The organism is Roseateles rivi, assembly GCF_043555845.1.
GTDB classification, from domain to species: domain Bacteria; phylum Pseudomonadota; class Gammaproteobacteria; order Burkholderiales; family Burkholderiaceae_C; genus Roseateles; species Roseateles rivi.
Window position 1 is genome coordinate 1 of the sequence record NZ_JBIGHZ010000003.1, and the last position, 55,445, is coordinate 55,445.

53 protein-coding genes and 6 tRNA genes (1 of these 59 running past the window's edge) are annotated in these 55,445 nt (G+C 64.2%); 16 read left to right on the forward strand and 43 right to left on the reverse strand.

Annotated features, from left to right (window positions below; genetic code table 11):
- From ACG0Z6_RS07310 to ACG0Z6_RS07330, 5 genes are all read right to left on the reverse strand, one after another.
- Nucleotides 1–123 (reverse strand): ABC transporter permease subunit (locus ACG0Z6_RS07310; protein WP_419964621.1); only part of this gene is annotated, 123 nt, incomplete at its 3' end.
- Between the two features lie 232 nt (nt 124–355).
- A complete protein-coding gene (locus ACG0Z6_RS07315) occupies nt 356–1,702 on the reverse strand; it encodes a replication-associated recombination protein A (protein WP_394460003.1) in 1,347 nt (448 codons plus the stop codon).
- A 12-nt stretch (nt 1,703–1,714) separates the two neighbouring features.
- Nucleotides 1,715–2,350: an outer membrane lipoprotein periplasmic chaperone LolA gene (lolA, locus tag ACG0Z6_RS07320; RefSeq protein ID WP_394460005.1), complete on the reverse strand. Its 636-nt coding sequence runs from the start codon at nt 2,348–2,350 to the stop codon at nt 1,715–1,717.
- Between the two features lie 43 nt (nt 2,351–2,393).
- Nucleotides 2,394–4,754 (reverse strand): DNA translocase FtsK, encoded by a 2,361-nt coding sequence (locus ACG0Z6_RS07325; protein WP_394460007.1) that lies wholly within the window; start codon nt 4,752–4,754, stop codon nt 2,394–2,396.
- Between the two features lie 70 nt (nt 4,755–4,824).
- Nucleotides 4,825–5,493, reverse strand: a complete 669-nt coding sequence (locus ACG0Z6_RS07330) for a Crp/Fnr family transcriptional regulator (protein WP_394460008.1) — start codon at nt 5,491–5,493, stop codon at nt 4,825–4,827.
- A 181-nt stretch (nt 5,494–5,674) separates the two neighbouring features.
- Between ACG0Z6_RS07330 and trxB the strand changes: the two genes are divergently transcribed.
- From trxB to rpmG, 3 genes are all read left to right on the forward strand, one after another.
- Nucleotides 5,675–6,628: a thioredoxin-disulfide reductase gene (trxB, locus tag ACG0Z6_RS07335; RefSeq protein ID WP_394460010.1), complete on the forward strand. Its 954-nt coding sequence runs from the start codon at nt 5,675–5,677 to the stop codon at nt 6,626–6,628.
- 218 nt (nt 6,629–6,846) lie between these two features.
- A complete protein-coding gene (rpmB, locus tag ACG0Z6_RS07340) occupies nt 6,847–7,080 on the forward strand; it encodes a 50S ribosomal protein L28 (protein ID WP_241398741.1) in 234 nt (77 codons plus the stop codon).
- A gap of 19 nt (nt 7,081–7,099) precedes the next feature.
- Nucleotides 7,100–7,270, forward strand: a complete 171-nt coding sequence (gene rpmG, locus ACG0Z6_RS07345) for a 50S ribosomal protein L33 (protein ID WP_067273562.1) — start codon at nt 7,100–7,102, stop codon at nt 7,268–7,270.
- 59 nt (nt 7,271–7,329) lie between these two features.
- Here rpmG and ACG0Z6_RS07350 read toward each other — a convergent pair whose 3' ends face one another.
- The 4 genes from ACG0Z6_RS07350 to purN form a co-directional block, all read right to left on the reverse strand.
- Nucleotides 7,330–7,818, reverse strand: a complete 489-nt coding sequence (locus ACG0Z6_RS07350) for a DUF3016 domain-containing protein (RefSeq protein ID WP_394460011.1) — start codon at nt 7,816–7,818, stop codon at nt 7,330–7,332.
- A gap of 42 nt (nt 7,819–7,860) precedes the next feature.
- The gene (locus ACG0Z6_RS07355; RefSeq protein WP_394460013.1) at nt 7,861–9,084 is read right to left on the reverse strand and encodes a DesA family fatty acid desaturase; all 1,224 of its coding nucleotides are present in this window, start codon (nt 9,082–9,084) and stop codon (nt 7,861–7,863) included.
- 148 nt (nt 9,085–9,232) lie between these two features.
- Entirely contained in the window at nt 9,233–10,498 is a 1,266-nt protein-coding gene (locus ACG0Z6_RS07360; RefSeq protein WP_394460014.1) for an RsmB/NOP family class I SAM-dependent RNA methyltransferase, read from the reverse strand.
- A gap of 52 nt (nt 10,499–10,550) precedes the next feature.
- Nucleotides 10,551–11,192, reverse strand: a complete 642-nt coding sequence (purN, locus tag ACG0Z6_RS07365) for a phosphoribosylglycinamide formyltransferase (protein ID WP_394460015.1) — start codon at nt 11,190–11,192, stop codon at nt 10,551–10,553.
- Between the two features lie 87 nt (nt 11,193–11,279).
- Between purN and trpS the strand changes: the two genes are divergently transcribed.
- The 3 genes from trpS to ACG0Z6_RS07380 are packed head-to-tail and all read left to right on the forward strand — an operon-like array spanning nt 11,280 to nt 14,226.
- A complete protein-coding gene (gene trpS / locus ACG0Z6_RS07370) occupies nt 11,280–12,308 on the forward strand; it encodes a tryptophan--tRNA ligase (RefSeq protein WP_394460979.1) in 1,029 nt (342 codons plus the stop codon).
- 29 nt (nt 12,309–12,337) lie between these two features.
- Nucleotides 12,338–12,820 (forward strand): DUF3717 domain-containing protein, encoded by a 483-nt coding sequence (locus tag ACG0Z6_RS07375; RefSeq protein ID WP_394460017.1) that lies wholly within the window; start codon nt 12,338–12,340, stop codon nt 12,818–12,820.
- Nucleotides 12,817–14,226 carry an MATE family efflux transporter gene (locus ACG0Z6_RS07380; protein ID WP_394460018.1) on the forward strand — a complete coding sequence of 470 codons (1,410 nt, stop codon included), beginning with the start codon at nt 12,817–12,819 and terminating at the stop codon, nt 14,224–14,226. Before ACG0Z6_RS07375 ends, ACG0Z6_RS07380 begins: the two co-directional genes overlap by 4 nt.
- Here ACG0Z6_RS07380 and ACG0Z6_RS07385 read toward each other — a convergent pair.
- From ACG0Z6_RS07385 to ACG0Z6_RS07395, 3 genes are all read right to left on the reverse strand, one after another.
- A complete protein-coding gene (locus ACG0Z6_RS07385) occupies nt 14,206–15,603 on the reverse strand; it encodes a sensor histidine kinase (protein WP_394460019.1) in 1,398 nt (465 codons plus the stop codon). The two genes, ACG0Z6_RS07380 and ACG0Z6_RS07385, sit on opposite strands and share 21 nt — an antisense overlap.
- On the reverse strand, nt 15,600–16,313 hold the full coding sequence (locus tag ACG0Z6_RS07390; RefSeq protein ID WP_394460021.1) for a response regulator: 714 nt from the start codon (nt 16,311–16,313) through the stop codon (nt 15,600–15,602). Before ACG0Z6_RS07390 ends, ACG0Z6_RS07385 begins: the two co-directional genes overlap by 4 nt.
- A gap of 137 nt (nt 16,314–16,450) precedes the next feature.
- Complete coding sequence (locus ACG0Z6_RS07395; RefSeq protein WP_394460022.1) at nt 16,451–18,958, reverse strand: ABC transporter permease; 2,508 nt, start codon at nt 18,956–18,958, stop codon at nt 16,451–16,453.
- Between the two features lie 179 nt (nt 18,959–19,137).
- Between ACG0Z6_RS07395 and ACG0Z6_RS07400 the strand changes: the two genes are divergently transcribed.
- A complete protein-coding gene (locus ACG0Z6_RS07400; RefSeq protein ID WP_394460023.1) occupies nt 19,138–20,253 on the forward strand; it encodes a fatty acid desaturase in 1,116 nt (371 codons plus the stop codon).
- A 27-nt stretch (nt 20,254–20,280) separates the two neighbouring features.
- Nucleotides 20,281–20,354: transfer RNA gene (locus ACG0Z6_RS07405), tRNA-Gly, on the forward strand.
- An 87-nt stretch (nt 20,355–20,441) separates the two neighbouring features.
- Here ACG0Z6_RS07405 and hemW read toward each other — a convergent pair.
- From hemW to ACG0Z6_RS07430, 5 genes are read right to left on the reverse strand one after another with little or no spacing between them, the layout of a single operon-like run.
- Nucleotides 20,442–21,659 carry a radical SAM family heme chaperone HemW gene (gene hemW, locus ACG0Z6_RS07410; protein WP_394460025.1) on the reverse strand — a complete coding sequence of 406 codons (1,218 nt, stop codon included), beginning with the start codon at nt 21,657–21,659 and terminating at the stop codon, nt 20,442–20,444.
- A 17-nt stretch (nt 21,660–21,676) separates the two neighbouring features.
- The gene (gene rdgB, locus ACG0Z6_RS07415) at nt 21,677–22,291 is read right to left on the reverse strand and encodes an RdgB/HAM1 family non-canonical purine NTP pyrophosphatase (RefSeq protein WP_394460027.1); all 615 of its coding nucleotides are present in this window, start codon (nt 22,289–22,291) and stop codon (nt 21,677–21,679) included.
- Nucleotide 22,292: 1 nt separating this feature from the next.
- Nucleotides 22,293–23,018: a ribonuclease PH gene (gene rph / locus ACG0Z6_RS07420; protein ID WP_394460029.1), complete on the reverse strand. Its 726-nt coding sequence runs from the start codon at nt 23,016–23,018 to the stop codon at nt 22,293–22,295.
- An 11-nt stretch (nt 23,019–23,029) separates the two neighbouring features.
- Entirely contained in the window at nt 23,030–23,941 is a 912-nt protein-coding gene (locus ACG0Z6_RS07425; protein ID WP_394460031.1) for a PP2C family protein-serine/threonine phosphatase, read from the reverse strand.
- Nucleotides 23,938–24,906 (reverse strand): serine/threonine protein kinase, encoded by a 969-nt coding sequence (locus tag ACG0Z6_RS07430; RefSeq protein WP_394460033.1) that lies wholly within the window; start codon nt 24,904–24,906, stop codon nt 23,938–23,940. The genes ACG0Z6_RS07425 and ACG0Z6_RS07430 overlap by 4 nt, the downstream gene beginning before the upstream one ends.
- A 46-nt stretch (nt 24,907–24,952) precedes the next feature.
- Between ACG0Z6_RS07430 and ACG0Z6_RS07435 the strand changes: the two genes are divergently transcribed.
- From ACG0Z6_RS07435 to ACG0Z6_RS07450, 4 genes are all read left to right on the forward strand, one after another.
- A complete protein-coding gene (locus tag ACG0Z6_RS07435; RefSeq protein ID WP_394460035.1) occupies nt 24,953–25,846 on the forward strand; it encodes a YicC/YloC family endoribonuclease in 894 nt (297 codons plus the stop codon).
- Nucleotides 25,847–25,860: 14 nt separating this feature from the next.
- Nucleotides 25,861–26,487 carry a guanylate kinase gene (gene gmk / locus ACG0Z6_RS07440; RefSeq protein WP_394460036.1) on the forward strand — a complete coding sequence of 209 codons (627 nt, stop codon included), beginning with the start codon at nt 25,861–25,863 and terminating at the stop codon, nt 26,485–26,487.
- An 18-nt stretch (nt 26,488–26,505) separates the two neighbouring features.
- Nucleotides 26,506–26,709, forward strand: coding sequence for a DNA-directed RNA polymerase subunit omega (gene rpoZ, locus ACG0Z6_RS07445; RefSeq protein WP_394460038.1), 204 nt, complete (start codon nt 26,506–26,508; stop codon nt 26,707–26,709).
- 134 nt (nt 26,710–26,843) lie between these two features.
- A complete protein-coding gene (locus ACG0Z6_RS07450) occupies nt 26,844–29,102 on the forward strand; it encodes a RelA/SpoT family protein (protein ID WP_394460040.1) in 2,259 nt (752 codons plus the stop codon).
- Between the two features lie 69 nt (nt 29,103–29,171).
- On the opposite strand, the gene ACG0Z6_RS07455 is transcribed toward ACG0Z6_RS07450, so the two are convergent.
- From ACG0Z6_RS07455 to ACG0Z6_RS07480, 6 genes are all read right to left on the reverse strand, one after another.
- Nucleotides 29,172–29,246: transfer RNA gene (locus ACG0Z6_RS07455), tRNA-Val, on the reverse strand.
- Between the two features lie 73 nt (nt 29,247–29,319).
- A tRNA-Val gene (locus ACG0Z6_RS07460) sits at nt 29,320–29,394 on the reverse strand.
- A 91-nt stretch (nt 29,395–29,485) separates the two neighbouring features.
- Nucleotides 29,486–30,199 (reverse strand): DNA polymerase III subunit epsilon, encoded by a 714-nt coding sequence (gene dnaQ, locus ACG0Z6_RS07465; RefSeq protein WP_394460041.1) that lies wholly within the window; start codon nt 30,197–30,199, stop codon nt 29,486–29,488.
- 32 nt (nt 30,200–30,231) lie between these two features.
- Nucleotides 30,232–31,032 (reverse strand): prolipoprotein diacylglyceryl transferase, encoded by an 801-nt coding sequence (gene lgt, locus ACG0Z6_RS07470; protein WP_394460042.1) that lies wholly within the window; start codon nt 31,030–31,032, stop codon nt 30,232–30,234.
- Between the two features lie 85 nt (nt 31,033–31,117).
- Complete coding sequence (locus tag ACG0Z6_RS07475) at nt 31,118–32,146, reverse strand: tetratricopeptide repeat protein (RefSeq protein ID WP_394460043.1); 1,029 nt, start codon at nt 32,144–32,146, stop codon at nt 31,118–31,120.
- A gap of 28 nt (nt 32,147–32,174) precedes the next feature.
- Nucleotides 32,175–33,059, reverse strand: coding sequence for a LysR substrate-binding domain-containing protein (locus ACG0Z6_RS07480; RefSeq protein ID WP_394460045.1), 885 nt, complete (start codon nt 33,057–33,059; stop codon nt 32,175–32,177).
- A gap of 95 nt (nt 33,060–33,154) precedes the next feature.
- Here ACG0Z6_RS07480 and ilvD point away from each other — a divergent pair, with 95 nt between their 5' ends.
- The gene (gene ilvD / locus ACG0Z6_RS07485) at nt 33,155–34,840 is read left to right on the forward strand and encodes a dihydroxy-acid dehydratase (RefSeq protein WP_394460047.1); all 1,686 of its coding nucleotides are present in this window, start codon (nt 33,155–33,157) and stop codon (nt 34,838–34,840) included.
- Nucleotides 34,841–34,863: 23 nt separating this feature from the next.
- On the opposite strand, the gene ACG0Z6_RS07490 is transcribed toward ilvD, so the two are convergent.
- Nucleotides 34,864–35,106: a TIGR04438 family Trp-rich protein gene (locus ACG0Z6_RS07490; RefSeq protein WP_394460049.1), complete on the reverse strand. Its 243-nt coding sequence runs from the start codon at nt 35,104–35,106 to the stop codon at nt 34,864–34,866.
- A 113-nt stretch (nt 35,107–35,219) separates the two neighbouring features.
- Here ACG0Z6_RS07490 and ACG0Z6_RS07495 point away from each other — a divergent pair, with 113 nt between their 5' ends.
- Nucleotides 35,220–35,528 (forward strand): c-type cytochrome, encoded by a 309-nt coding sequence (locus ACG0Z6_RS07495; protein ID WP_394460051.1) that lies wholly within the window; start codon nt 35,220–35,222, stop codon nt 35,526–35,528.
- Between the two features lie 69 nt (nt 35,529–35,597).
- Here the strand turns inward: ACG0Z6_RS07495 and acs are convergent, their stop codons facing one another.
- Both acs and nhaA read right to left on the reverse strand, forming a co-directional pair.
- Nucleotides 35,598–37,556 (reverse strand): acetate--CoA ligase, encoded by a 1,959-nt coding sequence (gene acs, locus ACG0Z6_RS07500; protein WP_394460053.1) that lies wholly within the window; start codon nt 37,554–37,556, stop codon nt 35,598–35,600.
- Between the two features lie 151 nt (nt 37,557–37,707).
- Nucleotides 37,708–38,877 (reverse strand): Na+/H+ antiporter NhaA, encoded by a 1,170-nt coding sequence (nhaA, locus tag ACG0Z6_RS07505; protein WP_394460055.1) that lies wholly within the window; start codon nt 38,875–38,877, stop codon nt 37,708–37,710.
- 197 nt (nt 38,878–39,074) lie between these two features.
- Here nhaA and ACG0Z6_RS07510 point away from each other — a divergent pair, with 197 nt between their 5' ends.
- The gene (locus ACG0Z6_RS07510; protein WP_394460057.1) at nt 39,075–40,601 is read left to right on the forward strand and encodes a fumarate hydratase; all 1,527 of its coding nucleotides are present in this window, start codon (nt 39,075–39,077) and stop codon (nt 40,599–40,601) included.
- Between the two features lie 77 nt (nt 40,602–40,678).
- On the opposite strand, the gene ACG0Z6_RS07515 is transcribed toward ACG0Z6_RS07510, so the two are convergent.
- Entirely contained in the window at nt 40,679–42,919 is a 2,241-nt protein-coding gene (locus ACG0Z6_RS07515; RefSeq protein ID WP_394460059.1) for a xanthine dehydrogenase family protein molybdopterin-binding subunit, read from the reverse strand.
- Nucleotides 42,916–43,383 carry a (2Fe-2S)-binding protein gene (locus tag ACG0Z6_RS07520; protein ID WP_394460061.1) on the reverse strand — a complete coding sequence of 156 codons (468 nt, stop codon included), beginning with the start codon at nt 43,381–43,383 and terminating at the stop codon, nt 42,916–42,918. The genes ACG0Z6_RS07515 and ACG0Z6_RS07520 overlap by 4 nt, the downstream gene beginning before the upstream one ends.
- A gap of 166 nt (nt 43,384–43,549) precedes the next feature.
- Here ACG0Z6_RS07520 and ACG0Z6_RS07525 point away from each other — a divergent pair, with 166 nt between their 5' ends.
- Nucleotides 43,550–44,629, forward strand: a complete 1,080-nt coding sequence (locus ACG0Z6_RS07525; RefSeq protein WP_394460063.1) for an AraC family transcriptional regulator — start codon at nt 43,550–43,552, stop codon at nt 44,627–44,629.
- Nucleotides 44,630–44,658: 29 nt separating this feature from the next.
- Here the strand turns inward: ACG0Z6_RS07525 and ACG0Z6_RS07530 are convergent.
- The 15 genes from ACG0Z6_RS07530 to ACG0Z6_RS07600 all read right to left on the reverse strand — a co-directional run.
- Nucleotides 44,659–44,734 (reverse strand) — tRNA-Lys (locus ACG0Z6_RS07530).
- A gap of 29 nt (nt 44,735–44,763) precedes the next feature.
- Nucleotides 44,764–44,839: transfer RNA gene (locus ACG0Z6_RS07535), tRNA-Lys, on the reverse strand.
- Between the two features lie 17 nt (nt 44,840–44,856).
- Nucleotides 44,857–44,932 (reverse strand) — tRNA-Lys (locus ACG0Z6_RS07540).
- A gap of 118 nt (nt 44,933–45,050) precedes the next feature.
- Complete coding sequence (locus ACG0Z6_RS07545) at nt 45,051–45,815, reverse strand: tRNA threonylcarbamoyladenosine dehydratase (protein WP_394460065.1); 765 nt, start codon at nt 45,813–45,815, stop codon at nt 45,051–45,053.
- Nucleotides 45,816–45,868: 53 nt separating this feature from the next.
- Complete coding sequence (gene ybgF / locus ACG0Z6_RS07550) at nt 45,869–46,651, reverse strand: tol-pal system protein YbgF (protein ID WP_394460067.1); 783 nt, start codon at nt 46,649–46,651, stop codon at nt 45,869–45,871.
- A gap of 1 nt (nt 46,652) precedes the next feature.
- Entirely contained in the window at nt 46,653–47,180 is a 528-nt protein-coding gene (gene pal / locus ACG0Z6_RS07555; RefSeq protein WP_394460068.1) for a peptidoglycan-associated lipoprotein Pal, read from the reverse strand.
- A 135-nt stretch (nt 47,181–47,315) separates the two neighbouring features.
- Nucleotides 47,316–48,602 (reverse strand): Tol-Pal system beta propeller repeat protein TolB, encoded by a 1,287-nt coding sequence (tolB, locus tag ACG0Z6_RS07560; RefSeq protein ID WP_394460070.1) that lies wholly within the window; start codon nt 48,600–48,602, stop codon nt 47,316–47,318.
- Nucleotides 48,603–48,616: 14 nt separating this feature from the next.
- Nucleotides 48,617–50,104, reverse strand: coding sequence for a ribonuclease G (rng, locus tag ACG0Z6_RS07565; protein ID WP_394460071.1), 1,488 nt, complete (start codon nt 50,102–50,104; stop codon nt 48,617–48,619).
- Between the two features lie 10 nt (nt 50,105–50,114).
- Nucleotides 50,115–50,720 (reverse strand): Maf family protein, encoded by a 606-nt coding sequence (locus ACG0Z6_RS07570; protein ID WP_394460073.1) that lies wholly within the window; start codon nt 50,718–50,720, stop codon nt 50,115–50,117.
- Nucleotides 50,721–50,730: 10 nt separating this feature from the next.
- A complete protein-coding gene (gene rlmH / locus ACG0Z6_RS07575; protein ID WP_394460075.1) occupies nt 50,731–51,201 on the reverse strand; it encodes a 23S rRNA (pseudouridine(1915)-N(3))-methyltransferase RlmH in 471 nt (156 codons plus the stop codon).
- Between the two features lie 11 nt (nt 51,202–51,212).
- Nucleotides 51,213–52,022 carry a ribosome silencing factor gene (gene rsfS / locus ACG0Z6_RS07580; protein WP_394460077.1) on the reverse strand — a complete coding sequence of 270 codons (810 nt, stop codon included), beginning with the start codon at nt 52,020–52,022 and terminating at the stop codon, nt 51,213–51,215.
- On the reverse strand, nt 52,023–52,634 hold the full coding sequence (gene nadD / locus ACG0Z6_RS07585; RefSeq protein ID WP_394460078.1) for a nicotinate (nicotinamide) nucleotide adenylyltransferase: 612 nt from the start codon (nt 52,632–52,634) through the stop codon (nt 52,023–52,025).
- Nucleotides 52,631–53,578: an oxygen-dependent coproporphyrinogen oxidase gene (gene hemF, locus ACG0Z6_RS07590; RefSeq protein WP_394460079.1), complete on the reverse strand. Its 948-nt coding sequence runs from the start codon at nt 53,576–53,578 to the stop codon at nt 52,631–52,633. Before hemF ends, nadD begins: the two co-directional genes overlap by 4 nt.
- 37 nt (nt 53,579–53,615) lie before the next feature.
- Nucleotides 53,616–54,899, reverse strand: a complete 1,284-nt coding sequence (purD, locus tag ACG0Z6_RS07595; protein WP_394460080.1) for a phosphoribosylamine--glycine ligase — start codon at nt 54,897–54,899, stop codon at nt 53,616–53,618.
- 42 nt (nt 54,900–54,941) lie between these two features.
- On the reverse strand, nt 54,942–55,445 hold the 3' portion of the coding sequence (locus tag ACG0Z6_RS07600) for a YebC/PmpR family DNA-binding transcriptional regulator (protein WP_394460081.1). The gene runs 222 nt beyond the window's last position; only the last 504 of its 726 coding nucleotides appear in the window; its start codon lies off the right edge, out of view; it ends in the stop codon at nt 54,942–54,944.

Consider the following 55,445-nt stretch of genomic DNA (forward strand, 5'->3'; position numbering starts at 1 on the left):
CTCGCCGTGCGCGAAATTGATCAGGTTGATGATCCCGTACACCATCGTGTACCCCAGCGCCACCAGCGCGTACATGCTCCCCAGCACCAGCCCGTTGATGATCTGCTGTATCAGGATGTCCATGGGTGCACTCCCCTCGTCAAGTCAACACGCGACCCTGCTGGGCCGCCAAACAGGTGCCAACAAAAAACCCACCCCGATGTGAGGTGGGCTCAGTGCCGCAACACCTGCAGATGTTGAAAATTCTAGGAGCGCCCCTGTGCTGGGCGGCGTCGTGACAAACCCGCAGCAGCCATCGCACAAAACAGTGCTTGACCGCGGCGGGCTTTAGCCGACGGAATCGGCTGAGAGCATCTCAGTCGCCCCCGGCTTCTTGATCCCACTTGCGCAGAAGTGCGAGCTTTTCAGCGATCTTCACTTCCAAGCCCCGTGGCACGGGCTGATACCAACCCGGCTCTGCAATGCCATCGGGAAGATAGGTCTCACCCGCGGCGTAGGCATTGGGTTCATCGTGAGCGTATCGGTACTCATGCCCGTAGCCGAGTTCCTTCATGAGCTTGGTCGGTGCATTGCGCAGGTGAACCGGCACCTCGCGGCTCTTGTCCTGCTTCACGAAGGCACGCGCCGCGTTGTAGGCCATATAGCCCGCATTGCTCTTGGCCGCGACGGCCAGATAGATCACCGCCTGCCCAAGGGCGAGCTCACCCTCAGGACTGCCCAGCCGCTCATAAGTCAGCGCCGCATCGTTGGCAATCTGCATGGCTCGGGGGTCGGCAAGGCCAATGTCTTCCCATGCCATGCGCACGATGCGCCGCGCCAAATACCTCCCGTCGGCACCGCCGTCCAGCATGCGCGTCAGCCAGTAAAGGGCGGCGTCCGGATGCGAGCCACGAACCGACTTGTGCAAGGCCGAAATCTGGTCGTAAAAGTTGTCGCCACCCTTGTCGAAACGCCGGCTGTTGAGGGTCAAGGCATTTTGCAAAAAATCAGCCGTGATGGCCGTCACCCCAGACGTGCTGGCGGCTGTGCTGGTTTGCTCCAACAGGTTCAAGAACCTTCGGGCGTCACCGTCTGCATAGCCCACAAGGGTGTCTCGGGCTTGTTCGTCAAACTCCAGATGCCCCAGCGCAAGGTCTTGCGCACGCACGAGCAGCAGCTTCAATTCCTCGTCAGTCAGCGATTTCAGGACATAGACCTGAGCACGCGATAACAAGGCCGAGTTCACCTCAAACGAGGGGTTCTCGGTGGTGGCGCCAATGAAGGTGACGAGACCGCTTTCAGCATAGGGAAGCAGTGCGTCTTGCTGGGACTTGTTGAAGCGGTGAATCTCATCCACGAACAAGATCGTGCGCTTGCCCATGAGCAAGTTCTGCTGGGCCTGCTCCATGGCGGCTCGGATGTCTTTGACACCGGAGAACACCGCGGACAGCGCAATGAATTCGCACTTGAAGGCCGTGGCGGTGAGCCGCGCCAATGTGGTCTTGCCCACACCGGGTGGCCCCCAAAAAATCATGGAGTGAGGCTTGCCCGACTGAAAGGCCAGCCGCAGCGGCTTGCCCTCTCCCAGCAAATGAGACTGCCCGAGCACCTCATCCAGGGTCTTGGGACGGAGCACTTCCGCCAGCGGCGCAGAAAGCGCCGCTGGCGCTGCAGGCGCGCCAGCGCCAGGAAGCTCATCGTCGAACAAGGAAGCGGTGCTCATAGGGCCAGACCTTCAGGGCTGGCGCAGCACGTCGACACCCGTCGGAGGGCTGAAGCGAAAACGCTCGGCAGCGACTTTCACATTGAGCTGCAGCTGCGAGAAGCGCAGCACCGAGCGCTGGCCAAAAGCATCCACAAACTCCAGCGCTGCCAACTGGCCGCTGGAAAACCCCAGGCGCAGGCTTTGAAACCCGCTGTCGGCACGACGCGGCGTGGCCAGCACCCAGCTCAAACCCTCTGAATTGGCTTCGGCCTTGAGGGTGAATTCGTCCTGCAACTGCGTTCCGGCCAGCAAGGCCAGCGGCGTGGCCCCCAGGGCTTTGCCAAACGGGCGCACAGAGGCTTGCTGCAGCTCTGGGTCGTAGAGCCAGACCTCGCGGCCATCGCCCACGATCAGCTGCTGCACGGGCTTTTCGTAAGCGAAGCGGAACTGGTTCGGACGCTGGAATTCAAACGTGCCATGCGACTGCTTGGTGCGCTTGCCATCGGGCGTGCTGACGGTCTGCGTGAACTGCGCGCGGCCGCTGCTGGCCTTGCTCACAAAGCCCTGCAAGTCTTGCAAAGCATCGGCCTGCGCGGACAGCGCCGCCATCGCCCCCAAGGCCAGCCCCGCGAGGCTGCGCCAAAACTTCAATGTGGTCGTCTTCATCTTCATTTCAATCGGGCACTTGCTGCCCATCAGCCGCGGCGGCTTATTCCTCGCGCTTGGGCACCAGCAAATCTCGGTTGCCATTGGTGGCCATGCCCGAAACCAAGCCCGAACGCTCCATTTGCTCCAGCAGCCGCGCCGCACGGTTGTAGCCAATGCGCAAATGGCGCTGCACCAGGGAAATAGAAGCCCGCTTGTGCTGCAGCACCACGGCCACGGCCTGGTCGTACATGGGGTCGGATTCTCCGTCCCCACCGCCGCCGCCAGAGGCATCGGCACTGGCATCGCCTTCGAGCACGCCGCCTTCCAAAATGCCTTCGATGTAGTTGGGCTCGCCGCCTTGTTCCTTGAGGTACTCAACAACGCGGTGCACCTCCTCATCGCTGACAAAGGCACCGTGCACACGCACGGGCAGCCCTGTCCCTGAGGGCAGATAGAGCATGTCACCCATGCCCAGCAAGGCCTCCGCACCCATCTGGTCGAGGATGGTGCGGCTGTCGATCTTGGAGCTGACCTGGAAGGACAGGCGAGTTGGAATATTGGCTTTGATCAGGCCGGTGATGACGTCCACCGAAGGCCGCTGCGTGGCAAGAATGAGGTGAATACCCGCCGCGCGCGCCTTTTGCGCCAGGCGGGCAATCAGCTCTTCGATCTTCTTGCCCACCACCATCATGAGGTCGGCCAATTCGTCGATGACCACCACGATGTGGGGCAGACGTTCCAGCGGCTCGGGCTCTTCAGGCGTGAGGCTGAAAGGGTTGGGGATCTTCTCCTCGCGCTCGGCGGCTTCGTCGATCTTCTTGTTGTAGCCCGCGAGGTTGCGCACGCCCATCTTGGACATGAGCTTGTAGCGCCGCTCCATCTCGCCCACGCACCAGTTGAGGGCGTTGCCCGCTTGCTTCATGTCGGTGACCACCGGGCAGAGCAGGTGCGGAATGCCCTCGTAGACGCTCATCTCGAGCATCTTGGGGTCGATCATGATCAGCCGCACGTCGCGTGCTTCAGCCTTATAGAGCAGCGACAAAATCATGGCGTTGATACCCACCGACTTGCCCGAGCCCGTGGTACCGGCCACCAAGCAGTGCGGCATCTTGGCCAGGTCGGCCACCACCGGCTGGCCCACGATGTCCTTGCCCAAGCCCATGGTGAGCATGGAGGCGGCATCGGCATAGACCTGCGAGCCCAGCACCTCTGACAGGCGAATGGTCTGACGCCGCGCATTGGGCAGCTCCAACGCCATGAAGTTCTTGCCCGGAATGGTCTCCACCACACGGATGGACACCAAGCTCAGGGAGCGCGCCAAATCTTTGGCCAGACCCACAATCTGCGAGCCCTTCACCCCAGTGGCAGGCTCGATCTCGTAGCGTGTGATCACCGGCCCGGGCATGGCCGCCACCACGCGGACTTCAACACCGAAATCCCGCAGCTTCTTCTCGATCATGCGGCTGGTCATCTCCAGCGACTCAGGCGTGACCGATTCAACCCGCGCGGCTGGCGCATCAAGCAAGTCAACCTGCGGCAGCTTTCCGGCGCTGGGGTCGCTGAACAGGGTTTGCTGGCGCTCCTTGGCTACGCGCGTGGAGCGCGGCACTTCGACCACGGGCGGCTCGATCACGATGGGCGGATGCTCCTCCACCGACTGGCGCACCACCTCAACCACTGCCTCGCGTTCGCGCTTGGCTTCTTTACCAACGCGCTTGTCCTCGGCAATTTCACGCCGCTCCACCGTGCGTGAACGCAGCAGCCACAGCCGCGCACCGATGCGCTCGGCCAATTCCAGCCAAGAAAAGCCAAAACACCAGGAGGCTCCCAGCAAGAGCAACACGATGCAAACCAGCCCTGAGCCGCCAAAGCCCAACCAGCGCATGCTGGCCGGCCCAATCCAGTAGCCCAGCACACCACCCGCATGACCTGGCAGATAGCGCTCCAACCCGTAAAGACGCGACCACTCCAGCGCACAGCTGGCCAGCAACAGCAGCGCCAGGCCCAGTGGCAGGCGCAGCTTCTCCCAGGTTCGCGAGGGCGGCTCGGCCTTGCTCAGGCGCAGCACGGCCCAAACCGCGCGCGCCCATGCCCGCAGGCCCACCAGCAACACCCACCAGACGGAAAAACCAAAGCAGAAATACAGCAGGTCTGACAGCCAGGCGCCCAGTCCTCCCACCCAGTTGCGCGTCAGCGCCTGACCCGATGCCACAGTAAACGCGCTGTCACGCGCATCGTGCGTCAACAAAGCCAGCAGCAGCAGCAAGCCCACCAAGGCCCCAACCAGCAGCCAGACTGGGGTGAGCAAGGCACGCGGCTGAGGTTGGGCCACAGCGGTGGCTCGCTTGACACGACGCGGGGCTCCACGCTGTTCAACAGGCGCGGCAGCGTCCCCCCCAAGCAGAGTTCCAGGAAAGCTCATGTGCGGATTGTGGCCCAGGAAAAGAAGAAGCCGCCTCCAGGGCGGCTTGTGAGTTGCAAAGCGGCCGAACTCAGTCGTGCTGCAAGCGATCCTTGATCACGACAGAGCCGTTTTCCAGCGTTTCAATCACGCCGCGGTCTTCCAAGTCCTTCATCACACGGCTGACCATCTCACGGGAGGCACCGACCACCTTGGCCATGTCTTGGCGAGACACCTTGCCGCGAATGATCTTGACGCCCTTTTCCTCTTCCGACATATCGAGCAGCGTGCGCGCCACACGACCGTACACGTCCAGCAGGGCCAGCGACTCGATCTGCCGATCAGCGTTGCGCAGCCGGGCCACCAGCCCACGCAAGATGCCGTAGGCCAAGCTGCTGGCGTCGGGCAGGCAGCGAGAGAACTCGCTGCGCCCCAGCACCAGAATGTCCGTCTGCACTTCAGCGCGGACCGTGGCGGAATGCGCCTCGTTGTCGATGAGGCTCATTTCGCCCACGTAGTCGCCAGGCTGCAGCACCGCCAAAATGACTTCACGCCCACGGGAATCAGCGGTCAAAACCCGTGCCCGCCCGTTGAGCAAAATGTAGAGAGAATTCGACTTGGTGCCTTGTTCCACCACCAATTCACCGCGCTTGAAACGGCGCTTCACCACACTATCGGCTATGGACTGCGCCTGGTCGGCAGTCAGCATCGAAAACAGCGGCACACGGCGGATCAAATCCAAGTTAGACAACATCGCCATTCGAGTTCTCCTCCAGGGGTAGGTTTCTGGGATGAATCCGGCACATCGCGAGGGCAACGGCCTAGAATGTGCGCATTCTGCCCAGGGCAAGACCGGTTCGATCCCCGGGAAAAGTGGCATATTTCCCAGAACAATCATTGCCTTTGACTAATACTGTTGCTTTTTGAGCCTTTCAAACACCATGACGTCACGCCATTTGCCCCTGCTGATCCTCGGCTCCGGTCCCGCTGGCTACACCGCAGCGATCTACGCCGCGCGAGCCAACCTCAAGCCGGTGCTGCTCACCGGCATGGCGCAGGGCGGTCAACTGATGACCACCACTGAGGTCGACAACTGGCCGGCCGACGTTGCTGGCGTTCAAGGTCCTGAGCTGATGCAGCGCTTTTTGGAGCACGCAGAACGCTTCCAAACCGAAGTGGTGTTTGACCACATCAATGAAGTCGAACTCACCCAGCGCCCCTTCACCCTCAAAGGCGATAGCGGCACCTACACCTGCGACGCACTGATCATCGCCACCGGCGCATCCGCCAAATACCTGGGCATCCCCAGCGAAGAAGCCTTTATGGGCCGAGGCGTGAGCGCCTGCGCCACCTGCGACGGCTTTTTCTACCGCGGGCAGGAGGTCTGCGTGGTGGGCGGGGGCAACACGGCGGTTGAAGAAGCGCTGTACCTCTCCAACATCGCCTCCAAAGTCCACGTGATCCATCGCCGCGACAAATTCCGCGCTGAGCCCATCCTGGTGGACAAGCTCATGGACAAAGTGGCGGCCGGCAAGATTGCACTGCACCTCTTCCAAACCCTGGATGAAGTGCTGGGCGACGCCTCTGGCGTCACCGGTGTGCGCCTGCGCAGCATCAATGACAACAGCACCCAAGACATTACCTTGCAGGGCTGTTTCATTGCGATCGGCCACCAGCCCAACACCAGCATCTTCACAGGGCAGTTGGAGATGAAAGACGGCTACATCATCACCCGTGGCGGACATGAAGGCTTTGCCACCATGACCAGCGTGCCCGGCGTGTTTGCTGCAGGCGATGTGCAAGACCACATCTACCGCCAAGCCATCACAAGCGCTGGAACGGGCTGCATGGCAGCATTGGATGCGCAGCGCTATCTGGAGCAACAAGGCGGTTGAGCCGCCTGCTCGCGCAATCAGTTGGCCATAGGCTTGTGAACTGGCATGAAAGCAGGCTAGAATAGTCGGCTTTCTTGCTGTGCAAGAGAACACGGGTTACCGCCACCCTTTTGGCGAGGTGAGGCCACTGTTGCTGTGGTGGCCTGAGTAGGCTGGGGCAACCCAAACACTCGGGAGACACGGCTCAGTCGCTGTATGACAAGTATCGGAGTGTCCTCATGGCACGCGTCTGCGAAGTCACGGGCAAGAAGCCCATGGTTGGGAACAACGTTTCCCACGCCAACAACAAAACCAAGCGCCGGTTCCTGCCGAACCTGCAATACCGTCGTTTCTGGGTCGAGAGCGAAAACCGCTGGGTGCGTCTGCGCATCAGCAACGCTGGTCTGCGCCTGATCGACAAAAAAGGCATTGACGCTGTGCTGGCCGACCTGCGTGCCCGCGGTCAAGCCTAAATACTGAAGGAGCGACACCATGGCATCCAAAGGCGGACGCGAGAAGATCAAACTGGAATCGACTGCCGGTACCGGTCACTTCTACACCACGAACAAGAACAAGAAGACCACGCCCCAAAAGCTGGAATTCATGAAGTTCGACCCTAAGGCACGCAAGCATGTGCTGTACAAGGAAACCAAGCTGAAGTAATTCAGCCTTTGGTCAAAAAAGCCCACCAATGGTGGGCTTTTGTATTTCTGGCGACAAAACTATTTCGATCGCGGGGGAAATTGATCGGCAAACCATCGATCAATCAATTCCTTTTCATACCGAAACGGCTCATTGCTATCACGCAGTGAATGCTGCGACAGGTAGTTCAAATCGGTAATCCTCGCCTCACCCCGTTCCTCCGATTTTCCTTCCACGACCAAGGCATAGGAAAATTCCAGGCGAGGCAGCGTGATGCCGCGCATGACGCGAAGCGAGCGCCCCGCGAAATTAGGCTCAATCTCACCAGCCAAATCGACATCAGCCACCTGAATCTTCAAGCGAGAGCCCGCAGGCAGCTGCGAGGCATGTCTCTCAAAGTGGTATTTGATAGCGTTGAGCGCACGTTCGCGCTCTGCGTGGGTAAAGCCGATGTCGGAGAACTGCTCTGGCTTGGTGAAGTCCACCGACACCTGAGCGTCAACAGCCGCTGCGCAGACCATCTGGGCAAAGCCCAGGCACAAGAGACTCAGCATTGAAGCGCGTTTCATAACCAGCCTCCCGCGAGGGACAACGAGAGGCCATTATGAACTTCAGGCGCGAACCGTGCGTAAGCCCAGCGCAAACGCCTTGAGCTCGGCGATGCCACTGCTTTCAGCCTTGGCGCACCAAGCCTGCAGCTCAGCAACCAGCTGTTCCGCCGAGACATTGGTGCGGGTCCACAGCGCGCGCAGCTCTTCGCGCATGAGCACCAGCTTGTCCAGCGCCGGGTGGGCGGCGCGGGCATCAGCAATCAGCGCCAGATAGCTGGCCGGAATGCGATCGCTGTCGCGATGCAGCCAGCGCTGCGCCACCTTGAGCTGCTGCCATTGCTTGGAGTGTTCTTGGCCGGCTGCCTTGAGCCGCTCCAGCTCCATCGCACATACGGACTTGAGCTGTTTGGCGTAGCGCGCCATGACTTCGTAGCGGTGGGCAATCAGGCCTTCGAGCGTGTCTTTGTCGGCCACGGGCTTGATGTCACCCTGCTTGATTTGGGGCGCCACCTTGCGCACCTTGGCCCAACCCAGCATTTCCAGCGCACGGATATAGCCCCAGCCAATATCGAACTCATAGGGCTTGACGGAGAACTTGGCCGACGTCGGGTAGGTGTGATGGTTGTTGTGCAACTCCTCACCGCCGACGATCAAACCCCAGGGCGAGACATTGGTCGAGGCATCCAAGGCCTCGAAGTTGCGGTAGCCCCAGTAGTGGCCAACGCCATTGATCACGCCAGCTGCCCAAAGCGGAATCCAAGCCATCTGCACGGCCCAAACCGTTGCCCCCAGTGCGCCAAACAAGGCCACGTCGATGATGAGCATGAGGCTCACGCCCAGCGCGGAGTAGCGCGAGTACAGGTGACGCTCGATCCAATCGTCAGGCACGCCGTGGCTGTAGCGGGCCAACGTGTCTTCGTTTTTGGCCTCAGCACGATAGAGCTCTGAACCGCGCAGCATCACCGTTTTGATGCCGCGTGTGACGGGGCTGTGCGGGTCTTCTTCGGTTTCGCACTTGGCGTGGTGCTTGCGGTGAATGGCCACCCACTGCTTGGTGACCATACCGGTGGTCATCCACAGCCAAAAGCGGAAGAAATGCGAGGGAATGGGTCCCAGATCAAGCGCCCGGTGGGCCTGGCTGCGGTGCAGAAAAATGGTCACCGCTGCAATGGTGATGTGCGTCACCACCAGCGTGAAGACCACAACCTGCCAAGCGCTGGCGCGCGTGAGCCCATGAATTGCCCAGTCAAGCAGGGCATCGTGTACTGCAATCAAAAAATCCATGAGAACTCCGCTCGCCCCCGGATCAGGGACACCAACAGGGATGGCTCGATTGTAGAAGACAGCCCTGGTTTTGCACTTTCTAGGCCAGCAGTGCTGACGCTGCGCCATGATCGGCGCGGCCGTGACCGCGCGATGCGTGAATCAATACTCAAGCGCGCTGCCAGACCGCGGCATAGAAGCCGTCGCTGTGGTGCTTGTGCGGCCACAGCCTGAGCTGCCCGCCCTCGCACAGCGCGGCAGCAGCCGCCTCGGTCTGACCATGACGCTGCAGAATTTCTGCCGCATCCAGGCGCTGGAACTGCGGGTGCGCCTGCGCAAAGGCATCGGCCACGCCCTCGTTTTCATCGTCCAGCAAGCTGCAGGTGGCATAGACCAAACGGCCGCCGGGCTTGAGCAGGCGCGCGGCGCTGCTGAGGATGGCCAACTGCTTGGCTTGCAGCTCGCGCACCGACTCGGGTGACTGGCGCCACTTCAGGTCAGGATTGCGGCGCAAGGTGCCAAGGCCGGAGCACGGGGCATCGACCAGCACGCGGTCAATCTTGCCCGCCAGGCGTTTGACGCGCTCGTCGCGCTCGTGCGCCAGTTGCACCGGGTGAACGTTGGACAGACCGCTGCGCGCCAGACGCGGCTTGAGCTTGTCGAGCCTGTGCCCGGACACATCAAACGCGTAGAGCCGCCCGGTGTTGCGCATGGCCGCACCCAGCGCCAGAGTTTTGCCGCCAGCGCCAGCGCAGAAGTCCACCACCATTTCACCGCGCTTGGCTTCGAGCAGCAGAGCCAGCAGCTGGCTGCCTTCGTCCTGCACCTCAAGCCAGCCCTGAACGAAAGGCTCGACCTTGTTCAAAGCGGGCTTGCCCTGCAGCCTGATGCCCCAGGGCGAATGCGGCGTGGCTTCGGCCACCAGGCCTTGGGCCTGCAACGCGCTGAGCACGTCTTCGCGTCGGGCCTTGAGCGTGTTGACGCGCAAGTCCAGCGGCGCGGGGCTGTTGAGCGCCTGCGCCAAGGCCCAGAAATCCTGCTCGCCCAGGCGCTTTTGCAGCGGCTCGGCCAGCCATTCGGGCAGGTTGTGGCGCAGCCGTGGCGCCAGCTGCGTGGTGTCGACCGACTGCACTTGCTGCAGCCAGTGGCGCTCGGCTTCGGTCAGCGCCCCGCGCAAAAAGGCTTCGTTACCCACCCAACCCAAAATGGCCAAGCGTCGCGCCATGGGCCCCTGCCCGCTTTGCGCCAGATGCTGAAACAACAGGCGTTGGCGCAGCACGCCATAAGCCGTCTCGGCCAGGGTGTGGCGCTCACGAGGGCCCAGCGCCTTGTTGGCGCGGAAGAATTGAGAAACAAGCTGATCGGCCGGCGCGTCGAACAGCAACAAGCTGTCCACCAACTCGGCGGCCAGTTCCAGTAAAGCGTTTGGATGCATGGGCCCGATTATCCCGCGCCTGGGCCGCGCGGTGTGTACCCATGCTGCGCCTTCAAAGCGTAAAGAGCTGAGCTTCCCCGCCCAAATGCCGCACTTGGTTGCCGCTGATGGCCAGCTCCCCGCACACCATCCAGCGCACGGCGCTGGGGTACATGCGGTGCTCCAGCCCCAGCACACGCTGCGCCAGGGCCTGCGCGTTGTCGCCATCGAGCACAGGCACCACGGCCTGGGCCACGATGGGGCCATGGTCCAGCTCGGCCGTGACCAGGTGCACGGTTGCACCAGCCACGCGGCAGCCCGCCTCGATGGCTCGCTCGTGCGTGTGCAGGCCCGGGAAAGACGGCAAGAGCGAGGGGTGAATGTTGAGCAAGCGGCCGGCATAACGCTGCACAAACTCGGGCGTGAGGATGCGCATGAAACCGGCCAGCACCACCACATCGGGCGCGTAACTGTCGATCACGCGGGCCAGCTCCTGGTCAAAAGCGGCGCGGGCCGCATCGCCCTTGCCAAAAGCTTTGTGGTCAACCACGGCAGTGGCAATGCCGTGATTTGCAGCAAAAGTCAGGCCCGCCGCGTCCGGGCGGTTGCTCACCACGGCCGACACCTCGGCCGGCCAAGCTTGGTCACGGCAAGCGTGCACGATGGCTTCCATGTTCGAGCCACGGCCGGAGATCAAAATCACAATGCGCTTCATGGGGCGGCAGTGTAGCGGTCTACCTACAATGCGCCTCCCGGCGACCGCTGCTCAGGCGGGCTCCAGCCACCACCCCTTTGCATGCCGATGTCTACCCTGCCCTCTGATGCTCCCCTGCCCACCCCTCAGCGTGTTTTGTCCGGCATGCGCCCGACCGGCGCGCTGCACTTGGGTCACTACCACGGCGCGCTGAAGAACTGGGTGCACCTGCAAAACGAGCACGATTGCTTTTTCTTTGTCGCGGACTGGCATGCCCTGACCACGCAGACCCAGCGTCCCGAGCCCGGTGTGCTGGAGCAGCGTGTCTACGACATGGTGGTGGACTGGCTGGCCGCGGGCATTGACCCCGAACGCACCACCTTGTTCATTCAAAGCCGCATTGCCGAGCACGCCGAGCTCTTCACGCTGTTGGCCATGAGCACGCCCTCGAGCTGGCTGGAGCGCATGCCCAGCTACAAAGAAGCCGTGGCCGACAACCGCGAACTGGCCACCTACGGCTTTCTGGGCTACCCACTGCTGCAGGCGGCGGACATCCTGCTCTACAAGGCCTCGGGCGTGCCGGTGGGCGAAGACCAGGCGCCGCATGTGGAAGTCACGCGCGAAGTGGCCCGGCGCTTCAACCACCTGCACAGCCCCGCCGCCCCCATCCTGGCTGAACCTGTGGCCATGCTCACCGACACCTCGCGCGTGGCCGGTCTGGATGGGCGCAAGATGAGCAAGAGCTACGGCAACACCATTGCCATGCGCGACCGCCCCGAGGTGGTGGACGAGAAGATTCGCACCATGCCCACAGATGCACAGCGCGTGCGCCGCGGCGACCCGGGCGAGCCCAGTCGCTGCCCGGTGTGGGCCTTCCACGAGCTCTACAGCGACAACGAAACGCGCGACTGGGCTGCTGCAGGCTGCCGCAGTGCGGCCATTGGCTGCCTGGACTGCAAGCAGCCGCTCATCAAAGCCATCCAGGCCCAACAGCAGCCCTGGCGCGAGCGTGCCGAGGAGTTGCTGGCCGACCCCAAACGGGTGCATTGGATCGTCGAAGTGGGCACTGAGCGTGCCCGCGCTGTGGCGCGCAAAACCCTGCGCGAGGTTCGCCACGCCCTGGGGCTCAGCTACTGAGCGCGCAGGCGCTCCAAAGTCACCCCACCATGGCCAGCATCCACATCACAGACATTGAAGCGGCCATCAACTGGTGGCGTAAACGCGCTGACGCGCTGGACCAAGACGGGCTGAGCCTGGGTCCAGCCCTGAGCGCCCTGGCCGAGGTCTACGCCTTGATGGTCTACCGTCACGAGCAAGACTGCGCCGAAGACACCATGCCCGCCCCCGCACTGGAGGCCTGGCTGCGCTGGTACGAGACCATGCCCGACGCACCTTGCATCGCGATTTGCTCGACCAGCCAGGGCGACGATTTGTGCAAGGGCTGCGGCCGCACCTTCGACGAGGTGCAGGACTGGCCTGCTTTCACCCCCGCAGAAAAGCGCGCCTGCTGGCGGCGCATCACACTCGAAGGCACGGCTTGGCGCTTCAACCGCTATGCCGAGCGGGCGCAGCAACACAGCGGCGACGCTGTCGCAGTCACGGCCGCCACCGAAGCGGCGGCAAAGGCCCTGAACAAAGGCCCGCAGTGAGCGCGGTGCAGTCAGCCCAAGCCCGTCGCTGGGCGAACTGGCAACGCATTGCCGTGCTGGCCTGGCCGGTGTTCATCGGCCAGCTGGCGGTGCTGAGCTACTCCACCATTGACACCGTGCTCGTGGCACGTTTTGGCGCGCTGGACTTGGCCGCGCTGGCCGTGGGCAATGCCGTCTACACCAGCGTGTTTGTGGGGCTGATGGGCGTGGTGCTGGCGGTGTCGCCACTGGCAGCGCAGCGCTTTGGCGCGGGCGACAGCCAGGGCGTGGGCGACAGCCTGCACCAGGCCGTGTGGCTGGCCCTGGCGTTGACACTGCTGGGCTGGCTGCTGCTGCTCAACCCCGAGCCGCTGCTGGCACTGGCCCGACCTGAGGTGCAGGTGGAGGCCATCATTCGGCGGCACCTGGGTTTGCTGGCCGTGGCGCTACCCGCCGCGTTGCTGTTCACGGTCTACCGCGGCTTCAACACGGCGGTCTCGCGCCCCAAGGCGGTGATGGTGCTGCAGCTGGGCGGTCTGGCCCTGAAGTTCCCTTTGAGCCTGCTGCTGATCCATGGCGCACCGGGGCTGCCCGGCGCCTTGGCCTTTGAGGGCATGGGGGCGCCCGGTGGGGCTTTGTCCACCGCCATTGTGGTGTGGAGCCAGCTGCTGGCCGGTGTTTGGCTGCTGCGCCACGACGCGCACTACCGCCCCTTTGGCCTGCACCAGGGCGGTTTGCACCGCCCCAATCTGGCCGCACTCAAACGCCTGCTGGCGCTGGGCCTGCCGATGGGGGGCTCCATCCTGATTGAGGTAACGGGCTTCACCTTCATGGCCTTGTTCATTTCCCGCTTCGGCGCCACGGCGGTGGCGGGGCATCAGCTGGCGGCCAATCTGGTGGCCATGATGTTCATGCTGCCCATGGCGCTGGGCAATGCCACGGGGGCTTTGGTAGGCCAGCGCGTGGGTGCGCATGACCTGCTGGACGCTCAACGTCTGGCCCGGCACGGGCTGGAGCTGGCCTTGGGCTTGGCGCTGCTGCTGGGCAGCACCATGTTCTTGCTGCGCCTGCCGGTGCTGCAGCTGTACACGCAGGACCCGCTCATCATTGCCGCGGCCCTGCCTTTGTTGTTTTGGGTGGCCGTCTTTCACCTCGGTGATGCCGGCCAGGCCCTGTGTGCAGCGGTGCTCAGAGCCCACCATGTGACCCTGGCGCCCATGGTGGTGTACGCCCTGGCGATTTGGGGCGTGGGGATTGGCGGTGGGTATTGGCTGGCTTTTGACGCGCCCTTCAAGGCCTGGTCGGGAGCCCAGGGCTTTTGGGCGGCGGCCACATTGGGCTTGCTGCTGACCGCCACCGGGCTGGGCTGGGTGCAAGGCGCGGTGCACCGCAGCGCGCTCAAGCGCTCAAGCGCTCCCCAGCGGTAGGCGCAGCACAAAGCAGCTGCCCCCGCCCTCGCGCGCCAAGCAGCGCACGCTGCCCTCGTGGGCCTGCGCGATTTGCCGCACCAAATGCAGGCCCAGGCCCACACCGCCCGCCACTTCGGCGTGACCGGACAAGCGGAAGAAGGCCTCAAAAATGCGCTCGCGCAAGGCCTCCGGCACGCCCGGACCGCGATCGCACACCTGAATTTCAGCTTGCCCGTCCTGCAGCTGCAGAGTCAGCGAGACATCACCGCCGCCGTAGCGCTGGGCGTTTTCCAGCAGGTTGCGCATGGCCCGGCGCAACAGGCGCTCGTCCGCCCATACCGTGGGTGAGGCCTCGCACTGCAGCTCCACACCGCTGCGCGCACCTTCTTCGGCCAGCACACCGCCGAGTTCAAGCGCCTGACGGCGCAGCAGGGGCTCGTGGTTGTTCAAACGGCTGGAGAGCAAGATTTCATCGACCAGCGCATCGAGCTCAGCAATGTCGGTGTGGATTTCCTCGCGCAAGCGCGCCTGGGCCTGCGAAGGGCTATCGGGCAGCAGGGACAAGGCCATCTTGAGCCGCGTCAGGGGCGAGCGCAGCTCGTGGCTGGCATTGGCCAGCAAGTCGCGCTGTGCGGCCAAAAGGCCCTCAATGCGCTGTGCCGCCTGGTTGAAGCTCACGGCCAGGGCCGCCACTTCGTCGCGCCCGTGCTCGTCCACCCGGCGCGAGAGATCGCCCGCCCCGAACTGCTCCACGCCCGCCTTGAGTGCTTCGAGCCTGCGCGTGAGGCGGCGAACCACCGGGTAGGCGCCCGCGGCCACGCCCACAAAGAGCAGCACCAGCACCGTCACCAAACTCACGGCCGGGTTGGGTGTGCGTGCCAACCACGGCGGCAGGGCAACTTGCAGCTGCCCCAGCGCCGGGAACAGGTTGCTGCCCTCTGCATCGGCGCGCGGCGCCTTGCCTGGCATGCCTTCCGGCCCGCCTTCGGGTGCGGGTTCGCGGCCCGGCCCTGGGCGCGGGTTGCGCGCCACCAAAAGCACGCGCCCGTCGCTCAAGGGAAAGCGCAGCACCAGCACACCGGGGCGTTTGCTGCGGCGCTCGAACTGCGCGCTGCTGGCCAGGTCTTGGCCTTGCGCGTCTTCCAAGGCCAGCGCCATGCTCAGGCGCTGTGCCCATTCGCTCAAAGCCTGCTGCTGCTCACCGGCAGGGGCATGCGCAGGCGGCAAGGTGCGCTCCAAGAGCATGGCCATGCCCGCAAAACGCTCGCGCGCCACCGTCTCAAACTGGCTGCGTTCCTGCTGCAAATGGCCGTGGAACAACCAAGCGGATGCTGCGCCGAACAGCGCCAGCACGACCAGCACGGTGAGGTAAATGCGCAGGTACAGCGTCTTCACGCGGCGTCCTGCTTGCGCGCAAACAAATAGCCCGAGCCGCGCACAGTGAGCACGCGCCGCGGGGCTTTGGGGTTGTCTTCAATCGCAGCGCGAATGCGCGAGATGTGCACATCGATAGAGCGATCAAAAGCCTCCAGCGGGTGCCCCTTGAGCGAGTCCATGATTTGGTCACGCGTCAGCACCCGCCCCGGGTTTTGGGCCAACACGGCGAGCAAATCAAACTGGTGGCTGGTGAGTTCTTTGGCTTGACCGTCCACCCGCACCTGGCGCGCCGACAAATCCAGCTCCAAGCGGCCAAAGCGCAGCACCTCATCGGACTGCGCATCTGCCGGTCGCTGCGCGCGGCGCAGCAGCGCCTTGATACGGGCCAGCAGCTCGCGTGGTTCAAAGGGTTTGGCCAGGTAGTCGTCCGCGCCCAGCTCCAGCCCAACGATGCGGTCCAGCGGCTCCCCACGGGCGGAGAGCATCAACACCGGCGTGTGGCGGGTTTTGTCGCTGCTGCGCAGCTCGGCGCAAAACTGCAGGCCATCGCCGTCAGGCAGCATCACGTCCAGCACCAGCAGGTCTGCACTGTGCTCTTGCAAGCGTTGGCGGGCCTGCGAGAGCGAGCCCGCCAGAAGCACGGTGTAACCGGCGGACTGCAAATAGTCGCCAACCATCGCGGCCAGCCGAGCATCATCATCAATCAGCAAAACACGGGTACCCGGCATAAAGCAAATCGCTCCAAGGCATTCACACAGCAGCCCAGCATAGCGCCGAGCCCCCCCCTCATGCCCGCCACTATGGCAAAGCGCCGTCAGCGTGCCGTGTCTTGCAGGTAAAGCTGTGTAAACGTGCTTGAGTGCACCTACTCCTGCAGCGCGCTGCGCAGGGTGTGAACCACCGGGCGCTTGAGCACGCCACGCAGCCCCCACCAACCTGCCAGCTGTGCCAGTGCTGCCCCGGTCAACACACAGCCCAGCACCAGCCAGGGGCGCGGTGTCCATTCAAACTCGAACACCTGCTGCGTCAGCACCCAAGCCAAGCCCTGTGCGCACAGCCCGGCCAGCAAGCCCGCCAGTGCGCCCAAGCCCAGCAGCTCCGCGCGCTGCATGGCGCGCAGCAAGGCGGCCTGAGCGCCCAAGGCGCGCAGCAAGGCGTACTCGCGAGCACGCGCCTCGCGCGAGCTCGTGGCGGCAATCACCAGCACCAGCACACCCAACACCAAGGCCACGCCAAAGAGCAGCTGCACGGCCAGCACGATTTGGTTGAGCACCTGCTGTAGCTGCGAAATCTGCGCCGACACATCCACGATGGTGAGGTTGGGGAACTGCTGCATCAGCTGCCTATCCAGCCCCTTGGGGGAGCGGTAGGCCGCAATAAAGGTCTGCGGCAGCGGCTGTGCAGGGGCTTGCTCGAACATCACAAAGAAGTTGACCCGCATCGAAGCCCAGTCCACCTTGCGAATGCTGGAGATTTGCCCTTGGGTGAGCGCGCCCGCCACATCAAAGCTCAAGGTGTCGCCCAGGTGCAAACCCAGCTGCTGGGCCAAGCCCTGTTCCACACTGAGCTTGGGCAGCGCACCGGCCTCTTGCGGCTGCCCCCAGCGGCCACCCACCACCTGGTTGTTGGCCGGCAGATCAGCCGCGTGGCTGAGATTGAACTCGCGCTCGACCAAGCGCTGAGCCCGGTCCTGGCTGAACTGCTCAGGCTTGACGGCCTTGCCGTTGATGCTGACCAAGCGCCCGCGCAGCATGGGGTAAGCGTCGTGCCGCGCCACGCCGGCCTGCTGCAGTGCGGCCTCGAACGGCTGCAGCTGCTCGGGCTGGATGTTGATGACGAAGCGGTCTGGCGCGTCCACCGGCGTGGCCGCACGCCAGCTGTCAATCAAATCGGTGCGCAGCCACACCAGCAAGGCCAGGGCCAAAAGGCCAAACGACAAGGCGGCCACCTGCGTCACCACCAGGGCTGGGCGTGCGCCGAGCTGGCGCGTGGCCAGCAGCAGCCAGCGCGGGGCGCGCGCCAGCGGCACCGCCACGCGCAGCAGCTTGAGTGCGCCCCAAGCCACCAGCGCAAACACCAGCAGCGCTGCGCCAAAGCCCAGGGCTGCCATCAAACCCACGCGCGGCTCTTTGGCCAGGATCACCAGCACCGCCGTGAACCCGAGCGCACCCGCCAAGCCCGCCAGCACCGCGCCGCTGCGCGGCGTGCCCAGTTCGCGCCGAATCACCCGCAGCGGCGGCACAGCAGCCAGCTGCAGCACCGGCGGCAGGCCAAAACCCACCAGCAGCGCCCCTCCCATGCCCAGCCCCAAGGCCACAGGCCACCAGGAAGCACCCGGCAAGTCTGCCTGCAGCAAGGCGCCAAGCACGGCCACAAAACCCCAATGCAACAACCAACCCAGGCCCACACCCACCAAGCTGGCGGCCAGGCCCAGGCCCAGGAACTCCAAGGCATATGCCCAGGCCAGGCGCCGCTGGGTTTGCCCCAGCACCCGCAGCAGCGCGCAAGCGTCCAGGCGATGCTGCGCAAAACCCCGTGCCGAGAGCGCCACCGCGACCGCCGCCATGAGCGCTGCCAAGAGCGCCACCAGGTTCAAAAAGCTGGCCGCACGGTCCAGCGTCTGACGCATCTCGGGCCGCCCGCTCTCCAGAGATTCCAGTCGCACCCCGCGCCAACCCTGGGTTTTGATCTGCGCTTGCGCTCGCGCCACAAACTGCGCCACATCCGCCGCACGATCGCCCACCACGGCCATGCGGTAGTTCACCCGGCTGGCGGGCTGGATGAGCCCGGTGCTGGCCAGATCGCTGTGCGCCATCATGACGCGCGGCGCAAAGTTCATGAAACCCGCGCCCCGGTCGGGCTCATGCTGCAAAACGCCGGCAATGGCCAGCTCCCGCTCGCCCAGCCACAGCGTCTGCCCCACGCGCAGCTGCAAGCTGTCGAGCACGGCAGCGTCCACCCAGACCTGGCCGGCCGCCGGCGCGACCGCCTGGCGTCCGTCTTGCAGCGTCAGCTTGCCGCGCAGCGGGTAAGCGGTATCAACCGCCTTCACCGCTGCCAGGCGGCTATCGCCCCCAGCAGCGTCGGGCGCACGCACCATGCTGGGAAAGCTGGTGCTGTGCGCGGTACGCAAGCGCAGTTCCTGGGCCAGTTGGCGCAAAGGCTCGGGCGTGGGTTGGTCGGATGTCAGCACGGCATCGCCGCCCAGCAGCTGGGCAGCATCCCGGCTCAACCCGGCTTGCAGACGGTCGGCCAGAAACGCCACGGCGCATACCGCACACACCGCCAAGGCCAGCGCCAGCAGCAGCAGATGCAACTCAGGCGCACGGGCGTCCTGGCGGGCCTGCTGCAGCGCTTGACGCCAAACCGGCATAGGGCGGTGCTGCCTGGGCAGAGGCGGGGTCATAGGCGGCATTGCTCCAAATCAAAGACTAGAGAGAACACTGTAGCGCCCGGCGCCTACCCCGCAGTGAGTGAGTCATTTTTGAGTTCACGCAAAGCCAAAGGCCTGCTTGGAATTAGAATGGGCTCTCTATTTTTGCAGCTTGTCCCATGAAGCCTGATCCTTTCAGCGCAGCGGAGCTCGTCCGGCCCGCCCCCTTGGCTAAAGAAGCCCCCCTGCCCTCGCGCAAGCAGATCCGAGCCTGGCTCGCCCCCGTGTCGGCGCAACGCACGGGCTTGGCCATTGCGCTACTGGTGCTGGATTGGGTCATCTTTGCTGCCCTCATCAGCGCCATCGTGCTGGTCACGCCCTGGTGGGCCAAAGCCCTGCTGGGCTGCGCCGCTGGCTTCGTGATTGGACGCCTGTTCATCATCGGACACGACGCCTGCCATCAGAGCTACACCCCCAACCGCACGCTCAACCGTTGGCTCGGCCGCATCGCCTTCCTGGCGTCGCTCACGCCTTACAGCCTCTGGGAAGTGGGCCACAACGTGGTGCACCACGGCTACACCAACCTCAAGGGCAAAGACTTCGTCTGGCAGCCCTTCTCGCTGGAAGAGTTCCGCGCCCTGCCCAAGTGGCGCCAAACCCTGGAGCGCTTCTACCGCAGCGGCTGGGGCCCGGGCCTGTACTACTTCATCGAGATGTGGTGGCTCAAGATGTTCTTCCCCAGCCGCAAACAAATGCCTTCGCGCCGCCCCATCTTCCTGGCTGACAGCCTGCTGTCGCTGGCGGCTGGCGTGGTCTGGGTGGGCGCGCTGGTCTGGGCCGCACAGGCCACCGGCCAATCTGCCTGGGCGCTGGTGGGCTGGGCCTTCGTGCTGCCCTTCGTGTTCTGGAACTTCATGATCGGCTTCGTGGTGTACGCCCACCACACGCATACCGCCGTGATCTGGCACGAAGACAAAACCGCCTGGGCCGCCGCTGACCCATTCGTCTCGACCACGGTGCACCTGCAATTCCCCATGGGCATTGGCAGCCTGGTTCACAACATCATGGAGCACACCGCCCACCATGTGGACATGAGCGTGCCCCTCTACAGCCTCAAGAAGGCTCAGTCCATTCTTGAAGAAGCCCTGCCCGGCCGCATCGTGATCCAGAACTTCTCCTGGAGCTGGTACTTCGACACCGCACGCCGCTGCAAGCTCTACGACATCGCTGCGCAACAGTGGACCGACTTCGAAGGCCGCCCCACAGGCCAAACCACCCACGGCCGCGTGGCCTGATCCGGATACAATAGCGGACTGTTTCCTGCGGGCGTCGTTCAATGGCAGGACCTGAGCTTCCCAAGCTCAAGACGTGGGTTCGATTCCCATCGCCCGCTCCACAAGAGCTGCACTAGCGGCTCGGCACAAAATTCAAAGCCTGGACTCCTCACGGATCCAGGCTTTTTTCTTGGCCGCCCCCCCGCCCCTCAATCCGCCAGGAACAATGCCTGAGCGTCGCTGAGGAAATCGAAGCCGCGGGGGGTGGTTTGCAGCCAGTCAGCACGGGCTTGCAGCAGGCCGGCCTCTTGGCCGCGTTGCAGGCCTTGGGCGATGGCGGAGATGGGCAGGCCGGTGCGTTCCATGAAGAGGCTCAGTGGTACGCCTTCGCGCAGGCGCAGCACGTTGAGCATGAACTCGAAGGGCAGTTCCTGGCGTGAGACTTCATGCTCATTCGAGACCGCTTGGCCCTGGGCGGCGTGGCTCATGTAGCTGGCGGGTTCGCGCCAGCGCACTTGGCGCAGGATGCGGTGCGCGAAGCTGAGTTTGCTGTGCGCACCTGCGCCTATGCCCAGGTAGTCGCCAAACTGCCAGTAGTTTTGGTTGTGCTGGCAGCGCTGCCCGGCGCGGGCAAAGGCGCTGACTTCGTAGCGTTCCATGCCCTGAGCCGCTGTGCGTTGCCCGATGAGGTCCAGCATGTCGCTGGCCAAGTCGGGGTCGGGCAGACCGGGCGGCGGGTTGATGGCAAAGCGCGTGTTGGGCTCCACCGTGAGGTGGTAGACGGAGAGGTGCGGCGGCTTGAAGCTCAGGGCTTCGTCCAGATCGCGCGCCAGCGCGGTCAGGTCCTGGCCCGGCAGCGCGTACATGAGGTCGATGTTGAAGTGGGTGAAGGCCGTGGCGGCCTCAGCCAGTGCGGCGCGGGCTTGCTGTGCGCTGTGCACGCGCCCGAGCTGCTTGAGCGCGGCGTCGTCAAAGCTCTGCACACCCACCGACAGGCGCGTCACGCCTGCGTCGGCAAAGCCCGCAAAGCGTTCGGTCTCAAAGGTGCCAGGGTTGGCTTCCAGGGTGATTTCACAGCCGGGCTCCAGCGGCAAGCGGGCGCGGATGTCGGAAATCAGCTGCGCAATCTGCGCGGGCGAAAACAGGCTGGGTGTGCCACCGCCAATGAAGATGGACACCACCGGGCGCCCCCACACCAGCGGCAGCGCCTGCTCCAGGTCGGCGCGCAGCGCTGCCAAGTAGCTCTGCGCTGTGCTGTCGCTGAGCGTGGCACCGTCGCGCCACTCGTGGGAGTTGAAGTCGCAGTACGGGCACTTGCGCAGGCACCAAGGCAGGTGCACGTACAAAGACAGCGGCGGCAGCGCCGCCAGCTGCAAGGTGCCCGGGCGCATGAGCTGCACCAGGCGCTCCGACGAGGAAGTGGACATGGACTGGCCCTGCGTACTCACGCCACGCCACCCAGGCCCCACACGGCGTGCAGCTGCTGTAGCAGTGTGGCCGAGGCCTGTGCGCGGTGGCTCAAACGGTTCTTGGTGTCGGCGTCCACCTCGGCCACGCTGGCGCCCAGCGCTGGCACCCACATCAGCGGGTCGTAGCCAAAGCCGCCCTCGCCTTGCGGGGCTTGCAGAATTTCACCCTCCCAGCGGCCCATGGCGATGAGCGGCTCGGGGTCGCTGGCGCTGCGCACCGCCACCAGGGCGCACACGAAACGCGCGCGGCGCTCGGTCTTGCCTTGGAGCTGCTCCAGCAGCACGCGGTTGTTTTCGGCGTCGCTCTTGGCGCGGCCAAACAGCGTGGCGTAGCGCGCCGACAAAACACCCGGCGCACCGCCCAAAGCGTCGACCGCCAGGCCGGAGTCGTCAGCCAAGGCGGGCAGACCGCTGGCCTGGGCGGCGTGGCGGGCCTTGGCCAGCGCGTTTTCGACAAAGCTCGAAAACGGCTCTTCGGCCTCGGCAATACCCAAGCTGCCTTGGGTGACGAGCGACACCCCCAAAGGCTCGAACAAGGCGCACAGCTCCTTGAGCTTTTTGGCATTGTTGGAGGCCAGCACCAGCTTCATCTCAAGCCTCCAGCGCGCGGCGCTGCGCTTGCAGCAGCTCGCGAATGCCTTGGTCGGCCAAGCTCAGCAACTCGTCCACCTGGGTGCGCGTGAAGACCACGCCTTCAGCCGTGCCTTGCAGTTCGACAAAATGCCCTGCCCCGGTCATGACGACATTCATGTCGGTGTCGCAGGCGGAGTCTTCGACGTACTCCAAATCCAGCAAAGCCACGCCGTCTTTGATGCCCACCGAAATGGCAGCCACCGCGTCTTTGAGCGGCGAAGCGGTGAGTTTGCCCTGCGCCTGCAGCCAACGCACGGCGTCACAGGCCGCCACGTAGGCGCCGGTGATGGCGGCGGTGCGGGTGCCGCCGTCGGCCTGGATGACATCGCAATCGAGCTGAATCGTGCGCTCGCCCAGCAGCTTCAAATCAAACACGGCGCGCAGCGAGCGGCCGATGAGGCGCTGAATTTCCTGCGTGCGGCCGGACTGTTTGCCGCGTGCGGCCTCACGGTCGCTGCGTGTGTGCGTGGCGCGCGGCAGCATGCCGTACTCGGCCGTCACCCAGCCCTCACCGCTGCCTTTTTTGTGCGGCGGCACGCGCTCTTCCACCGACGCGGTGCACAGCACCTTGGTGGCGCCGAATTCGATGAGCACCGAGCCCTCGGCATGGCAGGTGTAATGGCGTGTGATGCGCACCGCACGCAAAGCGTCAGCGGCACGTCCGCCTGGACGGCTGGCAGTCATGGGAATTTCCTTCAGGGCTTGAGTTCGCGGGCGCGCCGGATGGCTTCTTGAATTTCGCGCACCGCACGGTCGATTTCAGCATCGTCCAGCTGCACATCCGCAATGGCGCCGCTGGTCTGGATGGTCGAGGCAAAGTCTTGCTGCGACAAGCTTTCGGTGGAGATGGAATCGGCGGCGTCACTGTCGTCTTGCTCGCCTTCCCATTCCAGCGCCAAGGCCGTGACGTTGTCGCAGCGCACACCGCCCAAGCGCAGCGCCTGCTCGACGAGTTCGGGCACCGCATCGGCCACGGCGTGGGTGGAGAGGTAATGGGTGATCTCAACATCGTTGACCGTACCCCAGAGGCCATCTGAGCACAGCAGCAGCCGGTCACCACGCTGCAAGGCCACGGGCCCGCCGATGTCGATCATGGGCTTGCCCGGGCTGCCCAGGCAGGTGAAGAGCACGTTGCGGTTCACGTGCTCGGGCAGCGCGTCTGCGCGGCCCAGGGCTTCTTGCAGTTCCAAGTAGCTGTGGTCGCGCGTGCGCGTCAGCAAGGCGCCATTGCGAACCAGGTACAGACGCGAATCACCGCAGTGCGCCCACCACACCTGGCCTTGCTGCACCACAGCGGCCACCACGGTGGTGCGTGGGGTGTCAGAGAGTTCATGGTCCTGGGCGTAGCGCTGCAGGCGCCGGTGCGCCGTCAAAATGCCTTCTTCCAGGAAGCGCACGGGCGTGCGCAGCGTGGACTGGGCATCGCGCTGGAACAAGCTGGCCAGAGACTCCAGCGCCAGGTGCGCCGCCACCTCGCCCTGCGGGTGACCGCCCATGCCGTCGGCCAGGGCAAAAAGACCGGCATCGCGGGTGTAGCAATACCCCATGCGGTCTTCGTTCTTTTCACGTCCACCGCGGCGACTGACCTGATACACCGCAAACCTCACGCCTTGGCTCCCTGCTTGAGGTTTTCGAGCTGAAGCTTGAGGCGCTCACTGAAGCTGAGCTTGGTGTAGCGGCGCTCGGTTTCCCGCGCCAACTCTTTTTGTAGCGAAAACACGCTCTGCGGCCGACTCAACGGGTCCAGCGACATGCACCACTCGGTGACCTCGATGAGGTTGTCGGAGTAGATATTGCGCAGACGCGAGAGGCTCAAGCCCAGGCGGTCTTTGTCCTGGCGCTGCGGTGCGTCGTTGGGCGGATAGCCCTGCATGCAGGCGTAGATGCAGGCACCAATGGCATAGATGTCGGTCCACGGCCCCAGCGCACCGTCGCGGCGGTACATCTCCGGCGCCGCAAAGCCCGGCGTGTACATGGGGCGGATGAAGTTGCCTTCTTTGGACAGCACTTCGCGCGCCGCGCCAAAGTCCAGCAGCACGGCCTTGTTGTCGTTGGTGATGAAGACGTTGGCCGGCTTGATGTCCAAATGCAGCATCTTGTGCTGATGAACAATGCGCAGACCTTTAAGAATTTCGTCAAACAAGGAGCGTATCGTCGACTCCCTGAATACCTTTTCGCGCTTGAGATCCCGGGCCGTGACAATGAAATCCTGCAAGGTATCGCCCTGCAAATAATTCATGACCATGTAGACAGTTTCGTTTTCGCGCAAAAAATTCAGCACTGAAACGACACTGGGGTGGGAAATCTGCGCCAGCGAGCGGCCTTCTTCGAAAAAGCTGCGCAAGCCGAGCCGGTACAGCGGCTGTTTGTCAGGCTTGACGCGGGGCGTGAGCTCGCCAGGCGAGCGCTCTGCCAAGGACGCGGGCAGGTATTCCTTGAGTGCAACCAGGTGACGATCGGCGTCTTCTGCCAAATACACCACACCGAAACCACCGGCCGCCAGCTTTTTGACGATTTGATAGCCACCCACCACGGTTCCTGCGGGCAGTGGCGCCGGTTTCGGCTTTGTCATAATCGGGGTTTGATTTCTCTGCCTATAGCTCATGCCAGTTTACAGCATGACGGGTTACGCAAGCGCTAGCGCGCAACCCGACACACGCCAACTTGATAACGATGGCAGCAGCCTCGTGGGCGTTGAGATTCGGTCTGTCAACAGCCGCTTTCTCGACCTTGTGTTTCGACTCCCTGACGAGCTGCGCGCGCTGGAGCCGGCCTTGCGTGAGCTCTGCCAAAAAGAGCTGCGCCGGGGCAAAGTGGAGGTGCGCATCACACTGACACGCCAGGAGCAACAGGCTTGGCCCCAACCCCGGCCGGAGCAGCTGAATCAGCTCGCGCGGCTGCAAGAACAGGTGCGCGGCTGGCTCAGCGACGCCCCTGTCTTGAGTGTCAACGAAGTACTGCATTGGTGCCGGGGTGGCGCCTCGGCGGCAGCGCCTGACGACGCAGCCGTGATCAGCACCGTCAAGCAATGCCTGAGCGCGCTCAATGAGGCCCGGGCGCGTGAAGGCACTCAGCTCACACAAATGCTGCTGCAGCGCCTGAGCACCTTGCGCGATCTGGCCCTGCAGGCCGAGCCCCTCATCCCCGCAGCAGTTCAGCGCCACCGCGAGCGCTTTACCGAGCGCTGGCGCGACGCCCTGCAAAGCGCGGGCTCACACGACATCAGCGAGAGCGCCCTGCAAGACCGCGCTCTGAACGAGGCCGCCGCTTATGCGCTGCGCATCGACGTGGCCGAAGAGCTCAGCCGTCTGCGCTCGCACTTGGGCGAGATTGAGCGCTTGCTGAGTAAAGGCGGCGAACTCGGCAAACGGCTCGACTTCCTGATTCAGGAGTTGCACCGCGAAGCCAACACCCTGGGCTCCAAGTCGGTGGCCCTTGAATTGACGTCGATCTCGGTCGATATGAAGGTCGCCATCGAGCAGATGCGCGAACAGGTGCAAAACCTGGAATAAAGGCAGTCCCCACCATGGAATACCCCGGCAATCTCTTCGTCGTCGCCGCACCCAGCGGCGCTGGCAAATCCAGCCTCGTCAAAGCGCTGCTGGAGCTCGACGCCAAGCTCAGCGTCTCCATCTCCCACACCTCGCGCGCGCCGCGCGGCCAAGAGCAACACGGGCGCGAGTACTGGTTCATCTCCCCCGACGAATTCCGCGCCAAAGTGCAGCGCGGCGAATTCTTCGAGTGGGCCGAAGTGCACGGCAACCTCTATGGCACCTCTCGTGGCGCCATCGAAGCGCGCATGATCCAGGGCGAGGACGTGGTGCTAGAAATCGACTACCAAGGCGCGCTCCAGATCAAAGACATCTTTCCCTACGCGGTGCTGATCTTCATCCTGCCGCCGAGCTGGGATGAGCTGCAGCAGCGCCTGATCCGCCGTGGCGACACGCAAACCGAGGTGATTGCCCAGCGCATGCACAATGCCCGGCACGAGGTGGCGCAGGCTCAGCACTTTGATTTCGTGGTCATCAACGCCCTGTTTGAGACCGCGCTCTTTGACCTCAAATCCATCGTGCATGCACAGCGGCTAAAATACGCCTCTCAGCGCCGCAACCGCTCCAACGTGTTTCGCGCGCTGGACCTCATTGAAGACTGACACAGACTGGACAATCGCATGGCCCGCATCACCGTCGAAGACTGCATGACCAAGATCCCCAACCGCTTCCAGCTGGTGCTTGCGGCCACCTACCGCGCACGCATGCTCAGCCAAGGGCATTCGCCGCGCCTGGAGTCCAAGAACAAGCCTGGCGTGACCGCCCTGCGCGAAGTCGCTGCTGGCGAAGTGGGTCTGGAAATGCTGCGCCGCATTCCCATCTGATCGGCTGCACACCGTCACAATTCAAAAGCACCCTGCGGGGTGCTTTTGTCATTGGGGCGCCCCACAACGCGCCTGTCACGCAACCACCGCTTTACATGGCAATTGGAAACCCACACATGCGCTAAATTCGGCGTATGGGATTGCGTTCATTTGCTGCTTCACACCTGCCTGCGTTCGCCCAGCTGAACACAGGCAAAGCGCATGTCGCCAAGGGCGACGTGACCTCTTTCGACGCCCTGCTGGGGCGACTCGACTACCTCTCCAAGTCCGACTTGAAGCGGGTGCGCGAGGCCTACCGCTTCGCGGACGAGGCGCATTTGGGGCAATTCCGCACCAGCGGTGAGCCCTACATCACCCACCCCATCGCAGTCGCGGGCATTTGTGCGGAATGGCGGCTGGACGCCCAGGCCATCATGGCCGCCCTCATGCACGACGCCATGGAGGACTGCGGCATCACCAAAGCCGAGCTGATCGAACGCTTTGAATCCCCCACTGCAGAGCTGGTGGACGGCCTGACCAAGCTGGACAAGCTGCAGTTCTCCACGCGTGAGGAATCGCAGGCCGAGAGCTTTCGCAAAATGCTGCTGGCCATGGCGCGGGACGTGCGCGTCATCCTGATCAAGCTGGCCGACCGTCTGCACAATATGCGCACCATGGAGGCCATGGCCCCCCAGCGCAGCCGCCGCATTGCCAAGGAAACCCTGGACATCTACGCCCCCATCGCCCACCGGCTGGGGCTCAACGAGATTTACCGCGAGCTGCAAGAGCAGTCCTTCCGCTACATCCACCCCTGGCGCCATGCCGCGCTGACCAAAGCCGTTGCCAAAGCACGCGGGCATCGCCGCGATTTGGTGGCGCGCGTGGAGCGGGAAGTCATCAAGGCCTTTGGCGACGCAGGCTTGAAGGCCGACATCCACGGGCGCGAAAAAACACTGTTCTCTATCTACAAAAAGATGCGCGAAAAGCACCTGAGCTTTGCCCAGGTCAGCGACATCTTTGGCTTTCGCGTTGTGGTCCACGAGCTGCCGCAGTGCTATTTGTCGCTGGGCATCTTGCACCAGCTCTACAAACCGCAGCCGGGCCGCTTCAAAGACTACATCGCTATCCCCAAGCCCAACGGCTACCAGTCGCTGCACACCACCTTGGTCAGCCCACTGGGCTCGCCCATCGAGTTCCAGATGCGCACCACCACCATGCATCTGGTGGCCGAAAAAGGCGTGGCCGCGCACTGGCTCTACAAGAGCAAGGGGGACGGCTCCGACCAGCAACTGAACTCGCGCTGGCTGCAGTCGCTGCTCGACATTCAAGACGAAACCCGTGACGCCACGGAGTTTTTGGAGCACGTCAAGATCGACCTCTTCCCAGACGCTGTGTACGTCTTCACGCCCAAATCGAAGATCATGGCCTTGCCCAAGGGGGCCACGCCGGTGGACTTTGCCTACGCCATCCACTCCGACGTGGGCGACCATTGCGTAGCCGCGCAGGTCAATGGCGAACCCACGCCGCTGCGCACCACGCTGCGAAGCGGCGATGTGGTGGAAGTCATCACAGCCCCCGGCGCCACACCCAATCCGGCTTGGCTCTCGTTTGTACGCACGGGCCGTGCGCGCTCCAAAATTCGCCACTTCCTGAAGAACCTCGAACAGGAAGAGTCGCGCGAGCTGGGGCAAAAAATGCTGGCCCAGGCGCTACGCGCCGAAGGCCTGCCCATGCCGGAACTCGACAGCAGCGACAGCGCCGTGAGCGCCTTGTGGCAGGAGCTCGCTCGCTGGGCCGACAACCGCAACATCAATGAGCTGCTGACCGAGGTTGGCCTGGGCCGGAAGATCGCCTCCATCGTGGCCAAAAAGCTCGCACGCATGCTCTCTGAGCAAGGGCAGCGGCCTGACGCCGTGCTGCTGAGCATGGGGCGCTACAGCGCCGACAACGTGCCCGCACAAGGCCAGGTGCTGCTGGACGGTAGCGAAGCCGCCTCCGTGCAGCTGGCCAGCTGCTGTCGACCCATCCCGGGCGACGACATCCGTGGATATTTGGGGCGCGGCGAAGGCCTGGTGGTGCACACGGGCGACTGCAGCGTGGGCCGCCGCCTCTTCCAGCGCGACAGCGAACATTGGCTAGCCGTGGCCTGGGCCGAGGAAATGAGCCGTGGCTTTGAGGCCTCCATCGGCCTGCTGCTGAAAAACGGCAAGGGTGTATTGGCCCAGGTGGCCAGCGCCGTCAGCAGTGCCGAGGCCGACATCACCCACATCACCATGGGCGACGAGGCCCCTTCCAAAGAAACCGCCGAGATGCAATTGCTGGTGGACGTGCGTGACCGCCTGCACCTGGCCGATGTGCTGCGCACACTCAAGCGCACGCCCACTGTGCTGCGCGCCTGGCGCACCAAGGGCTGAAGCAGGCAAGAAAAAAGCAACCTCTGCGGGTTGCTTCGTTCTTGCTGGCGCCAAGGCGCCATATTTTTTTGGTGGGCGGTGCAGGGTTCGAACCTGCGACCCCTGCCGTGTGAAGGCAGTGCTCTACCACTGAGCTAACCGCCCGAACTTGCTGCAGCTCTTTGTCAGAACAGCAACCATGTTCGATGGTATGGGTCGACCCTGGAAGACAGGTGTTTGGTGGGCGGTGCAGGGTTCGAACCTGCGACCCCTGCCGTGTGAAGGCAGTGCTCTACCACTGAGCTAACCGCCCTGCTCTTCCAAGAGTCTCCCGTTGGCTTGCATTTTTGCTCACCCCGGGAAAGACGTAGATTATGCCATGTTTTTGGCGCCTCGAGCAAGATTCAGGCGCTTTGCCAGATTTTCTTTCCACCGCAGGCCTTGTCCAGGTCGGCCAGTGCCAATTCGTGTTGCGCCAACTCCTGCTCGCTGGCGGTGAGCACTGGCAAATCGAACTGGCTCAAGTCCAGCGCCTCCAGGGCGCCCAAGTCCTGCTGTTGCTTGTTGGTGTTGGATGAGTCTTCGTCGATGACCAGCGAGTCCTGCCCGCGTGTGAGCCGGATATAGACCTCGGCCAGCAGCTCCGCATCTTTGACGGCACCGTGAAGTTCGCGGTTGCTGTTGTCCACCTCCAGGCGGCGGCACAGCGCATCGAGCGAGTTGGCCTTGCCGGGGAACATATCGCGCGCCATCAGCAGCGTGTCACGCACGCCCGAAACCACGGTGTGCAGGGGCTGGCGGCCCGCGCGTTTGAGCTCGGCGTTGACAAAGCCCACGTCAAACGCGGCGTTGTGAATCACGAGCTCGGCGTCTTGCAAAAATTCCAGCAGCTCGTCGACGACTTCGGCGAACTTGGGCTTGTCGGAGAGGAACTCCGCGCTCAGCCCGTGGACTCGAAACGCCTCTTCGGGCATGTCGCGTTCGGGGTTGAGGTAGAAGTGCAGATGGCGCCCCGTGAGTTGGCGGTTGACCATCTCGACGCAGCCAATGTCCACCACGCGGTCGCCGGACTCCGGGTTCAGGCCCGTGGTTTCAGTATCGAAAAATATTTGACGCATAAATCTCTAACAAAGGAGCGCTGGCACCGCGCTCAATCGGCACGGCGGCGGTAGACCCACACCAGCAGCGCCGCGCCCACCACCACCATGGGCACGCTCAGCCACTGGCCCTGGCTCCAGCCCAGCGCGCGCAGGCCCAGGAAGTTGTCGGGCTCGCGGAAGTATTCAGCCCCAAAGCGCAGCACCCCATAGCCCAGCAGGAACATGGCAGACACGGCCCCTGCAGGGCGGGGCTTGCGGGCAAACAGCCACATCAGAATGAACAGCAGCAGCCCCTCACCCAGGGCTTGATACAGCGGCGAGGGGTGGCGCAGCAAATCGGTGCCGGACTGCGGAAACACCATGGCCCAGGGCAGGCTGGCCGAGGCCTCACGCCCCCACAGCTCGCCGTTGATGAAGTTACCCAGGCGCACCGCAACAATGCCCGTGGGCACGCAAGGCGCGACCAAGTCCGTCACGGTGAAATAGCTCCAGCCCTTTTTCCGCGCAAACAGGGCCAGGGCCACCAGCACCCCCAAGAAGCCCCCGTGAAAGGACATACCGCCCTTCCAGACATAAAGCACTTCAAGCAAGTGTTCGCTGTAGTACTCGGGCTTGTAGAAGAGGCAGTAGCCCAGTCGCCCACCCACCACCACGCCCAGCACGCCGTAGAACAGCAAATCGTCAATGTCCGCGCGCACCCAGCCATGGCGAGCATGCCAGGGCTGGCGGATTTGGCGGCCCGCCAACCACATGAAGAACCCGAAGGCCGCCATATAGGTGAGCCCGTACCAGTGGATGGCCAGCGGGCCCAGCTGCAGCGCCACGGGGTCGAATTGGGGGTGAATCAGCATGCGTGAAACGGGGCGATGCCCAGCAAGAAGCAAGGGCGGCATCATAGACGGCAGGGCTTGAGCTGCACGCGGCTCAAGCCCCAGCTCAGCGTGGCAGTGCAGCGAGTTGTTTGCGGGCCTCCTCCGCATGGCGAGCACTGGCGCGACGGTCTTTGAGATAGCGCTCGTAGGCCGCGCGGGCTTGGCCGGTGTCGCCCAGGGCTGCCCAGCATTCCCCCGCACGCACGTCCAAGGCCAAGAGCTCGGCACCGTCCATCTGGCGCGCTTTGTCCAACCACTGCAGAGCTTGGCGGGGCTGGCCCTGCGCCAACAGCACCCGCGCCAAGCCATAGGCTCCCACAGCTTGCCTCGGATGCTCTTGCAGCAGCAGCTCATACCAGGCGCGGGCGCGGTCGAGCTGGCCGTCGAACATCCAATCCCGCCCCAGATCGGCCCACTGCAAACGCAGCTCAAACAGCAGGCCGGCCTGGCGCGTTGCACGCACGGCGCGCAGCTCGCGCTCAACGGCGTCGCGGTCCTTGCGGGCGTCGGCCTCGCGGGCACGCATGAGGTGCAGCACCTCGGCGTCGCGCACGCCCTGCTGCAGGGTGCGCGCTTTGTCGACTCCACCGCCCAGCATGGCCGGCATGGCCAGCCACAGCTGCTGCAAGGCGCTGCGCGCCTCATGCAGCTGCGGGTCCAGCTCCAGCGCGCGCTGCAACAGGCCTTGCACGCGCCCGACCTGCGCCATCAGCTTCCACTTGCTGCCGACCCGAGCTTGGGCGCTGAGTCCCAGTGCCAACGCATAGTGACAGCGCGCCAGGCCAGGCTGGCGGGCCACGCAGCGCTCCAGTGCAGCCACAGCGCTGGCGAGCTGGCGGCCATCCGCCAAATCCAATGAGCTCAAAGTCAGTGCCAGCCAGCCCTCCACGTCCTCGGGCTGCGCTTGCAGGCGCTGTTGCGCCGCCTGCTCGAGTTGGTTGAGCGCGCCAGCATCCAGCCAGCGCTGCCAGGCGGCTTCGCGCTCACCGGTGAAGACCGCTGCGTGCGCGCTCGCACCCCAGCAGCACAGCCAGAGCGCCAGAGCGTATCGACGCAGTCGGTAGGTGGGGGCAGCGCTGAGGTTGGGCGGCATGAGGGAATGGCTCCGAATGGCAAGGGGACTAGGCACGCAAGGGCTCTTGCACCAAGCGGACAAATTGTTCCACGACGGGCGCTGCAGGTTCGGCCCAGACCAAGCTGGTTTCGCATTGCGGCGCATCCTCGGCACCGTGCCAGTAACGCACCCCGGGGCGCTGCAGTGCGCAAACGCTGCGCGGCACCCAGGCCACACCCATGCCGGCTGAGACCAGGTTGACGATGGTCTGCATCTGTATGGCCTCTTGCGCAATGACAGGTGTGGCGCCATGCGCCCGGTAGTAGCTCAGCACGCTGTCGTAGAGCGATGGGGCAATCTGGCGCGGGTAAATCAACAGGGGCTGGCGCAGCACGGTCTGTAGCTGCGGGCGCGGCCCCAAGGCCCCCTGCTGCGCGCAAGCCAACACCATGGGCTCGCAGCCCAGGGGCAGGCGCGCCAGACCCGCGGGTGCAGCGCCAGGGGCGTGCAAGGCAAAACCGGCGTCCAGTTCGCCACGCTCGAAGGCGCGCGCCTGCACGTCCCAGGTGGCCTCCTGCAGCTGCAGTGCCACTTCAGGGTATTGCTCGCGGTAAGCACGCAGCCACTGCGGCAGGCTGCCATAGCCCACGGTGGACACAAAGCCCAGCCTCAGCGTCCCAAGCCGCCCCTGGGCAGCCGCTTGCACCTGTTGAGGCAGCTGCTCGGCCTGCTGCAGCACGCGCTGGCCGTACTCCAGCAAGGCGCGCCCCGCGGCGGTGAGGCGCAAATCGCGCGGTTGGCGCTCAAACAGCACCAGATCCAGCTGCGCTTCGAGCTTTTGCATGGCCATGGTCAAGGGCGGCTGCGTCATGTGCAGACGCTGGGCCGCCCGCCCGAAGTGAAGCTCCTGTGCCAACACCAGGAACTGGCGCAAGACGCGCAGCTCAATCATTCATGCCTCATATCAAAACATTGCTCTCAATATATTAGACAAGAGTTCTTGCCCTTCCGATACTGAGGGCTCAACTCAGCCCAAAGCCAAACACCATGACCGACGCTGCCAACCGCCGCTCCCGCAACATCACCGAAGGCGTTGCCCGTGCACCCAACCGCTCCATGTACTACGGCATGGGCTACCAGGAGAGCGACTTCGGCAAGCCCATGATTGGCGTGGCCAACGGGCACTCCACCATCACGCCCTGCAACTCCGGGCTGCAGCGCCTGGCTGACGCCGCCGTGATTGCACTCAAAGAAACGGGCGCCAACCCGCAGCTCTTTGGCACGCCCACCATCAGCGATGGCATGGCCATGGGCACCGAGGGCATGAAGTACTCGCTGGTCTCGCGCGAGGTGATTGCCGATTGCGTCGAGACCTGCGTGGGCGGGCAGTGGATGGATGGCGTCATGGTCATTGGCGGCTGCGACAAAAACATGCCCGGCGGCCTCATGGGCATGCTCAGGGCCAATGTGCCGGCGGTCTACATCTACGGCGGCACCATCTTGCCGGGCAAGTACAAGGGGCAGGACCTCAACATCGTCAGCGTCTTCGAAGCCGTGGGCCAATTCAGCGCGGGCAAGATGAGCGAAGAGGACTTCTGCGAAATCGAGCGTCGCGCCATTCCTGGCAGCGGGTCGTGCGGCGGCATGTACACGGCCAACACCATGAGCTCCTCCTTCGAGGCGCTGGGCGTGAGCCTGCCCTACTCCTCCACCATGGCCAACGTCGAAGACGAGGTGCTGGGCAATGTGCGCGAGGCAGCACAAGCCCTGGTCGAGGCCGTCAAACGCGACCTCAAGCCGCGCGACATCGTCACACGCGAAGCCATCGAAAACGCTGTGGCGGTGATCCTGGCCACAGGTGGCTCCACCAACGCCGTGTTGCACTACCTGGCCATTGCGCACGCTGCCGGAGTGGCCTGGAGCATTGACGACTTCGAACGCATGCGCAAGAAGGTGCCCGTGCTGTGCGACTTGAAACCCAGCGGCCGTTTCCTGGCCATTGACCTGCACCGCGCCGGTGGCATTCCGGCCGTGATGAAAGAGCTGTTGGCGCACGGTCTGATTCATGGCGACTGCATGACCATCACCGGCAAGACCGTGGCCGAAAACCTTGCCGAAGTGCCTGCGCTGAGGGCCGATCAAGACGTGATCCGCCCCGTCACCAACCCGCTTTATGCCCAAGGTCACTTGGCCATTCTCAAAGGCAATATCGCACCTGAGGGCTGCGTGGCCAAGATCACGGGGCTGAAGAACCCCGTCATCACCGGTCCAGCCCGGGTGTTTGACGACGAGCAATCGGCCCTGGCCGCCATCATGAACGGCAAGATCAAGGCAGGCGACGTGATGGTGCTGCGCTACCTCGGCCCCAAGGGCGGCCCGGGCATGCCGGAGATGCTTGCCCCCACCGGCGCGCTCATCGGCCAGGGTTTGGGTGAGAGCGTGGGTCTCATCACCGACGGGCGCTTCTCAGGCGGCACTTGGGGCATGGTGGTGGGCCACGTGGCCCCCGAAGCCTACGAGGGCGGCACCATTGCGCTGGTGCATGAGGGCGACCGCATCTCCATCGACGCCCACCAGCTGCTGCTGCAGCTGCATGTGGACGACGAAGTGCTGGCGCAACGACGCGCTGCCTGGGTGCGCCCGGCCCCGCGTTACACCCGAGGCGTGTTGGCCAAGTTTGCGAAAAACGCCGCCAGCGCCAGCCTCGGTGCGGTGCTTGATCGCTTTGAATAGCACAAGCACAACGACCTGATTCGCTAGCGCCGCCGACGCGCGCTTTGCTTGAGCAGCTGGACGGCTTTGATGCGACGCGCCTCACGCCGGGCGTCGTCGCGCTGCATGGCCTTGCGTTGTGTGTAGCCATAGGCGTCTGCCCACTTCCACCATAGGACGGCGAGCAGGAATGGCGACAACACCCACAACCAACTCCACTGCGCCACGGGCCCCCACTGCGCCCATTTCATGGTCAGCAGCAACACACCCAAAAGAAGAAATCCCATACGAACCCCTTGTGCGGCTGGCGTTACCAGCACAACTGCACCCATAGAATGAACAAAGCCAGGTCCGCGTGAATCGATCAAACTGGCTTCACTCAATATCCCGAAAGGATGCCATGAAACTCGTACTGTTCGCCGTCGCCGCAGCCATGTCGGTGGCAACCACCTCGGCCATTGCCAGCGCAGAACTGGCGCAGAAGAAAAACTGCATGGCCTGCCACGCTGTAGACAAGAAAGTCGTGGGCCCCGCCTACAAGGATGTAGCAGCCAAGTACGCCAAGGACAAAGACGCGGTCAAGAAACTGGCCGAAAAAATCGTCAAGGGCGGTGCTGGCGCTTGGGGGCAAATCCCTATGCCTGCCAACCCCCAGGTGAGCGCGGCTGAGGCAGAAACGCTGGCCAAGTGGGTGCTGTCCACGAAGTAAGCGCTGCAGTTTGAGTGCCTCGCAAAAAAGCCCGCTGACGCGGGCTTTTTTGTTGCAGCAGGCAAAAGCTCAATACGCTTGGCCGAGCTGCTCCAGGATCGCGGGGTTTTCCAGCGTGGAGGTGTCTTGCGTGACGGCCTCCCCCTTGGCCACGGCGCGCAGCAAGCGGCGCATGATCTTGCCGCTGCGGGTCTTGGGCAGGTTGTCGCCAAAGCGGATGTCTTTGGGCTTGGCAATGGGGCCAATCTCCTTGGCGACATGGTCACGCAACTGCTTGGCAATGGCCTTGGCCTCGTCGCCCGACGGACGTGGGCGCTTCAGCACCACAAAGGCACAAATAGCCTCACCCGTGGTGTCGTCAGGGCGGCCCACCACAGCCGCTTCAGCCACCAGCTCGGTGCAGGACACCAGGGCGGACTCGATCTCCATGGTGCCCATGCGGTGGCCACTGACGTTGAGCACATCGTCGATGCGGCCCGTGATGGTGAAGTAGCCCGTTTGTTCGTCGCGAATGGCACCGTCACCTGCCAAGTAGTAGCCCTTGAGCTCGGACGGGTAGTAGCTCTTCTTGAAACGCTCCGGGTCGCCCCAGATGGTGCGAATCATCGAAGGCCAGGGCTTCTTCACCACCAGAATGCCGCCTTGGCCATTGGGGACGTCGTTGCCGGTTTCATCCACGATGGCCGCTTCAATGCCAGGGAATGGCAGCGTGCAGGAGCCTGGCACCAGGGGCGTGGCGCCGGGCAGCGGCGTGATCATGTGGCCGCCGGTTTCGGTCTGCCAGAAGGTGTCCACGATGGGGCAACGGCTGCCACCCACATGCTGGTGGTACCACTCCCAAGCCGCGGGGTTGATCGGCTCACCCACCGAACCCAGGATGCGCAGGCTGTCGAGCTTGTAGTTCCTGGGGTGAACCGCAGCGTTGGTTTCTGCGGCCTTGATCAGCGAGCGAATGGCCGTGGGAGCGGTGTAGAAGATGCTGACCTTGTGTTTTTCAATCATCTGCCAGAAGCGGCCTGCATCGGGGTAGGTGGGCACGCCCTCGAACACCACCTCGGTGCCGCCCAGCGCCAGCGGGCCGTAGGTGATGTAGCTGTGGCCGGTCACCCAGCCGATGTCGGCGGTGCACCAAAACACGTCGTCGTCTTTGAGGTCAAACGTCCACTTGGTGGTCAGCGCGGCATGCAGCAAATAGCCGCCACTGCTGTGCTGCACGCCCTTGGGCTTGCCTGTGGAACCCGAGGTGTAGAGCAGGAACAGGGGGTGTTCAGCCTCCACCCATTCCGGCTCGCACTGGGTGCTTTGCGCGGCCACAGCATCGTGCAGCCAGTGGTCGCGCCCGGCCACCCAATTGATGGCACCCCCAGTGCGGCGGTAGACGATGACCTCGCGCAGCGTGGGACAGGCGTTGTCAGCAAGCGCCTCGTCGACGATGGCCTTGAGCGGTAGTTGCTTGCCGCCACGCACTTGCTCGTCGGCAGTGATCAGCAGCACGGCGCCAGCGTCTTGGATGCGGTCGCGCAGCGATTGGGCGGAGAAGCCGCCAAACACCACCGAGTGCGTCGCACCAATGCGCGCGCAAGCCTGCATGGCGACCACGCCCTCGACGGACATGGGCATGTAGATGACCACACGGTCGCCCTTTTTGACGCCGCGCGCTTTGAGCGCATTGGCCAGCTGCGACACCTTGCCCAGCAGCTCTTGATAGCTGACGCGGGTCACAGCGCCGTCGTCTGCTTCAAAAATGATGGCGGTGCGCTCGCCTCGGCCCGCTTCGATATGGCGGTCCAGGCAGTTGTAGCTGACGTTGAGCGTGCCGTCCTCGAACCACTTGAAGAAGGGCGCTTCGCTTTCGTTGAGCGTTTGGGTGAAGGGCTTCTTCCAGCTCAGCAATTCACGCGCCTGGCGGGCCCAATAGCCTGCGTAGTCCGTCCGCGCCTCCTGGCACAGGGCCTCGTACGCTGCCATGCCCGACACGTGCGCCGTGGCCGCCGCTGCGGCATTGGGTGGGTAGAGGGTGTTGCTCATCTCGGTGTCTCCTGTGCTGATCCGTTTGGACGCGCCCTACCCCCGCCACGCCGGGGTCAACGTCCTTGCGAGCACTGTGCGGGGGCTCTCTGACGAAGCCCTTACTCTGCAGACTGCCTCCGTGAAACCCCGTAGGCGCCGCCGCGCGCGCTCAGCGGCGCGATGGCAGGCGCCACAGCACCAGCGTGCCGATCACTGCGGACAGCAGCGAGCCGCCCAACACGCCAAGCTTGACGCGGGTTTCGTAGTCAGGCCCCTGCCCCTCAAAGGCCAAGCCGCCGATGAACAAACTCATGGTGAAGCCCACACCGCACAACACACACACGCCAAAACACTGGCGCCAGCTCGCGCCTTGAGGCCGTTGCACCCAGCCCAAGCGCACCAAACCCCAAACGGCACCAAACACGCCCACCGCCTTGCCCAGCAGCAAGCCCAGCGCAATCCCTAGTGAGACGGGGTGCGCCAAATCCGTCAGCGACACGCCTTGCAGCGACACGCCCGCATTGGCAAAGGCGAACATGGGCAGCACCAGGAATGCCACCCAGGGGTGCAAGCCATGCTCCAGAGCCTCGGCCGGAGCGCCGCCGCGCCCATCGCGTGAGGGAATGAACAGCGCTGTGGCCACGCCGGCCAGCGTGGCATGCACGCCGGACTTGAGCACACACAGCCACAGCACCAAACCCACGGCGATGTAGACATCGACGCGCGTTACGCCTGCGCGCTTGAGCGACCACAGCACTGCCAGACACAGGCCCGCCGCCGCCAGCATGGGGGTGGAGAGTTGGCTGGTGTAGAAGAGCGCAATCACGACGATGGCGCCGAGGTCGTCGATGATGGCCACGGCCGTCAGAAACACCTTGAGCGAGGTCGGCACGCGCTTGCCCAAGAGCAGCACAATGCCCAGCGCAAAGGCGATGTCGGTGGCCGCAGGAATGGCCCAACCCTTCAGGGCCACAGCGTCTGAAGCATTGAAGCTTGCGTAAATCAGCGCTGGCACGACCATGCCTCCCAGCGCGGCCACGGCGGGCAAGGCCAATTGGGAGCGGCTGGAGAGCTCGCCGCTGACGAACTCGCGCTTGATCTCCAAACCCACCAGGAAGAAGAACACGGCCATCCAGAGGTCGTTGACCCACACCACCAGGGGCTTGGCCAGCACCAGGGCATCGCCGCCGATACGGACCTCACCGGGAATGGCTCGGAAATGCTCATACCAAGCCGCCCAGGGCGAGTTGCTGATGAGCAGGGCCAACAAGGCCGAGAGGGCCAACAAAATGCCGCCCGCCGATTCGCTGGCGAAAAACTTGCGCAATCCAGGCGTCACAACACCCACTCCTTGGCATTAGAGCCCCCGCCGCTGCGGTGGGCTTCAGTACACTGCGCGCTGCCGGGCCAAAACCCGCGAGCAGCTGCGCCGACACGGTCGGCATGATGCCGCACTTTCACCCGGAACCCCTGCTGCGATCGGCCTTGGCCGATCCGCCTCAACTCTGAACCCGTCAACGTCCACGGACGCGCACCATGAGCACCTCCATCCGCTACGCAGACTTGGTTGACAGCGTGGCTGCAGCCCTGCAGTACATCAGCTACTACCACCCGGCCGACTACATCCAGCATCTGGCCCGCGCCTACGAGCGCGAGCAAAGCGCTGCCGCCAAAGACGCGATTGCCCAGATTCTGACCAACTCGCGCATGTGCGCCGAAGGCCGCCGCCCCATCTGCCAGGACACCGGCATCGTCAACGTCTTCCTGAAGATTGGCATGGATGTGCGCTGGGAAGGCTTCCCCGGCTCCATCCAGGACGCTATCGACGAAGGCGTGCGCCGCGCCTACAACCACCCGGACAACAAGCTGCGCGCCTCGGTGCTCTCTGACCCCATCTTTGAGCGCAAAAACACCCGCGACAACACGCCCGCCGTGGTCTTCATGGAAGTGGTGCCCGGCAACACGGTAGACGTGACCGTGGCCGCCAAGGGCGGCGGCAGCGAGAACAAGAGCAAGGTCTACATGCTCAACCCCAGCGACAACATCGTCGACTGGGTGCTCAAGACCGTGCCCACCATGGGTGCGGGCTGGTGCCCGCCGGGCATGCTGGGCATCGGCGTGGGCGGCACGGCGGAGAAGGCCGCCTTGCTGGCCAAGGAAGCCCTGATGGACGACATCGACATGTACGAGCTGCTGGAGCGTGGCCCGCAGAACAAGCTGGAAGAGCTGCGCATCGAGCTGTACGAGAAGGTCAACGCCCTGGGCATCGGCGCACAAGGCCTGGGTGGCCTGACCACGGTGCTGGACGTCAAGATCAAGACCTACCCCACCCACGCGGCCTCCAAGCCCATTGCCATGATCCCCAACTGCGCGGCCACGCGCCACGGCCACTTTGTGCTGGACGGCTCTGGCCCTGCGTTCATGGAGCCGCCGAGCCTGGACCTCTGGCCCGATGTTTCCTGGGCGCCGGACTACAACAAGAGCACGCGCGTGGACCTGAACACGCTGACCAAAGAGCAAGTCGCCAGCTGGAAGCCGGGCCAGACCCTGCTGCTCAACGGCAAGATGCTCACCGGCCGCGACGCCGCGCACAAGCGCATCCAGGACATGCTGGCCAAGGGCGAGAAGCTGCCCGTGGACTTCAGCAACCGCGTCATCTACTACGTGGGCCCCGTGGACCCGGTGCGCGACGAAGTGGTCGGCCCCGCAGGCCCCACCACCGCCACCCGCATGGACAAGTTCACCGAGATGATGCTGGCACAAACCGGCCTCATCGCCATGGTGGGCAAGGCCGAGCGCGGCCCCGTTGCCATCGAGGCCATCAAGAAGCACAAGAGTGCCTACCTGATGGCCGTGGGCGGCGCAGCCTACCTCGTCTCCAAGGCCATCAAAGCCGCCAAGGTGGTGGGCTTTGAAGACCTGGGCATGGAAGCGATCTACGAGTTCGACATCGTGGACATGCCCGTGACCGTGGCCGTGGACGCCGGCGGCACCAGCGCCCACGAGACCGGTCCGGCTGAGTGGAAAGCCAAGATCGGCAAGATTCCGGTGAAGCTGGCCTAAACCTGCCCTTGCTGATCAAGCAAACGCCCAGCCCGGCCTCACAGGGCTGGGCGTTTTACTTGGATGCAACCCCAGCCTCAGGCAAAGCGAATGTGCTTGCTCAGCGGCAGCTCCCGAATGCGCTGGCCCGTGGCACTGAAGATGGCGTTGGCCAGCGCAGGTGCGGCAGGCGGTGTGCCGGGCTCGCCAATGCCGCGAATGGGGCCACCCAAAGCCAGCACCTTCACCTCAATGCGCGGCGCCTGCGCCATGCGCACCGACTCGTATTGATGGAAGTTGCGCTGCTCGACCGCGCCTTGGGCAAAGGTGATCTCGCCAAACATGGCGGCACTGAGGCCAAAAATCGCCGCCCCCTGCAGCTGCGCTTCGATATTGCGCGGGTCCAGCGCCGTGCCAACGTCTGCGGCCACACACAGCCGCTCTACGCGTATGCCCTGCGGGGTTTGCTGCACCTCGATCACCTGGGCCACGGGCACACCAAAGGCTAGGTGGTAGGCCACGCCGCGCCCGCGCCCTTTGGCCAAGGGTTGCCCCCAGCCGGCCAAGTCAGCAGCGGCCTGCAGCACGCGCTTTGAGCTCTCGTGCGTCAGCAGCGCCAGGCGGAACTGCAAGGGGTCGGCACCGGCGCTGTGCGCCAGCTCGTCGATAAACCCTTCCATGAAAAAGCCATTGAAGGAATTGCCCACCGAACGCCAGGAGCTGACGGGCACCGCAGGCGGCGCACGATAAGCCGTCGCGCGATAGTGCGGAACGCCATAGGGCTGCTCGAAGGTGCCATCGGCCAGCAGCTTGTCAGGCCCGGGCATGGCCAAGCCCGCGCGCGCGCCCTGCGAGGCGAGCACCGACAAGCTGGCCACGCGCACGTCCAAGGCCTGGGCGCGTCCGTCCTTGACCAGACCTCGAAAGCGCGCCACAGCCGCCGGGCGGTAGGCATCTTGGGTCAAGTCTTCCTCGCGGCTCCAGGTGAGTTTGACGGCCTTGCCCGGCACGGCCATGGCCAAGCGCACGGCTTGCTCGACAAAGTCAGACTCCAGGCGCCGCCCAAAGCTGCCGCCCATCAAGAGGGTGTGCAACTGCACCCGCTCGATGTCGAGCCCGGCGAGCTTGGCCATCTGCTCGCGCACCAGCGTGGGTATTTGCACGCCAGCCCAAATTTCGAGCCGCCCCTCGTGCAGCCGAGCCACTGCCGTGGGCGGCTCCATGGGTGCGTGGGCTAAGAAGGGCACGCGGTATTCGGCTTCCAGCGGCGTGCCAGCAGCCAGGGCGGTGTCGACGTCGCCGTCGTTGCGCATGCGGCTGTCTTGGTGCTTGTCGTCAAAGGCCGCCGTGATGTGCGCCATCAATTCCGCTGTGCTGGCCGGGTGCACGGGTGCGGCCCATTCACACTGCACCGCCGAGACCGCCTGCTGCGCGCGCCAGGTGTTGTTGGCAATGGCGGCCACGCCGCCGGGCAGCTCCACCACCGTCAAAACGCCGGGCATCGCCTTGGCAGCGGTGGCGTCAAAGCGCTTGAGGGGCGCTTCCAGTGCCGGGTTTTTGCGCACCGCGGCGTAAACCATGTCTGGCACTTGCACATCAATGGCAAAGGTGGCCGTGCCCGTGCTCTTGGCCACCACATCCTTGCGAGGCAGCGATTGACCCAGCAAGCGCCACTGCGCCTGGGGTTTGAGCGGCAGATCACTGGGCAGCTTGATCTTTGCGGCCGCAGGCGCCAGTGCGATATAGCTCAGGCGCCGCCCGTCCGGGGCGATCACCTCGCCATCGCGGGTTTTGAGGTCAGCCGCGGGCAGCTTCCATTGCTCTGCGGCAGCTTGCACCAGGGCCCAGCGCGCAGCCGCACCGGCATGGCGCATCTTGTCAAAGGCGTCGGGCATGGAGGAGGAGCCGCCCGTGAACTGCATGGCCAAGAACTTGGCCATCACGCCCATGGTGCCACGCATGGCCTCGGCCGCCATGCCGTGGTCCAGCGGCGAGAACGGCACGCCCTCGGACACACCCGCGCTGTTGTAGTAGGCCGCTGCAGGCGGACCGTGCTCGACGCGCACGGACTCCCAAGCGACATCCAACTCCTCTGCCACCAAGGCCGCCAGCGTGGTGTGCACGCCCTGCCCCATCTCGGCACGCGGCGTGATGATGCTCACGCCCTGCGCATCCACCCGCACATAGGGTGTGAGCGCGCTGCTTTGCCCATCGCCACTGGCCAAGAGCGGGTTGGGGTGAGGCTTTTGGTAGCGGTAGATGCCGAAGGCCACGCCCCCAGCCACAGCCACAGAGCCAATCAAAAAACTGCGTCGAGCGATGGTCCCGAGCCGGCTCATGACTGCGCCCCTTGCTGCAAGCGCGCCGCAGCTTCGTGGATGGCAGCGCGTATGCGCGGGTAGGTGCCGCAGCGGCACAGATTGCCCGACATGGCGGCATCAATCTGCGCATCTGTGGGCTTGGGTGTTTGTTTGAGCAGTGCTGCTGCGCTCATGATCTGGCCCGACTGGCAATAGCCGCATTGCGCCACCTGCTGCTCAATCCAGACCGCCTGCAGTGTGTGCAAGGCCTCAGGCGAACCCAGCCCTTCAATGGTGGTGACCGGCGCGCTCACCGCACCCACTGGCGTCACGCAGGAGCGCACCGGCACCCCGTCGACCAGCACGGTGCAGGCGCCGCAAAGGGCCGCACCACAACCAAACTTGGTGCCGGTGAGCTTGAACTCGTCGCGCAATGCCCACAACAGCGGCATCTCTGGCTCTAGCGCCACATCATGGGTTTTGCCGTTCACAGATAGCTTCATAAGCCTAGCTTTGCAGTTCGATGCGCAGACTATGCCCGCGATAAAGCACAAGCGCACTGGCAAAACGCGCCAAGCAACAGCCAAAGGCGCCAATTCGCCTGCGTGCGTCATTGGCGCCTTTGGCCTCCTAAACTGGACAGCCCCGCATCCATTCCGACCAGCGCGCATGCCTCACAACAACCCGCCCCCATCGGGCTACCACTACCCTCTTTGGCACGGTTGGCGCTTGCTGCTGAAAGATTTGGCGCTCCCGGAGGCGCATGTGCTGCGCCGGGCCCAGCTGCCCAGCGATCTGTTCTCGCGCGAAAGCGCCAGCTTGAGCACTGCCCAGTATTTCCAGCTCTGGACAGCGCTTGAAGCCGAGTCAGACGCCGCAGGGGCGCCAGAGCCGCTGCCCATCCGCATCGCCCGGGCCATGTCTGCCGATTGGTTTGAGCCCGCGCTGTTTGCGGCACTGTGCAGTGCTGATCTCAACGCGGCACTGGCGCGCATTGCGCGCTACAAGCGACTCGTCGCCCCCATGGCTTTGCAGCTTGACATCTCGCCGCAGGGCACGCGACTGGGGCTGTCGTGGTTGGATCAATCTCAGCGCCCACCCGCCGTGCTGGTGGCATTTGATCTGGTGTTTTTCGTACAGTTGGCGCGCATGGCCACGCGCGCCAACATCACCCCAGCAGCCGTGGTCTGCCCAGCGCCGCAGCCTGCCCTCGCCCCCTACGAGGCCTTCTTCGCCTGCGCCGTGAGCGAAGGGCCGCAGCCCAGCCTGACCTTCACGCCAGAGGATGCGCAGCGTCCATTCCTCACCGTCAACCATGGCATGTGGCAGTTTTTCGAGCCGACTTTGCGCAAGCGCCTGCATGACCTCGATCGCCAATCCAGCACCGCCGAACGCGTGCGCAGTGCATTACTGGAAGCCTTGCCCGCCGGTGACTTGTCCATGGAAGCCGTTTGCCGCAAGCTCGGCGTGAGCACACGCACCCTGCAGCGCAGGCTGCGCGAGGAAGGCAGCAGCTTCCAGGCGACGCTCAACGGCGTCAGAACCCAGCTGGCGCACCACTATCTGGAGAACTCCGCCCTGTCTGGGGCGGAGATATCGTTTCTGCTGGGCTTTGAGGATCCCAACTCTTTCGTGCGCGCCTTCCAAGCCTGGACAGGCAAAACGCCACAAGCCATGCGCAAACGCAGCAGCAGCCCTGCGCAGCTCTGGGCCTTCGCGCCAAAACAAAAAGCCCCAGGGGAAACCTGAGGCTGTCTTGAATACTGCGGGGTCGATGGTGGTGGGCCCTGTAGGATTCGAACCTACGACCAACGGATTAAGAGTCCGCTGCTCTACCAACTGAGCTAAGAGCCCGATTGCCCGATATGGCGTCTGCGTTGATTTGGTGGGCCCTGTAGGATTCGAACCTACGACCAACGGATTAAGAGTCCGCTGCTCTACCAACTGAGCTAAGAGCCCAAATCAAACGTCTTGAGTGGTGGGTCGTGCAGGATTCGAACCTGCGACCAACGGATTAAAAGTCCGCTGCTCTACCGACTGAGCTAACGACCCACTGTTTTCTTCTGCCGCAGTGCCTTGAGCCCCTTGAAAGAACTCATTTGCTGCAGCAGCGAAGCCTCAGATTGTAGACTAAATTTTCATGGTCCCGCAAGGCCTGAGTCTGAATTTCTCAGGCTTTTTGGGCCAAATACAGGCGCACCAGTTCGGCAGCCGCACACATGCCAAAGCTGGCAGTCACGGCCACGCTGGAACCATAGCCGTGGCAATTCAAACTGCCATCGAGCTCACAGCTCTCGGCCGGGCGTTGCACGGCTTCGCGTGAGAACACACAGGCCACGCCCATGGCACCTTGGCGCGCCGCGCCGTGGTGCTGGCGCAGGCGCTGGCGCAGGCTGGACAACAGCGGGTCATGCGTGACCTGGGCAAGATCCTGCACCTCCACCGCCTGCGGGCGCTGCTTGCCCCCTGCCGCACCCACGCACACCAGGGGCAGTTGAGCGGCACGCGCCCAGGCCGCCAGCACCGCCTTGGCACGCACTTGGTCGCAGGCGTCGATCACACCATCCAGCGCCACGCCGTCGATCAAGCCCGGCCAGTTGTCCTGATCCACAAAGTCTTCACGGGTGATGACTTCGCACTGCGGGTGGATCTGCGCCACGCGTTCTTGCAAGGCCTGGGCCTTAGCCATGCCCAGGGTCTGGCTCAGTGCCTGGATCTGGCGGTTGATGTTGGACTCGGCCACATGGTCCATATCGATCAACACCAGACGTGCCACCCCCATGCGGGCCAGTGCCTCAACCGCCCAAGACCCCACGCCGCCCAAACCGACCACCGCCACGCGAGCCTGGCGCAAGCGCTCGTAAGCAACACTGCCGTAGAGGCGGCGCAAACCGCCAAAGCGGCGCTCGGCATCAAACTGCAGGTCTTCGTTCATGGGGCATCAGTAAAAAAGCCCCGCATCGGCGGGGCGTGTTGGCACCAAGGCGCTCAGCGCAAGGACTTCAGGCGCTCGCGTGCAGCCTTGGTCGACTCGGAGTTGGGGTAGCTCTTGATGAGCTCCTCGAGCGTGCGCCGCGCGGCCTTGTTGTCTTTGAGTTCCGCTTGGCAGTTGGCCAGCGAGAGCAAAGCCTCGGGCGCGCGAGGGTGCTCGGCGTGGTCGCTGACAAAGCTGCGGAAGGCGCTCACCGCGGCCTTGTAGTCGCGCGCACCGTAAAGCGCATTGCCTTGCCAAAAGCGTGCCATGGCGGCGTAGCCCCCACTGCCCCAGCGCTTGAGGAAGGCGGTGAAGTTGTTGGCAGCGTCGTCGAACTCGCCCTTGCGAATCAGGGCCACAGCGGCGTCGTACTGACGGCGCTCTTCGGGGTCGACCAAAAATTCTTTCCCATCCAGGGTGACTTTTTGCGGCTCAAGAGGCCGCAGCCGGGCTTCAACGGACTGTTGCTGGTCCGCCAGTCGGCGCTGGGTGTCAGCCAGATCACGCGCCAGCTGTTCGTTGCTGCCGCGCAGCTTGGCGATCTCGGCGCGCAAGGCGTCGAGCTGGTTGGCCAGATCGAGCAGGCCGCGTCGGGCCGTGCCCAGCTGTTCAGCCAGCTGGTCACTGCGTTCCTTGGCGGCCTTCTCAGACTCCTGGACTTTGGTGCGCAAATCCAAAATGGCTTTGCGCGCTTCATCGTCTTCAAACAGGCCCGCGCGTGCCGGCGCAGCCAAGCCCAACAGCATGGTCAGCGTCAAAACTCCTGGCAGGAGGCGACGCGCGGTCCAGTTCAGCATCTCACTTGTCCTTCAGTTCAACGCGACGGTTCTTGGCCCAAGCTTCTTCGTTGGAGCCTTGCACAGCCGGACGCTCTTTGCCGAAGCTCACGGGCTCGATTTGCGTGGCAGGCACGCCCAGCAGCGTCAGCTGCTTGACAACCGCTTCAGCACGCTTTTGGCCCAGCGCGAGGTTGTACTCACGGCCGCCGCGCTCGTCAGCGTGGCCTTCCAGGCTCAGGGCCAGCGACTTCTTGTGGCCCAGACGCTTGGCATGGGTTTCCAGCAGACCGCGGTACTCGTCCTTGACGACAAAGCTGTCGAAGTCGAAGTACACCACGCGCTGGCTGGCCACAGCCGCGTCGAGTTGCGCGCCCAGGTCCACGGTGGTGACCTTGGACTCGCTAGGTTGGGTCACAGCCGCCTGAGGCTGGGTCACCGGCGCGACCGGGCGGTTTTCCACCGGTGCGGGTTCTTCCAGCTTGGTGGAGCTGCAACCGACCAGGGCGGCACCAGCCAACATTGCCAACAGCAGTTTATGCATACGCATTGAATCGCTCCTTCAAGAAAGCAGGGCCGACATTGCCAACCCGAAAAAACACCGATTGTCGACGACAAGTGGGTGCGCCATACGCACTGGAAATCCTAACCGCGACCGCTAAATTTCCTAACCCTGAATGCGGTTTCAGCGTCCAAAGGGCCCCCAAGCGGGTTCGCGCACATCGCCTTGGGCGCCAATGAGCTTGGCTTTGACGCGGCCATCCAGGGTGCTGGTCATGAGTACATCGCGCCCGGCGCTGCGCGTGGCGTAGACCAGCAGCTTGCCGTTGGGCGCAAAGCTGGGGCTTTCATCGTCCAGCGTGTCGGTGATCTGGCTCACGCTGCCCGAGCCCAGGTCCATGACGCTGAGTTTGAAGTGCCCACCCACGCGGGTGATGTAAGCCAGCGTGCGCCCGTCCGGGCTCACCGCCGGGCTGATGTTGTAGCCGCCCGAGAAGCTCACGCGCTCGGGATTGCCGCCAGCCGTGGGCACGCGGTAGATCTGCGGCGAGCCGCCTCGGTCGCTCACAAAGTAGATGGTGCCGCCGTCAGGCGAGAACACGGGCTCGGTATCGATGGCGCTGCTTTGGGTGAGACGGCGCAAGCCCTGCCCGTTCACGCCGATGACGTAGAGCTGAGAGCCCCCATCGCGCGAGGAGCAAAACGCCATCAGCTGACCGTTGGGGGAATAGGCCGGTGCGCTGTTGCTGCCACGGAAATTGGCCACCATGCGGCGCTGACCGCTGGCGAGGCTTTGCGCCCAGATGACAGCCTTGCGCGACTCAAAGGACACATAGGCCAGCTCGCGCCCATCAGGCGACCAGCAGGGCGAGATGATGGGCTCGGGGCTGGCCAGCGCCACCTGCCCGCCCTCGCCATCGGCGTCGGCAATGCGCAGTGCATAGCGGCCGCCGGTGCGCGTCACATAGGCCAGGCGCGTGGCAAACACGCCGCGCTCGCCGGTGAGTTTTTGATAGATGGTGTCGGCAATGCGGTGCGCGGCCAGGCGCACATCGTCCGCGGGCACGGCATGGGCTTCGCCACCGAGGTCCTGACCCTTGACCACATCCCACAGCCGAAAGCGCACATCAAAGCGCCCGTCGGCCAGGCGCGTCACCGAACCCGCCGCCAGCGCGTCCACCGTGCGTGCGCGCCAGTCTGCGAAGTTGGGGCTGCTGAGTTCATGCAAACCGGCTGCACCGGGCATGAGGCGGAACAAGCCGCTGCGCTCCAAATCGGCGCGCACGATGGCCGCCAGGGGCTGACCGCTGAGGGCCTCATCGCGGAAGTCGGCAATCGCCACGGGCAGCTGGCTGGCGCCCACACCGGCAATTTCAATGCGGAACTGCGCCAGGCTGGGCAGCGCCAAGCCCGCAAGCCCTGCGCCCAAAAAGGCGCGGCGCTGGCTGAGGGAAACAGGATGGATCTTCATGATGCAGAGGCGGCTCACATCAACACGATGTCGTAATGCTCGGTCTGGTTGGTGGGCTCTGCCGTGAGCGAGATGGGACGCCCGATGAAGTCTGACAGCCCTGCCAGGTGCTGGCTTTCTTCGTCGAGCAACATCTCCACCACATTGGCAGCGGCCACCACACGGAATTCTTTGGGGTTGAACTGGCGCGACTCTCGCAGAATTTCTCGCAGGATCTCATAGCAAACGCTGCGCGCGGTCTTCACTTGCCCTCGCCCCTCGCAGGTCGGACAAGGCTCGCAGAGCATGCGAGAGAGCGACTCGCGCGTGCGCTTGCGTGTCAGCTCCAGCAAACCCAGCTGCGTGAAGCCGCCCAGCGTGACCTTGGTGCGGTCGCGTGCGAGCTGCTTTTTGAATTCAGCCAGCACGGCCTGGCGGTGCTCTTCACGCACCATGTCGATGAAGTCGACGATGACGATGCCGCCGAGGTTGCGCAGGCGCAGCTGCCGCGCAATCGCCCCCGCAGCCTCCAGATTGGTTTTGAAAATGGTGTCGTCAAAGTTGCGCGCGCCGACAAAGCCGCCCGTGTTGACGTCCACGGTGGTCATGGCTTCGGTCTGATCGAAGATCAAATAGCCGCCGGACTTCAAATCCACGCGCCGGGCCAGCGCGCGGGCAATGTCGGCGTCGATGTTGTTGAGGTCAAAAATGGGCCGCTCGCCGCGATAGAGCTCCAGCTTGGCGGTGGCCCCGGGCATATAGGTTTCGCCAAAGCGGCGCAGCACTTCGTACTGCAGCTGGGAATCGATGCGGATAGAGGCCGTGCGGTCCGTGGCCAGATCGCGCAGCACGCGCTCCACCAGGCTCAAGTCTTGGTAGAGCAAGCTCGGCGGCGGCTGGGTCAGCGCGAGCTGGCGAATGTTCAGCCAGGTCTTGCGCAAATAGGCGATGTCGGCCGCCAGCTCTTCATCGCTGGCTTCCTCGGCATTGGTGCGCAAGATGTAGCCGCCCGTGCTTTGCCCGCTGGGCACGCCCTCGGTCACCAGGGTTTGCATGCGCGCGCGCAGCGCCTCACGGGTTTCGTGAGAGCCGATTTTTTGCGAAATGCCGATGTGGTTGTCCTGCGGCAGGTGCACCAGCTGGCGACCGGCCAGGGAGATCTGGGTGGAGAGCCGCGCCCCTTTGCTGCCTATGGGGTCTTTGATGACCTGCACAGTGAGGGTCTGGCCCTCGAACACCAAGCGCTCGATGGGCGTGGGGGGCTGGTTTTCAGCGCCGTGGTGGCGCGAAGCCTGCCCGGTGAGGTGCAGGTCGGCCACGTGCAAAAAGGCTGCACGTTCCAGCCCAATGTCGATGAAGGCCGACTGCATGCCCGGCAACACCCGGGCCACACGCCCCAGGTAGACGTTGCCCACCAAACCGCGCTCCAGCGCGCGCTCGATATGCAGCTCTTGGACAGCACCGTTTTCCACCACGGCCACGCGGGTTTCCTGCGGCGACCAGTTGATCAGAATGTCTTCCATGGATGTGCCTTTAGGTGCGAACGCCAGATTGCTCAAGCAGCTGTGTGGTCTCGAACAGCGGCAGGCCCATGATGCCGGAATAACTGCCCTCGATATGGGAAATCCAGCCCGCGATGCGGCTTTGGATGGCGTAGGCACCGGCCTTGCCCATGGGCTCGCCGCTGGCCACATAGGCCGCCAGCCGTGCCGGGGGCAGCGGCGCGAACTGCACGCTGGAGCGGCTCAGCGCTTGGTAGATGGCCCCTTGCGGTGTGGCCAAGGCCAGTGCCGTCAGCACCTGGTGGCGGCGCCCGCTCAGGCGCTGCAGCGTTGCGGTGGCGTGCGCAGCGTCCTGGGGCTTGCCCAGGATGTCGTCGTCCAGCGCCACGGTGGTGTCTGCGCACAGCAGCGGCGCAGCAGGCAAACCGCGCTGGGCCAAACGCTGCTGTGCGGCTTTCAGCTTGGCCAGCGTCACGCGCTGCACATAGGCCTCAGGCAATTCCTGGGGCAGCACCTGCTCCAGGGCTTCGGCGTCCTCGCTCTCATCGGGAGCCAGCACCACGTAGCGCACCCCCAGCTGATCCAGCAGCTGGCGGCGACGCGGGCTTTGTGAAGCGAGGTAGATGAAGTCGTGCATGAGGCGTTGATTACTCGCGGTGATAGGGGTGGCCCTCCATGACGGACCAGGCGCGGTATAGCCCCTCGGCCAACAGCACGCGCACAAAGGCGTGAGGCAGCGTCAGGTCCGACAGGCGCAAGCGCTCTTCAGCGCTGGCTTTGAGTTGCGGGTGCAGGCCATCAGGCCCACCGATGAAGATGGCCACGTCGCGCCCGTCTTCGCGCCAGCGCTGCAGGCGCTGCGCCAGCTGCACGGTGGTCTGGCGCTCGCCATGCTCGTCCAGCACCACACGCCGTGCGCCGCGCGCGCAGACGGCCTCGAGGCGCTGCGCCTCTGCCGCCATCATTTGCTCGGTGGTTTTGCCCGTGGTGCGGGGCTCGGCCTTCACGGCTTTGAGCTCCAAGCGCATGTCCGGCGGGAAGCGCTTGGCGAACTCTTCGTAGGCCTCGTCGGCCCAGCCCGGCATGCGCTGCCCGACGGCACAAAGCAGCAACTTCACGGCCGCCGCAATCAGGCCTTGCGCGTGGCGCGTGCTGCCGTTTTTGCAGCGGGCTTGGCTGCTGGAGCGCTGCGCTTGGCGGCAGGACGAGCGGCTGGCTTGGTCGCAGCGCCCTTCTTGGCGACAGGCTTTTTGCTGCCAACCTTAATGGTCTGCACGGCTTCGGCCTTGGTGCTGCGCGTGCCTGTTGTGCGCTTCACGGCGGGCTTGGCGGCCGCACTCTTGCTGGCAGTCTTGCTGGCCACCTTGACTGCGGGCTTGGCTGCTGCCTTGCTGGCCGTTTTAGCCGCAGGCTTGGCAGCGGCGGTCTTGCCACCGCTGGTGCGTGTAGCGGCCTTCTTGGCCGCAGGTGCGGGCGCCGCAGCAGGCTTTTGCGCCTTGGCTTTTTTGGGCGCCACGGCAGCGCGCTTGCGACCCGGTGCAGCGTCTTCTTCCTCGTCTTCGGGCTCAGACGCCTTCACCAAGCCGCCTTCTTTGGCCGCGCTCTTGAGCTTCACAGGCTTGCCACCCCAGATCTCTTCGAGGTGGTAGTACTGGCGGATGGCGGGTTGCATCACGTGCACGACGGCTGCGCCGCAGTCCACGATGATCCACTCACCGTTGTCCTCGCCCTCGGTGCGCATCACTTGCATGCCGCGGCCTTTGACGGTTTCGCGCACGCTGGAGGCCAGCGCCTTGGTCTGCCGGTTGCTGGTGCCCGAGGCGATGATGACGCGCTCAAACAGCGCCGAGAGGTGCTCGGTGTTGAAGACCAGGATGTCCTGTGCCTTCACGTCTTCGAGTCCATCGACGATGGCGCGTTGCAGTTTGCGAATGTCCATTCAATACTCACGGTAAAGACGGTGGCGGGCAATATACCCCGCAACCTGAGCGCCCACGATGGGCGCGAGGTCCTCGCCCGCAGTTGCCGCCTGGCGCACTGCGGTGGAGGACAAATCCATAAATGCCAACGGCAGCCTCACCCAGGTGGGCTGCTGCTGGCGCACGGCTGGCGGCAGCTCGATGGTCTCGCTGCCACGCACGGCCACGGCCACGGCCACCAGGCGCAGCAATTCCTGCCAGCCATACCAGCTGGGCAGGCCCTGGAGCTGGTCTTGACCAAGAATCAGCCACAGCCTGTCTTGCGGGTGGGCCTGCAAGTGCTGCTGCACCGACTCCAGCGTGTAGCTGGGGCCCGTGCGGCGCAGCTCGCAGTCGTCCAGCCGCATATCCGGCTGGTCTTCGATAAGTGCCGCCACCATGGCCGCGCGGTGTTCTGCCGCTGCCAGCTTGCGCCCGGCTTTTTGCCAGGGCTGCCCCGCCACCACCCAGCGCAGCTGCTGCAACTGCAGCGCGGCCAGCGCGCTGCGAGCCAGCGCCAGATGCGCCAGGTGGGGAGGATCAAAACTGCCGCCGAACCAGCCGACTTGGCGTTGGACGGGCTCAGGGTTCACAGCCACAGATGGGTGGGGGTTTCGTCGGCCCAGTCACGGGGGCGCAAAAAGTCGCTGTAAAGCCGCGCTTCCTGCGTGCCGGGTTCGGGGGCCCAGTCGTAACGCCAGCTCACTTGCGGGGGCATGGACATCAAGATGGACTCAGTGCGCCCGCCCGACTGCAGGCCAAACAGCGTGCCGCGGTCGAAGACGAGATTGAACTCGACATAGCGGCCGCGCCGGTAGGCCTGGAAGTCACGCTCGCGCTCGCCATAGGCCAAGCCCTGGCGGCGCTGCACGATGGGCTCGTACGCGCCCATAAAGGCATCACCCACGGAGCGCATGAGCGCAAACGAGGGCTCGAACCCGCCTTGCGCGTAGTCGTCGAAGAAGATGCCGCCCACGCCACGGGGCTCGTTGCGGTGCTTGAGGAAAAAGTACTCGTCGCACCACTGCTTGAACTGCGGGTAGAGCGGCTCGCCATGCGCCTGAAGCGCCGCACGGCAGCTACGGTGAAAGTGCTGGGCATCGCGCTCAAAACCGTAGTAGGGCGTGAGGTCCATGCCGCCGCCAAACCAGACCACCGGCTCTGCCCCTGCGGGCAGCGCGGCGAACATGCGCACATTCATGTGCACCGTGGGCACAAAGGGATTGTGCGGGTGCAGCACCAGCGACACGCCCATGGCCTCAAACGGCGCGCCTGCCAGCTCCGGCCGGTGCTGCGTGGCCGAAGGCGGCAGCACGCGGCCGCGCACATGCGAGAAATTGCAGCCGCCGCGCTCGAACACGGCGCCGTTTTCAATCAGCCGCGTGATGCCGTCGCCCTCCAGCCGCCCGCCGGGCTCACGCTGCCAGGCATCGGTGAGAAAGCTCTGGCCGTCGAGGCGCTCCAGTGCGCTGACGATGCGATGCTGCAGGTCCAGCAGATAGTCGCGAACGCGCTGGGAATCGTAGGCTTGGGTCATGGGTCTGAAGTGCAAAAACTGGACTGGTGCAGCGGGCTCAGCGCTTGATGGCGCGGTGACCAATGTCCTGCCGGTACTGCTTGCCGTCGAACTGGATGCTGCCCGCCACTTGGTAAGCCGCTTGTTGGGCCTGGCGCACCGACTCGCCCAGCGCCGTCACGCACAGCACGCGGCCACCGCTGGTGTGCAGTGCGCCGCCCTCGGCCTGAGCCGTACCGGCGTGAAAGACCATGACGTCGTCGGAGTCCGCGGGCAGGCCTTGAATGGCATCGCCCTTGCGCGGCGACAGCGGGTAGCCCGAGGCCGCCAACACCACACCCAGCGCCACACGGCGGTCCCATTGCAGCTCGACTTGGTCCAGCGTGCCATCGGTGGCGTGCATCAGCACCTCGAAGAGGTCGCTCTTGAGCCGCATCATGATGGGCTGGGTTTCAGGGTCGCCCATGCGCGTGTTGAACTCCACCGTGCGCGGCTGCCCTTGCTCGTCAATCATCAGCCCGGCATAGAGAAAGCCCGTGAAGGGCGTGCCGTCGCGGGCCATGCCCTGGATGGTGGGGTGAATGATTTCGTGCATGACCTTGGCATGCACATTGGGCGTGACCACGGGAGCGGGCGAGTAAGCGCCCATGCCACCGGTGTTGGGGCCTTGGTCTTTGTCCAGCAGGCGCTTGTGGTCCTGGCTGGTGGCCAGGGAAACGACGTTTTTGCCGTCGCACAGCACGATGAAGCTGGCCTCTTCGCCCTGCAGGAACTGCTCGATGACGACGCGCGCGCCGCCCTCGTTGTGCACCACGCCGAGCTTGTTGTCGCACAAAATCCAGTCGATGGCCTCATGCGCTTCTTGCAGCGTCTGCGCCACCACCACGCCCTTGCCTGCGGCCAGGCCGTCGGCCTTGATGACGATGGGCGCGCCCTGCTCGTCCACATAGGCGTGGGCCAGCGCGGGGTCAGAGAAGGTTTGATAGGCGGCCGTGGGAATGCCGTGGCGCTTCATGAACTCCTTGGCAAAGGCCTTGGAGGATTCGAGCTGCGCGGCGGCTTTGGTGGCACCGAAGATGCGCAGGCCACGGCTGCGGAACTCGTCCACCACACCGGCGGCCAAAAAGGCTTCCGGGCCCACCACGGTGAGCGCAATTTTTTGCTCCTGCGCGAAATCGGCCAGGGCCTTCACGTCAGAAATAGGCACGTTGCGAAGCTTGGCATCGCGCGCGGTGCCCCCATTGCCCGGCGCCACGAACACTTGGCTGACGCGCTCGCCCTGAGCCAGACGCCACGCCAGGGCGTGCTCTCGCCCGCCATTGCCAATCACCAAAACCTTCATGCTTTTGCCTAGTCTTTACCAGTTGGGTTTGTGTGCAGCGGCTCAGCCGTTGATCTGGGCGTTGTGATAGACCTCCTGGACGTCGTCCAGGTCTTCAATCACGTCCAGCAGCTTTTGCATGCGCACGGCGTCGTCGCCGCTGAGTTCGATATTGTTTTGTGCGCGCATGGTCACCTCGGCCAAGTCGGGCTTGAGGCCAGCGGCCTCCAAGGCGGCACGCACGGCTTCGAAGTCGCCCGGCTCGGTGAGCACCTCGATGGCGCCATCTTCATCGCTGACCACGTCCTGCGCACCGGCTTCCAAGGCCACTTCCATGACTTTGTCTTCAGAAGTACCCGGCGCAAACACCAGCTGGCCGCAATGCTGGAACTGGAAGGCCACCGAGCCCTCGGTGCCCAGATTGCCGCCGTATTTGCTGAAGGCGTGGCGCACTTCGGCCACGGTGCGCACGCGGTTGTCGGTCATGCAGTCCACGATGACAGCCGCACCGCCGATGCCATAGCCCTCGTAGCGCACTTCCTCGTAGCTCACGCCGTCCAAGTTGCC

Coding starts and splice junctions, on each gene's coding strand:
- ACG0Z6_RS07350 (WP_394460011.1), bottom strand. CDS start 7,818: ATGAAACGCGCTTCAATGCTGAGTCTCTTGTGCCTGGGCTTTGCCCAG.
- ACG0Z6_RS07475 (WP_394460043.1), bottom strand. CDS start 32,146: ATGCCGCCCAACCTCAGCGCTGCCCCCACCTACCGACTGCGTCGATAC.
- ACG0Z6_RS07430 (WP_394460033.1), bottom strand. CDS start 24,906: ATGACAAAGCCGAAACCGGCGCCACTGCCCGCAGGAACCGTGGTGGGT.
- ACG0Z6_RS07570 (WP_394460073.1), bottom strand. CDS start 50,720: ATGCACGACTTCATCTACCTCGCTTCACAAAGCCCGCGTCGCCGCCAG.
- ACG0Z6_RS07390 (WP_394460021.1), bottom strand. CDS start 16,313: ATGCCGGGTACCCGTGTTTTGCTGATTGATGATGATGCTCGGCTGGCC.
- acs (WP_394460053.1), bottom strand. CDS start 37,556: ATGAGCAACACCCTCTACCCACCCAATGCCGCAGCGGCGGCCACGGCG.
- purD (WP_394460080.1), bottom strand. CDS start 54,899: ATGAAGGTTTTGGTGATTGGCAATGGCGGGCGAGAGCACGCCCTGGCG.
- ACG0Z6_RS07545 (WP_394460065.1), bottom strand. CDS start 45,815: ATGAACGAAGACCTGCAGTTTGATGCCGAGCGCCGCTTTGGCGGTTTG.
- hemW (WP_394460025.1), bottom strand. CDS start 21,659: ATGTCCACTTCCTCGTCGGAGCGCCTGGTGCAGCTCATGCGCCCGGGC.
- rng (WP_394460071.1), bottom strand. CDS start 50,104: ATGGAAGACATTCTGATCAACTGGTCGCCGCAGGAAACCCGCGTGGCC.
- ACG0Z6_RS07375 (WP_394460017.1), top strand. CDS start 12,338: ATGGCCAGCATCCACATCACAGACATTGAAGCGGCCATCAACTGGTGG.
- ACG0Z6_RS07395 (WP_394460022.1), bottom strand. CDS start 18,958: ATGCCGGTTTGGCGTCAAGCGCTGCAGCAGGCCCGCCAGGACGCCCGT.
- ACG0Z6_RS07400 (WP_394460023.1), top strand. CDS start 19,138: ATGAAGCCTGATCCTTTCAGCGCAGCGGAGCTCGTCCGGCCCGCCCCC.
- ybgF (WP_394460067.1), bottom strand. CDS start 46,651: ATGCTGAACTGGACCGCGCGTCGCCTCCTGCCAGGAGTTTTGACGCTG.
- ACG0Z6_RS07325 (WP_394460007.1), bottom strand. CDS start 4,754: ATGAGCTTTCCTGGAACTCTGCTTGGGGGGGACGCTGCCGCGCCTGTT.
- ACG0Z6_RS07315 (WP_394460003.1), bottom strand. CDS start 1,702: ATGAGCACCGCTTCCTTGTTCGACGATGAGCTTCCTGGCGCTGGCGCG.
- rpmB (WP_241398741.1), top strand. CDS start 6,847: ATGGCACGCGTCTGCGAAGTCACGGGCAAGAAGCCCATGGTTGGGAAC.
- trpS (WP_394460979.1), top strand. CDS start 11,280: ATGTCTACCCTGCCCTCTGATGCTCCCCTGCCCACCCCTCAGCGTGTT.
- rsfS (WP_394460077.1), bottom strand. CDS start 52,022: ATGGACATTCGCAAACTGCAACGCGCCATCGTCGATGGACTCGAAGAC.
- ACG0Z6_RS07515 (WP_394460059.1), bottom strand. CDS start 42,919: ATGAGCCGGCTCGGGACCATCGCTCGACGCAGTTTTTTGATTGGCTCT.
- dnaQ (WP_394460041.1), bottom strand. CDS start 30,199: ATGCGTCAAATATTTTTCGATACTGAAACCACGGGCCTGAACCCGGAG.
- ACG0Z6_RS07490 (WP_394460049.1), bottom strand. CDS start 35,106: ATGGGATTTCTTCTTTTGGGTGTGTTGCTGCTGACCATGAAATGGGCG.
- rdgB (WP_394460027.1), bottom strand. CDS start 22,291: ATGAAGCTGGTGCTGGCCTCCAACAATGCCAAAAAGCTCAAGGAGCTG.
- ACG0Z6_RS07510 (WP_394460057.1), top strand. CDS start 39,075: ATGAGCACCTCCATCCGCTACGCAGACTTGGTTGACAGCGTGGCTGCA.
- ACG0Z6_RS07520 (WP_394460061.1), bottom strand. CDS start 43,383: ATGAAGCTATCTGTGAACGGCAAAACCCATGATGTGGCGCTAGAGCCA.
- ACG0Z6_RS07435 (WP_394460035.1), top strand. CDS start 24,953: ATGACGGGTTACGCAAGCGCTAGCGCGCAACCCGACACACGCCAACTT.
- hemF (WP_394460079.1), bottom strand. CDS start 53,578: ATGACCCAAGCCTACGATTCCCAGCGCGTTCGCGACTATCTGCTGGAC.
- rpmG (WP_067273562.1), top strand. CDS start 7,100: ATGGCATCCAAAGGCGGACGCGAGAAGATCAAACTGGAATCGACTGCC.
- ACG0Z6_RS07355 (WP_394460013.1), bottom strand. CDS start 9,084: ATGGATTTTTTGATTGCAGTACACGATGCCCTGCTTGACTGGGCAATT.
- pal (WP_394460068.1), bottom strand. CDS start 47,180: ATGCGTATGCATAAACTGCTGTTGGCAATGTTGGCTGGTGCCGCCCTG.
- ACG0Z6_RS07495 (WP_394460051.1), top strand. CDS start 35,220: ATGAAACTCGTACTGTTCGCCGTCGCCGCAGCCATGTCGGTGGCAACC.
- purN (WP_394460015.1), bottom strand. CDS start 11,192: ATGAAGCGCATTGTGATTTTGATCTCCGGCCGTGGCTCGAACATGGAA.
- ACG0Z6_RS07525 (WP_394460063.1), top strand. CDS start 43,550: ATGCCTCACAACAACCCGCCCCCATCGGGCTACCACTACCCTCTTTGG.
- lolA (WP_394460005.1), bottom strand. CDS start 2,350: ATGAAGACGACCACATTGAAGTTTTGGCGCAGCCTCGCGGGGCTGGCC.
- trxB (WP_394460010.1), top strand. CDS start 5,675: ATGACGTCACGCCATTTGCCCCTGCTGATCCTCGGCTCCGGTCCCGCT.
- rph (WP_394460029.1), bottom strand. CDS start 23,018: ATGACTGCCAGCCGTCCAGGCGGACGTGCCGCTGACGCTTTGCGTGCG.
- ACG0Z6_RS07360 (WP_394460014.1), bottom strand. CDS start 10,498: ATGCATCCAAACGCTTTACTGGAACTGGCCGCCGAGTTGGTGGACAGC.
- ilvD (WP_394460047.1), top strand. CDS start 33,155: ATGACCGACGCTGCCAACCGCCGCTCCCGCAACATCACCGAAGGCGTT.
- tolB (WP_394460070.1), bottom strand. CDS start 48,602: ATGAAGATCCATCCTGTTTCCCTCAGCCAGCGCCGCGCCTTTTTGGGC.
- lgt (WP_394460042.1), bottom strand. CDS start 31,032: ATGCTGATTCACCCCCAATTCGACCCCGTGGCGCTGCAGCTGGGCCCG.
- ACG0Z6_RS07450 (WP_394460040.1), top strand. CDS start 26,844: ATGGGATTGCGTTCATTTGCTGCTTCACACCTGCCTGCGTTCGCCCAG.
- ACG0Z6_RS07330 (WP_394460008.1), bottom strand. CDS start 5,493: ATGGCGATGTTGTCTAACTTGGATTTGATCCGCCGTGTGCCGCTGTTT.
- ACG0Z6_RS07480 (WP_394460045.1), bottom strand. CDS start 33,059: ATGATTGAGCTGCGCGTCTTGCGCCAGTTCCTGGTGTTGGCACAGGAG.
- rpoZ (WP_394460038.1), top strand. CDS start 26,506: ATGGCCCGCATCACCGTCGAAGACTGCATGACCAAGATCCCCAACCGC.
- gmk (WP_394460036.1), top strand. CDS start 25,861: ATGGAATACCCCGGCAATCTCTTCGTCGTCGCCGCACCCAGCGGCGCT.